This window comes from Pseudomonas sp. 1L-C-7-B-C1 (assembly GCF_057291635.1).
This window is the reverse complement of the sequence record NZ_JBXAWH010000002.1, coordinates 173015-225982: the sequence shown is the minus strand read 5'-3', so window position 1 is coordinate 225982 and position 52968 is coordinate 173015. Positions and strand designations below refer to the sequence as shown.

Genomic DNA, 52968 nt, shown 5'->3' with positions numbered 1-52968 from the left:
ACGCCACTCGTCTCTGGCCGATGACCCAGGGCCTGGCGAATCTGTGCCTGATCATGACCGGGCTGATCCTGTTGGCGGTGGTGGCGGGGCGCTGGTCTCAACGCGTTGTCACGCGTACGCACACACTCGGGCCCTGGCTGATCGCGCTGCCGATTCTGCTCACGATCTGGGAGCTGCTCACCGCCAAACTCGGCGTGTTGCCAGTGCCGTTTTTCGCACCGCCCCAGGCGTTACTGGACGTCTATGTCGAAGACTGGCCGCGCCTGGCCGACAGCCTGTTTCATTCGGCCATTCTGCTGGGGAGCGGGGTTGCAGTGGGTGCGCTGACGGGGTTCATCGCCGGCGTCGCCATCGGCTGGTCGCGCAGCATCGGCTACTGGCTGCACCCGGTGTTGAGAATTCTCGGCCCGGTCCCGTCCACCGCGTTGTTGCCGCTGTGCTTCTTCCTGTTTCCCAGCAGCTGGAGCGCCAGTGTGTTTCTCATTGCGCTGGCGACCTGGTTCCCGGTGACGGTGCTGACGTGGTCAGGGGTGTCGAGTGTGGACAAGGCCTACTACGACGTGGCTCGTACCTTGGGTGCAAAGCAAGGGTTTCTGATTTTCAAGGTGGCGATTCCAGCAGCGCTGCCTCACGTTTTCGTCGGCTTGTTCATGGGCCTCGGTGCCTCGTTCTCGACCTTGGTGGTGGCCGAAATGATGGGCGTGAAGTCCGGCATCGGCTGGTACCTGCAATGGGCCCAAGGCTGGGCGGCGTACGCCAACATGTACGCGGCGTTATTGATCATGGCGCTGGCGTGTTCGGGCCTTATCTCGGCGCTGTTTCTGATTCGTGACCGTCTGCTGGCCTGGCAGGAAGGAGCAATGAAATGGTGAATGCAGCCAGAGCGGCAAGCGCAGAGCCGAGTCGTGGCCTGGCGCTGCGCATCGATAATCTGAGCCACGGTTTCTCCCTCGAAGGGCACAAATTGCCGGTGCTGGAGCGGGTGTCGCTGGAGATTGAACCGGGGGAATTTGTTGCCCTGTTGGGCCCTTCCGGTTGCGGCAAATCTACCCTCCTGCGGTTGGTCGCGGGGTTGGAAGGTGCGGACAGCGGGAGCATTACCGCGGACGGCGCTGCGATCACCGGACCGGATCCCACTCGGGTGGTGGTGTTTCAGGACCCGACCCTGTACCCGTGGCGTCGGGTGTGGGACAACGTTGCCCTCGGGCTGGAAGCCCAAGGCCTGCTCAAAACCACCAAGGGCAAAGTCGATGAGGCGCTGGCGAAGGTCGGCTTGAGTCAATTCGCGCGGGCCTATCCGCGACAGTTGTCGGGCGGCATGGCGCAGCGAGTCGCGCTGGCCCGGGCGTTGGTTAACGAGCCGCGGCTGCTGATTCTCGATGAACCGCTGGGCAAGCTCGATTCGCTGACCCGGATCGCCATGCAGCAGGAGTTGATCGACCTCTGGCAACGCCAGGGTTACACGGCGCTGCTGGTCACCCACGATGTCGAGGAGGCGTTGCTGCTCGCCAACCGCGTCATTGTCTTCAGTGACCGGCCCGCGCAGATCAAGGCCGAACTGACCATCGATCGTCCCTATCCACGGCACCGTGACGACCCGTATCTGGTCGACCTGCGCAAGCAGATTCTCGGTTTGTTGGGGTTGGGCCAGAGCTGGTAGGCAGGGGGGGTATGCAGGGGTTGGCGGCCGGGCTGTGGGCATGTCGTCGACCGACGTCGCACAGCCCGGCGCAGGCCATTACTGCTGAAGCGAAATGGACGTGTTTGCCAGTTTTGGCTGGTTGTACAGGCTGACCAGCACTTCATCCAGTACCGAAGAGGCACCCCACGGCCGCGGGTCGTTGAGGATCGCGACCACCACCCAGGTGTTACCGTTGCTGTCGCGGCTGAATCCGGAAATAGCCCGTACGGTGTTCAAGGTGCCGGTTTTAATGTGGGCTTCACCGCGCAGCGCCGTACGTTTCAGCCGTTTGCGCATCGTGCCGTCCATGCCCGCCAGCGGCAGCGAACTCATGAACTCGGCTTGAAACGGGCTGTTCCACGCGGCCTGGAGCATCTGCGCCATTTCCCGCGCGCTGACCCGTTCGGCGCGGGACAGGCCTGAACCGTTTTCCATCACCAGGTGCGTCGCGATGATGCCTTTCTTGGCCAGCCATTGGCGCACGACACGTTGCGCGGCTTTCGCGTCGTCACCGTCTGCCTCGTTACGGAACTCCGACCCCAGGCTCAGGAACAGCTGTTGGGCCATGGTGTTGTTACTGAATTTGTTGATGTCGCGGATGATTTCCGCCAGGTCCGGCGAAAAGGCCTTGGCCAGCAGCTTGGCGCTGCCCGGCGTCACGTCCAGACGGTCTTTGCCGAGAATCGTCCCGCCCAGTTCCTGCCAGATGGCGCGCACGGCGCCGGCGGTGTAGGTCGGGTGGTCGAGCAGCGACAGATACGTCTGGGAATTACAGCCGTCGCCCAACTGACCGGACACCGTGACGGTGGTGCCGCCATCGGCTGCCGGCACCGGGTTGTACAGCACGTCACCGGTGCACTTGCTGGACGACAGCGCCTTCACTTGGTTGTTGATGTGGATGGCGGCGATGGGCGGCTCCACCGAAACCAGAATCCTGCCGCCGTCGTTGCGGGTGACGAAACGCAGGGCCTTGAGGTTGACCATCAAGGAGTCGGGGCGCACCAGGAACGGCTTGTTCTTGTCGTTGCCGTCGTCGTCGAACACCGGCAGTTGCGGTTGCACGAAGTGGCTGCGATCCAGCACCAGATCGCCTGTCACCTGCTGCACGCCGTTGGCTCGCAGGTCGCGCATCAGCAGCCACAGGCGTTCCATGTTCAGCTTGGGATCGCCGCCGCCCTTGAGGTACAGGTTGCCACGCAGAACGCCGTTGCTGAGGGTGCCGTCGGTATAAAACTCGGTTTTCCACTGGTGGGTCGGGCCGAGCATTTCCAAAGCGGCGTAGGTGGTCACCAGCTTCATGGTCGAGGCCGGGTTGACCGACACGTCAGCGTTGAAAACCGTAGGGGTGCCGGGGCCGCTGACCGGCAGCATGACCAGCGACAGCGCATCGTTCTGCAGCTTGCTGGCTTTAAGTGCTTCCTGAACCTTGGGCGGCAGGGCGGTGTTGATAGGGGCGGCGGCGATGGAGAACGAGAGGGGCAAAAGCAGGGTGGCAATAAATAGCGGACGCAAAGACTTGATCATTCAATAAACCCTACTGCAGCAAATGCGGAGATGAAGAGGGGGTGAATTCCCTCGCACGGTGAACGAACCACCAGAAATGCCCGATGGCAGGGCGTGACACTGGCGTTTCGGTAAAGCGGCATTATGCCCCAAGCTTTCGTGACTTGCGCCGGGGCACTGCCGTCAAACGGCGCTATTTTTTGCGCTTGTCCTTTCAAAGTCACGTTAAACCGTGATTTTTGCGGGTGGGTCGGGCGCTTTAGGGGACTCGGCTGTTTAATTCCGCAGATCTGGCTGAGGTTTGCTGGGGCGAGAAACGCCAAGCCTTGAATTTCAGGCACAAAAAAACCATCCCTGAGGATGGCTTTTTGAGGGTATCAGCTTGGCGGGAAGGCCCGCCCGCTGATCAGACAGCCGCGTTGATCGGCTTTTCCGGGTACCAGGCGTCCTGCAGAGGGCTGACTTCAACTTCAGTCAGCTCGCTACGGCCTTTGAGCCATGCTTCGACAGCAGCACGTTGCTCTTCGCTGACCGAACCACGGTTCGCCAGGCAAACCAGGCCGAAATCGTCGCCGCCGACGTAGTCCAGACCGTTAGCGTCCATGGCCTCGGTCAGGAAAGCGTCGAGGAAGGCGTCGATGGCCTCGTCATCCAGGTCTTCTTTGAAGCCCAGCTTCAGCTCGAAGCCCAATTCCTGGAACTCGTCGACACAGAGTTTTTTGCGCAGACGGCGGGAGCGGTTAGTGGCCATGAAGCGTTCCTCTTAAGTAATTTCGGGGCGCAGTCTACCAGCTTCGTCCCGACGGTGCCTGCTTCGTCGCTGCCTGGGGTGAACGACGATAATCCGAGAGAGGGGACAGATTAATTCACGAAGAAACGTGTCAACGAATCAGTCCCCTATCAGCACTCAGCGTTTGCGCATCATCAGCAGCGCAACCACAATCGCCAGGGCCGCAATCCCGGTCGCAATCCATCCCAACGACCCGAGTCCGAGGTGTCCAATCCCCAGGCCGCCAAAAATCGCACCCAGACCGATCCCGGCGTTCGCCGCCGAGATGTTCATGGTAGCGGCCAATGCCTGTGCCTTGGCGCCGGCTTGCATGACCCGCACCTGGCACACCGGGAACAGCGCGGTGTACGCGACGCCCCACAGTACCAGCGCGGCAATCAGCCAAACGTGGTTAGTGGCAAGGGGAATGGCAGCGGCCATGCCGACACTCAGAATCACCAAAAACAGGACCATGGCCCCCAGCGGGCTGCGATCAACCAACGCGCCGCCCCACTGGTTGCCGATCATGCCCACGGCGCCGAAGCCCATCAGCCACCAGCCCACTTGATGGGTCGGAACGTCAGCCAGGGTCTGGAGGATATCGGCCAGGTAGGTGTAGGCCGTGAACATGGCGGTGAACGCCAGCACTGACAGCAACACGTGGGCGAGAAAGCGCGGCTGTTTCAGGATGTCAGTCTGCTTTGCGCCGTGCTTGGCAGGCGAGGAAGGCAAGGTGGGCATGCACAGTTGCATCAGGATGGCGATCACCAGCGAGATGACGGCCAGCACCCAGAAGCTGCCGCGCCAGCCGAGGGTGTCGGCGGCGACGGTGCCCAGCGGCACGCCGAATACGAGGGCGGCGGAGATGCCCAGGTACACCCGCGACACGGCCTGACCCGATTTGCCGGGCGCTGCCAGCTGCCCGGCGGTTTCGCTGGCGGTGCCCCAGAAGACGGGCAAACCGAGCGCCGGGATGAAACGGGCGAGGGCCATGACCCAGATGTTGGTGGAAAGCGCTGCCAGCACGTTGGAGGCCGCGAACACCAGCAGGATGATGGTGAACAGCTTTTTGCGTTCCACACCGGCGAGTTTTGCGGTGAGGAACGGCCCAAATAACATCACGGTAAAGGCGAACAGTGTCACCACCTGGCCAGCCACGGCGATGGATACACCGAGGTCTTTGGCCATGGCTGGAAGCAGTCCGACGATCAGGAATTCGGTAGTGACGATGATGAAAGCAGCGACCGCCATGATCAGGATCTGAACACCTGATCGAGAGGTGGCATCCGGCGCGGACGCCGTTGCCGAGTGTGTAGGTTGCATAGAAGAAAGCTCCAATAGACGTAGCCATAGCCTATTGGAGATTTACGTTCTCATCCGCGACATAAATGACTTACTATCGCGAATTCAGTTCATCAGTGGTGATCGCGATGTTCTCATCCGAACGGCTCAAGGGCATTGACGTGTTTGTGGCCGTGGCCGATTTCGGCAGCTTCGCCAGCGCCGCGCTGAAGCTGAACCTGACGCCGTCGGCGGTCAGCAAAAGCATCGCCCGGCTGGAGCAGCGATTGGGCCAGCGCCTGTTCAATCGCACCACACGCCGCTTGGCCCTCACCGAGGCCGGTGTGAAGTTCTACGCCACCTGCAGCGGCGTGCTGGCTGACCTCGAAGAAGCTGAATTGGCGCTCGCGTCGGAGCGGCATGAACCCCATGGGCGGGTTCGAATTGATTTGCCCGCCTCTTACGGGCGCCTCCATGTGTTGCCGCTGATTCTCAATTTCGTCAGGGAGTACCCGCTGCTGCAACCGCACATTTCCTTCTCCGACCGGTTCATCGATCCGGTGCATGAAGGCATCGATATTGTGGTGAGGATCGGCGGGCGCGATGCCTGGGCGGCGGGGCTGGGGCATCGGTTCATTGGCAACCAGCGACTGGTGTTCTGTGCCGCACCGAGTTACATCGCCGAACACGGTCGGCCTGAAACTGACGCTGATCTCGAGGATCATCATTGCATCGCCTACGGCCAGTCCGACGGGCAGGTCCAACCTTGGTACTTTCGCGGGCGCGTGCCGGGGGACCAGGAGCGGCGGGTCATTCATCCGCGCATTGCAGTGGGGGACGGCGAGGGTGAAGTGTCGGCCACGCTGGCCGGGCATGGCATCGCACAGTTGCCAACCTGGCTGGTGCAGACCCATCTCAACGAAGGGCGGCTGGTGGAAGTGCTGCCGGAACTCGCCACCGACGGACTGCCGATGAATCTGGTCTGGCTGAAAACCAGGGAGGCGCTGCCGAAGGTGAGCATTTTACTGAAATACCTGAGCGAGCACCTGGCGCCGTACGGCAGCGTTGATTCTGCTACCGCGCCGGCGTGACCGCCGACGCATGCTGGCAGACTAGAAATCCTTGCCCATGGTCACTTCACTGACAGCCAGCCCCGACGTTTCGTACAGCTTGCGGGCCCCATAGTTGTCAGCGAAGACATTCAACTCCAGGCGCCGAATGCCGCGCTCGACGCCCCACAATTCAACGGCGCGCAGTGCTTGACGGCCCAGGCCCTGACGTCTGAAGGCTTGATGAATCTCCAGGTCATAGATGAACAGTTTGGCCGGCAACGGCTGATTTTCCACAACGCCTAGCCACAGGCTGCCCACCTCAACGCCTTCATCGGTGCATAAGCAGTAGAAGTAATGCCCCTCTGTCTCCAGGCCATCCGCCACCAGGTCATTGAAGTCAGCGCTGGCGCTTTCGAAGGCCAGCACTTCAGGCAGCCCGTAGGTGCGAACAATATCCCTGGCATACCCGGCGACCGAACGGGCAGCAAATGCTCGAAAATCGGCAGCGCTCATTGGAATCAGCCTCATGCCAGCGGCCTCGCCTTTGGCGCTGGCGTCTTCCCACGGTAAGCCACCAAGGCCTGCTCCAGAAATCCCAGCGCTGCTTCAAGTGCTGACTGCCGTTCGCCGACAGTGGCGTCCGGTGCTTCGGCTTCACAGGCAGCTTCCAGCGCTTCGCACGCTTCGATGACAGCCGTCGCGGAAATAATATTCGCCGCGCCGCGGATCTTGTGGCCGATGTCTTTCAACTGCTCCGGGAGCGTGCTGGCATTCAGCTCGGCGCGATCCTGGCGAATGCTGTCGATAAGTTGATCGAGCAGCCGCGCATTCATGTCGGCCCTGCCACCGGTCAGCGCTTCGATGGTGAGCGGGTCGAACACTTCCTGCGGCGGTTTAGCGGTCCCAGTCGCCACCGTAATCACCGCGCCTTGCGTCGACGCAGCCCGCAGCGGCATGACTTTGCTGAGGCGGTCGTTCAGTGCCGTCAGGCTGATGGGTTTGAACAGGCAGTCATCCATTCCGGCATCCTGGCAGCGTTGCTTTTCCTCCGGCTGGGCATTGGCGGTGTAGCCCAGCACGGTGCAGCGCGGACGTGCCTCGCTTTGCTCCAGCTGGCGGAGGGCTCGGGTCAGGTCGTAGCCGTTCATGACCGGCATGTTGCAGTCGGCGATGACCAGATCGAACTGCTCAGCCTGCCAGCGCTCCAGGGCTTCGGCGCCTTGTACCGCCATGTCGCAGCGATGCCCGAGAAAGCACAGTTGCTCGAATAGCAACAAACGGTTCGCCGGGTGATCGTCGACGATCAGGATGTGCAACTGGGCTGACGCGTGCGGCGGCGCTTCACGGGCGATGCTTTTTGCATCCAGCGGCTCGAGGGTGGTGAACTCGAAGCTCATCTCGATCCGCGTGCCATCCCCGGGACGGCTGCTCAACGTCAGGTGTCCGCCCATCATTTCGCACAGGCTGCGACAGATCACCAGGCCAAGGCCGGCGCCGGTTCGCGCCAGTTGCCCTGACTGGTCCACCTGGGCAAAGGGCGCAAACAGCCGCTGTTGGTCCTGCTCGGTGATCCCGATGCCGCTGTCGTGAATCACCACCTGCACGCGCATTTGCTGCGGGTTGCGGCCGGCTTCAGTCTGGAGGGTGATCTTGACCTGACCCAGTTCGGTGAACTTGATGGCATTGCTGATGAGATTGGAGAGAATCTGCTTGAAGCGCAGCGGGTCGATCAGCACATCCGTGTTGGTCCGCGCGTCCAGATCCAGCGCCAGCGTGAGGCTTTTTTGCCGGGCCAGCCCGTCGAACACCCGCACCACGGATTCGACCAGCTGGCGCAGGTTGGCGCGCTCGGGACTCAGGCTCAAACGGCCTGACTCAATGCGGGCGATGTCGAGAATGTCGCCGATCAGCTCCAGCAGATCCTTCGCTGAGCTGTAGGCCACTTCGATGGCCGGGCGGTCCAGGTGGCCGTGGTCGGCGCGCTTCAAGGCCAGTTCGAGCATGCCGATGACCGCGTTCATTGGCGTGCGGATCTCGTGGCTCATGGTTGCCAGGAAGGTGCTTTTCGCGCGGTTGGCATCATCGGCGAGGTCCTTGGCCGTCTGCAGTTGCTCGATCAATTGCCGCCGTTCGCTGATGTCGATCCAGCCGCCGATGATGCCTTGCACTTTGCCGAGGGAGTCGCGGAACGGCAGGATCCAATGGTAGATCGTCAACTCGCGACCGCCGATGTGCAGCGAGCGGTCGAGAATCAGCGGTTCGTTTTCGGCCATGACACGGTTGTAATCTTCGACGTAGCCCAGGGCCTCTTCGGTGTCGCTCAGTACACCGTCCAGAATGCTTTGTCCGATCACGTCCTCGCGGCGAGCGGCAAACGCGGCGAGGTAACTCTCGTTGCACATTTGCAGCAGGCCGTCGCGGTCGCGGACATAGATGGGATGCGGCGTGCCGTTCACCAGCGCGCTCATGAATTCGAACTGATCGTTGAGCGCCCGCTCGGCGCGCTCGCGCTGTTTGATCTGCCGACGCATCCATGCATTCCAGGCCAGCGAGCCCAGCAGCAACAGGCTGGCGCCGCCGATGATCTGGTAGATCAACAATTGATAGTCGTGCCAGGCGCCACTGCTCGGCGGCGTGTAGGTGCGCCAGCGGTTGTTGATGGCCGCCAGGTCCTCCGGGGCGATGCTCGACAGCGCCTTGTCGAGTATCGAGGTCAACTCGGTCGCATTGCGTGACGTGGCCATGGCGATGCGCGCCGGTTCCTGCCCGACCGTCACGCGCATCTGCAGCGTGTCGTTCAGCGCCCGGGAGGAGAGGAAATAACTGGCGCTGAACAATGAAGTGATGGCGCCCTCTGTCCGGCCGTGGGCAAGCAGGTCCAGGGCTTGGGCGGGGTTGTCGACCTCTACCGGATAGATGCCCGGGTGCCGCTCGCGCAGGAAGGGCAGGATCGGGCTGCTAAGGGCCAGCGCCACGCGCTTGCCGTCCAGTTGATCGAGATTGGAGGGCGCCGAGGTTTCCTTGCGCGTGACCAGTACGAACACGTTGTCCATGTAGGGCCGGCTGAAATTGAAGCGATTCTGCCGCTCCTCGCTGGGGATCATCGCGCCGATCAGGTCGGCCTGGCCCTGGCTCAGCTGGTTGGTCATGTCGTTCATGCTGGCGGCGTGGCTCACCTGGAAGCTGAGCCCGGTGCGCAGACGGATGAGTTCGAGCAAATCGGCGGTGACACCGCTGAAATTACCGGCCCCGTCAAAAAAAGTCAGCGGTGCATAGGCCTCGTTGAACACCACGCGAACGGTCGGATGCTGAGCGATCCAGCGTTCTTCCCGCTGATTGAGCTGCAGCTTCTGATCGGTGAGCATGAGGTCACTGCCAGCGCCCCAGCGTTTGGAAATGGCGATGCGCTCTTCAACCGGAATGCCTTTGAGCACCCGGTTGACGATGTCCAGCAGCATGGGGTTGGTAGCCTCTACGGCGAAGCTGAAACCGTTCGCCTCATGCTTGCCGAAATTGGCCATCTGCACGTTGTTCAGATAGCCCTTGTTGATCACGTAATGGGTGGAAATCGTGTCGCCCAGAAACACGTCAGCCTGGTTAAACGCCACGGCGTTGATCGCGCTTTGAAATGAGGGAAAGGTTTGCAGGCGCGCCTTGGGATAAAGCGCGGCAATTTCGTCGGGGGGCAGGTAGTGATAAGCCATGCTCAGGCGCAAACCGTTGAGGTCGCCGTTCAGTGGCCGCGCCTCTCCGGCGCGGGTGACCAGCACGGGCTGGTCAACGGCGTAAGGCGTGGACAGCATGATCCCGCGCGACGCCGCCTCGTAGCCATTGGCGCTTCCCAGCAGGTCGATTTCGCCCCTGCTCAGCGCCTGAATCGCTTCGTCGCGGCTGGCAAAACGCAGTACCTTCACCGGCAGGTCAAGCACGCGTCCGAGGATGCCGACGTAATCGGCGGTGAAGCCTTCGTAGTCACGCCCGGTCAGGGTCATGTCGAACGGCGGATAGTCCGGCGCGGAGGTGCCGACCACCAGCTCGCGCTTGTTGCGCACCCATTGCCACTGGGCGCGGTCCAGCGTCACGTCCATGTGCGCCGGGTTGGAGCGGCTCAGCAGCGTGTAGCGTTCGGGCGTCAGCGGGCCTGCCTGGGTATCGAAGCCAAGGCAGACAATGACGGCTGCTATGCAATAGTCCTTTAACGCCTTTGGCATCCTGTCTCTCACACTAGCGAATTGCGTTTTGCCATCTCGATAAGTTCTACCAGAGTCTTGGCCTTGAGTTTTTGCATTAAACGGGTTTTGTAAGTGCTGACCGTTTTGTTGCTGAGAAACATACCCTTGGCTATTTCCTTGTTTGTCCGCCCTTGGGCAAACAGTTGCAACACCATCAGTTCGCGGTCATTGACGAGTTTGAAGCGCTCAAGCTCATTGGGGTCACCTTCTTTTTTGATCGTCGCGGCAAGGGCCTGGCTGGGAAAGTAATTGTAGCCGGATAATACGGCCTTCACCGAGCTGACAAGTTCGCTGAGGTCTTCCTGCTTGCACACATAACCCGAGGCGCCCGACTGCATGCAACGGATGGCGAACAGGCTCGGCGCCTGGGCGGTCAGTACGAGAATCTTGGAGGGCAGGTTCATGGCGTTGAAGCGGGCGAGTACTTCGAGCCCGTCCAGCTTGGGGATACTGATGTCGAGAATGATCAGGTCGGGCATGCATTCGCGGACCATCTGCATGGCGTCGACGCCGTTGTCGGTCTCTCCGACCACCTCGTAATTTTCGTTTTCCAGGAGCATGCGTATGGCCATTCGTATGACCGGGTGGTCGTCGATAATAAAAATTGAGTTCATGATCAGTCCATAACGGGTGGCAAGAAAGCGCGCACCTTATCCCAGATGTTCAAAGGCGCACATAAAGAGATCATGCCCGAAGGGCTATATAGGAATGTTCCTACAGAAATAAGCGTATGTGCGTACATGGATGCACACGGCGGTCATGAATGTTTAATACGTAACAGCGTTTACCGCTGATTTAACGCTATTTGAAAACGCGTGTTTATTTCGAATCGGAATAACCCTACGCATTTTCGAATCATGGACTACCTGTTTAAAGTCATCGGTTGCGCCGATAACAACAGGCCTCATGAAAAGTATACTCGGCAGCGGCCCGGCTTATTACGGGCTATGCCCGGAAAGGGTTGCACGCGGGCGATGTCAGGCGGGCGCAGAGAGCAGGCTGATCAGCTCCAGAGTGTTGAGCGGTTTGCTCAGGCATCCCAGCAGAGGCAGGCCCATCGCTCTGGCTTCGGACTCAAGATTGGCCAGCGGATCCGCATCAAGGCCGCTGAGCAACACGGCGCGCTGGATCAATCCGCGCCGGTTCGCCGTCTGTATCAGCTCCAGGCCGCACATGCCTGGCAGACGCTGGTCGCAGAGCAGCAGGTCATAAGGCTCGGCGCTGCGCTCCATGGCGCCGAGTGCTTCGCTGGCATTGAGCGCCGGCGTGACGCGGTACAGGCCATGGTTGTTCAGCAGGATCTGCAAGGCGATCAGCTGAAACGGATGATCCTCTACCAGCAGGATTCGGAAATCTTTAGTGAACATCGGCGGTTCCAGACGTAGGGGAAGTGAGCGCCGCTGTTTGAAGGCGGGCCGGCGGCGCGCTCGCAGGGCGGGCGGTGTCTTCGGGAGGTAATGGGTCGAGTTGTCCCAAGGCTCGGAAGGCGCGGATTATTCGGCAGGGATGTACGACCAGCGATAAGGGCATTCCGACGGTTGTGTAGGAAATATCCGAAGTTGCTGTTGGATTGCCTGAAGCCCCAATGTGAAAAACCCGAATCCGGGCCCTGATTCAGGGCCGGGTTCGGGCTTTTGCCAGGGCCTTCGAAAAGGCGCGACGGCTAAAAGGCGCCGCTAGACAGGGTTGGAATGACCGGTCATTTCACGGGCCATTTCGCTGGCGTAGCTGTCTGTCATGCCGGCGATGAAATCGATGACCCTGAGAAAGGACGTGTGCAGCGGCCAGCTCGGGTCGGGTGCGTTATTGCCCAGCAGATCGAGAATCCGTCGGCTCTTGAACGACGGCTCATGCCCGCCGAACTGTTCCAGCGCCGCGCCGCAGAAGGCGTTGAGCAAAATCTCCAGCGTGGTGTAGGCACCGATTTCATGCAGCGTCTTGCGCTTGTCCTGAAAGATCTTCTTGCGCGCCATGTCCTTGGCGTTCAACACGCAGCGCTTGGCTGGCCCGTGCATGTGTTCGACCAGATCGCCCTGCAACGTGCCCGCCAGCAGCGCGTCCTGCTGTTCAACGAAAGCGCGCGCGGCGGCGTTGGTCAGGTGTTCGATGGCCTTGCCACGCAGAATCGCCAGCTTGCGACGGCGCGAGTCATTGGGGCCCAGCTGGCGGTAGGTCTCCGGCAGGTCATCGCCCACCAGACCCAGCAGCAGCGACTCCACTTCGTCGTAGGTGAGCAACTCCATTTCCAGGCCGTCTTCGAGATCGATCAGCGCGTAACAAATGTCGTCGGCCGCTTCCATCAGGTACACCAGAGGATGCCGCGCCCAGCGCTGGTCCTCGATCTGCGGAAGGCCGAGTTTGCCGGCGATCTGCTCCAGGATCGGCAGCTCGCTCTGGTAGCAGCCGAACTTGTGCTTCTTGTAGCCCAGCGAGTCGGCGTGACGGGCCGTCCACGGGTATTTCAGGTAAGTGCCGAGGGTGGCGTAGGTCAGCCGCGTGCCACCCTCGAACTGGTGGTATTCCAGTTGGGTAAGGACGCGGAAACCCTGGGCATTGCCTTCGAAATTGAGGAAGTCATTGCGCTCGACCTCGCTCATCGCGTCCAGCCAGCCACGGCCTGCCGCCTGTTTGAACCAGTTGCGAATGGCGTCTTCCCCAGAGTGTCCGAACGGCGGGTTGCCGATGTCGTGGGCCAGGCAGGCCGATTGCACGACCATGCCCAGATCGCTGGGGTCACACCAGTCGGGCAGGGCACTGCGCAGGGTCTCGCCGACGCGCATGCCCAGCGAGCGGCCGACGCAGCTGACTTCCAGCGAGTGGGTCAGGCGCGTGTGAATATGGTCATTGCTGGTGACCGGGTGAACTTGAGTCTTGCGGCCAAGCCGGCGAAATGCGCCGGAGAAGATGATCCGGTCGTGGTCCTTGTGGAAGGGACTGCGCCCCAGTTCCTCAGGGCTGTGGAGGGTCTTGCCAAGGCGCTCGCGGGTGAGCAGGGTTTGCCAATCCAAGGCCGGTACTCCGTCGAATGATTACCACGCTAGCTTCCCGGTTCACCCCGCACGCTGCAAGCACAAGATCGCCGAAAGGGTATCCGCAGACAGCCTCAAAACCCGGCCGCGTCGACATCGATCAGCAACAGTCGCTCGCCGTTGTCGAAGAACTGCCCGGCCGTCAGGCAGTACTGATTGCTGGTGGCGTCGCGGTAGGTGCTCGACAGCGTCAGGCGCCGCTCGTGCCAGCCCTCGGCCAGCAAGTGATAGAAATAGGGCCGCCAGGACCAGTTATGGCCCAGATACCGAGCATCCGGGCTCCACGCGCCGTTGCGCCATTCCAGATTGGGCGTCAGCTGCGTGCCGTGGCGGTCGCACTGATAAAAGCGCAGCAGCCACGGGAATTCCGTGACTTGAGGCAAGTCGCTCAGCGGCGCATCGTTCTCTGCCCAGCTCTGCAGCCGGGACATCAGTTGCGTGACCTGCCTTCGCAGCGTCATCAGCTGTTCACGCTCGGCGACTTTCTTCATCACGTAACGATCGCGCAGGGCAGCGAAGCGCTCGACGAACGCATCGGCCTCGAAGAAAGACAACTGCGCCGGCGCAAACAGATAGCCCTGAACGTAGCGCGAGCCGCACTCAAGAGCGAAGTCCAGTTCGGCCTCGGTCTCGACACCTTCAGCGATGATCCAGCAGCCGGTTTTCTCGGCCATCTGCGCGAGGGCTTTGACCACATCGCTGCTGGGGCCGCCCCGCGCCGCGGCTTGAAACAGACGCATGTCGAGTTTGAGGATGTCAGGTTGCAGCGCAAGCACCCGGTCCAGCTGCGAATAGCCGGCGCCGAAATCATCGATGGCAATGCGTGCCCCGGCGTCGCGGTAGCGAGCGACGACGTCCTTCAGCCGCTGGCCGTCGCCGCTCAATTCGGTGATCTCAAAGACGATACGTTCTGCAGGAATGCCGTAGGTCTGCAATTGTTTGAGGCTGGGCGGCGATTCATCGTGGCGCAGGCGGGTGATCCATCGAGGCGAGATGTTCAGGCTCAGGAACCAGTCGCTCGGCGCTTCATGCAACCGGCTCAGGGCATTGTCGCGAATCTGACGATCCAGCCGACGCAGTTGCACGGCCGGGCGCCGCGGATCCGCAAACAAAGGACCGACCGATTGCAGGCTGCCGTCTGCCTGGCGCAGGCGGCCCAGTGCTTCAACGCCGGCAACGCGGCCTGTTGCGGTGTCGATGAACGGCTGAAAACAGGCGAGCGGTTGCCCATCGAACACGGGGCCTCCTTAGTGAAGATTGATTGAAGCGGTGGTGGCGAAGGCTTGGCTGTGGGATTTTCGCTCGACAAACACCGACGCCTTGCCCGATACGAATATCGGGCAAGGCGCGGATTGTTAGCAAGAATGCAGCCAGAAGGCTTTTAGCGACGGCGGGAGGAGTTTTGCAGCGCCATTTTGATTAACGGCAAAACAGTTGCGCTGAATTTGATCAGGCGGGTAACGCTGCCGGTTTTTTTACTGCGAGTGCCCTTGCCGGTGAGAAATCCCAGCAGGGTGACAGCACCGACGCCCCACAGCGGCCCATGCTTGATGCCAAGGGAGCCAGGCAGGTCTGAAGCCATGCCACGCATGCGTTGCAGGGGATGCATCAAGCGCGAGGATTCCTGCCGGATTTCTTGTCGGTGCATCTCCATGCGCAGCCGGATCAGCGCCTTGCGTAACTCGCGACGGTTGTGGGTCTGGGGCAATTGAGGTGCGCTCATGGCATCAGTCGCTCGCGGTCGTTTGCCAGTTCTTCCAGTGTCGAATGGAAGGGTGAGGACTCATCGAAAACAGCTGCCTTCAGGCGCATTGCACAGAACAATGCCGCCAGGGTGTATAACCCGCACAGGCCGATGATTCCGTACAGGCGATAGCTGTCCCAGACCAGAATCAGCAGCAACGCGGACAGGCCGATGAGCAGCAGCAACGCGAAAACCAGCGCCAGGCCTGCGAACAGCAACAGCCTGACCGTACGGGCTTTCTGTTCCTGAAGCTCGATGCCGAACAGTTCGACATGGGTGTGCAACAGCCCCAGAAAAGCCGCACCCAGCCGCCGCGGCGAAGAGGATTGATCGGTCCCGGTTGGACCTGTCGGCTGCGTCATGGCCGTTAGCGCCGGGTGGCCAACAGGCCCAGCAGGAAGCCGACGCCAGCTGCAATGCCTACCGATTGCCATGGGTTGTTCTGCACATAGTCCTCGGTGACGATGACCGCTTCCTTGCCGCGGGCGCGGAGGGTTTCTTCGGTCAGTTTGAGGGTTTCGCGTGCACGAACCAGGCTCTCGCGGATCTGCTCGCGCAGTTCGTCGGCCTGTTCACCGGCCAGAGAGGCCGTGTGCGCCAGCAATTTTTCCGTATCGGCAACCAGCGTCTGGAAGTCAGACATCAATATGTCCTGGGCTTTGTCTGCTGTAGGTCGAGCCATGGTTTTCTCCTTAGGGGATGACGATATGGGGTTTCGAGTATGGCGCATTCCTGAAGGTTCATTCCAATCGCGTGAACAGGACTGCCGTTTCGCCTGAAGTGGTTTCTGCGCTGTTCCGGTGCGCCCGCCGGACGTCGCGCTCCAGTGTGGGTGGGCGACGGGAGGACGGTCGAGAAGCCTGCGCAGGCTCGACGGTGTTCGCGGCCAGCTCTAGACTTCCAGATCAAACCCTTGGAATCACAGCCACAGAGGGGCCTGGCCATGCCACCGGAATGTCAGCTGTTTGGAACGTTGGGGTGTCATGTGTGCGAGGTGGCCGAAGCCGAACTGATGCCGCTGGTAGAGCACGGCTTGATGGTGGAGCTGGTCGACATCGCCGAGAGCGAGGCGTGCTACGAAACCTATAGCCTGAGGATTCCCGTGCTGAGGCGGGCAGACACCGGTGCCGAACTGGACTGGCCGTTCGACACCGATCAGGTTGTGCTGTTTCTGAGGGACTGACGCGCGTGGGATGAGTGCATAACCGCGCGCGCCTTGACTGGCTTCAGAGGTATTGCGTGTCGACCACCATGGCTTGAGCGACGGCGGCTTTCTGCTCGTCGGTCATGCCGTCCCAGACGTGCACTTTGGCGTAGTAGCCAAGGCCGGCGACGATGTACAGGCTCAGGGTGAGTACGATGAACACCGACATGAACGTCCAGCGACCCACGTCATGGTCCTCGTTGGAAAACGACTGGGAGTAGTTTTCGTCGTTCTGCGAAGAAGTCCCGGTGGAGAGACGTTTGATCCATTGGAAGAATTGAACCAACATGGGCGTAACCTCAAAAGTGGCGAAAGAAAAAGTCGTGGGCACTGGCGCTCGACGCGCGACACAAACGCTGAAAACGAAAAAAGCCCGTCGATGACGGGCTTTCTTTTTATGGGTTTCAGGTCTGGCAGGCGTTTTCGATTTCAGTCACGTAGAAGTTCGTGTCCGCTCGGATTCGCGCCTGCTTGCCGATTTCGAAACATTTTAGGACAAATCATTTTGCGCATCCAGCGCGGGACCGCGGTTGTCAGACAACTGGCGCCGGTTTTCCGTGCGGCATAACGTCGCGCACTTCTGTATCGCCCGGGCTAGAGCCTTCCGGCAAAGCCGTTATCTGCGCGGTCGCGCAAAGGTTCTTCGGCGTAGATAATGCCAGCCTTGCTGCTATCACCACTTTTATTCTGAGCTGTTTATGTCCGCACCTGTATTTACCGCTGCCCACCGTCAAGCCAGCACGTTGTATCTGCCGCCCGGACCGTGGCGGACGGTGCTCGATTGCCTGTGCGAGCGCTTCAGTGCCATCAGCCGCGAGCAGTGGCTTGACCGGATCGCGCGGGGCAAAGTGCTTGACGCTGACGGCCAGCCGATCGCCGTGGAGCTTGCGTACCGCGAAGGCCTGCGCATCCATTACTTTCGCGAAGTGCCCAACGAGACGCCGATCCCGGTGCAGGAGTCGATCCTGTATGCCGACGAGCATCTTGTGGTCGCTGACAAGCCGCATTTTCTGCCCGTCACACCGGCGGGCGAGTACGTTGAGCAGACCCTGCTGCGACGGTTGATCCGTACCCTCGACAATCCCGATCTGGTGCCTTTGCACCGCATCGACCGGCATACGGCAGGGCTGGTGCTGTTCTCGGCCAACAAGCAGACGCGGTCGGCCTATCAGGCGCTGTTTCCGACCCGGCAGATTGAAAAGCGCTACGAGGCGATAGCGCCTGCGCTCCCGGACATGGCGTTTCCGCGTGTTCACAAAAGCCGCCTGGTCGATGGCGAACCCTTCTTTCGCATGCAAGAGGGCGAGGGCCCGAGCAACACGGAAACCCGGGTTGTGGTCAGCGAAAAAAAGGGCGGGCTCTGGCGGTACGCGCTGTATCCGGTGACGGGGAAAAAACACCAGTTGCGCGTGCACATGGCCGCCCTGGGCGCTGGCATCTGCAATGACCCGTTCTATCCCGACGTGCTCAAGGACGCCGTGGACGACTACGCCAACCCGCTGAAACTCCTTGCCCAGGGATTGCGCTTTGTTGATCCGGTGACGGGGCAGGAGCGGGTATTCGAAAGCCGGATCACGTTGGATTGGTAGCGCGCTGGATAGGGCTGCGGGTTATTTAAGGCAAAAAAAGACCCGCTCGATTGGCGGGTCTTTTGCTCTCTGCGACGGTGTGTTCAAACCCTCGCGATCAAGCCGGCATCACAGTTCTTTAACGGTGCGAACCTGATCCTTGTTGATGCGGGTTTCTTTGCCGTCCAGCTGCTTGAACTCGTAGAAGCCCGACTCTTCATCGAACTTCGGCTCGTCGGTTGCCTGGATTTCACGGCCGTCGTTCAGCGTGATCACGGTGGGCGACGAGCAACCGGCAAGACCGGCAAGGCTCAGCGCGAGCAGAAAGGCGGCAGGAAGAGTCCGTTGTTTCATTGCTGTGTCTCCGGGAATTTTATTTAGTGATGTGTCTGACGCAGAGTGTAACGGCAAAGTTCCATGAAACCTGCCCGCTGCGCTCAGGCCTTGATCTCGGTCAATAGATCCGGCGTGTTGAGGTTGGCGAGGCGCGGGTCGTCGGCCTCGCACTGCAACCCGACGGCGCGCAACTCTGCCAGGGTCCGGCGCGGGCTGCGCTGTCCTTCCCGCCAATGCTGTTCGAACACTTGTGCGTGGCAGGTGGGAATGCAACACAGAAGCGGTTCCCACTGCTCGCCCTGGCGGACCATGACTGGCGTTCCGGAAGTGGCCGCGCTCTGGCGCAGGCCGTCGAGAATCTCACGATCCAGCAGTGGCATGTCACAGGGGATGACCAGCAGATAGCCATGTCTGGCCACGGCAAGGCCGGCGCGAATACCCGCGTAAGGGCCGGGGAAGTCCTGTTGCTCATCCTCCACCAGTTGGTCGGCGTAGCGCGCGTACTGCTCGCGGTTGCGGTTGCACGACACGATCACATCGTCCGTGAGCGGTCGCACCAGCCCATATAAATGCTCGATAAAAGGCTTGTCACGCCAGGTGATCAGGCCTTTGTCACGCCCGCCCATGCGCCGACCCTGGCCTCCGGCAAGCAGCAGGATAGAGCAGGGCGGGAGGGCTTCGGAAGGGGTCATGATCAGCTCGGTTGGCGCGGAAAAAAGCAGGTGCTGTGATATAACACCGCCCTGTTTCCTCTACAACCGGACCTCGCCATGAAAGCCAAGGCAGACTCGCCTTTCGTACCCTTGAACATCGCTGTTCTGACGGTCAGTGACACCCGTACTTTTGAAACCGATACCTCCGGCCAGATGTTCGTCGACCGCCTGACCGCTGCAGGCCATGGCCTGATCGAGCGCGTGTTGCTCAAGGATGACCTGTACAAGATCCGCGCCCAGGTGGCGACCTGGATCGCCGACGATGAAGTACAAGTCGTGCTGATCACCGGCGGCACCGGCTTCACCGGTCGCGACAGCACCCCGGAAGCCGTGGCCTGTTTGCTGGACAAACAGGTGGACGGCTTTGGCGAGCTGTTCCGCCAGATTTCCCTGCCCGACATTGGCACCTCGACCATTCAATCCCGCGCCCTTGCCGGTCTGGCCAACGGCACGCTGGTCTGCTGCCTGCCGGGCTCGACCAACGCGGTGCGCACCGGCTGGGACGGCATCCTCGCCGATCAGTTGAACAACAGCTTCCGCCCGTGCAATTTCGTGCCGCACCTGAAGAAGGCCGAACCCTGCGCGACCCGCGGGTGAGCCTCCATGAGCGCAACTGAAATGAGTCGCCTGATGCCGGTCGAAGAGGCCATGCAGCGGTTGATGGATCTGGCCGCCAACGCGCCGATCAGCGACCGTGAAACCGTGGCGCTGGCCGATGCCCAGGGGCGCGTGCTGGCTGAGGATCTGATTTCGACGCTGGATTTGCCGCCGTGGCCCAACAGCGCCATGGACGGATACGCGATGCGCGTGGCGGACTGGACCGGCGAGCCGTTGCCAGTGAGCCAGCGGATCTTCGCCGGGCAAGCGCCCGAGCCGTTACAGCCGGGCACTTGCGCGCGAATCTTCACCGGCGCGCCGGTTCCTGAAGGGGCTGACTGCGTCGAGATGCAGGAAAATGCCGAGGTTCAAGCGGACGCGACCGTGCGCTTTCTCGAACCGTTGAGCACCGGTCAGAACATCCGCCCCAAAGGCCAGGAAACCACCGTCGGCGACAAGGTGCTGGATGCGGGCACGGTCCTGAACCCGATCGAACTGGGCCTCGCTGCGACCATGGGTTTTGGCCAGGTGCAGGTTGTGCGCCGCGCCCGGGTGGCCGTGCTGTCCACCGGCGATGAGTTGATCGAGCCGGGGCAGCCGTTGGGCCCGGGGCAGATCTACAACAGCAATCGCGTGCTGCTGTGCAGTTGGCTGGCGCGACTGGGCTGCGAAGTGGTCGATGCGGGCATCCTTCCCGACAACCTCGAGAAAACCCGCGCGGCGCTGGGCAGCCTCAACGACGTCGACCTGATCCTCTCCACGGGCGGCGTGTCCGTCGGCGAAGCGGATTTTCTCGGTCACGCGCTGCGTGAAGAGGGCGAGATCGCGCTGTGGAAACTGGCGATCAAACCGGGCAAGCCGCTGACGTTCGGCCATTTCCGTGGCGTGCCGGTGATCGGCCTTCCGGGCAATCCGGCCTCCACGCTGGTGACCTTCGCACTGCTGGCCCGGCCCTATCTGCTCAGACGCCTCGGCGTGCAGGCCGTCAAGCCGCTGCAATTCCAGGTGCCTGCTGCATTCGTCTGGACCAAACCGGGAAGCCGGCGCGAGTACTTGCGCGGACGCCTTGAACAGGGCCGCCTGGTTGCCTACCGCAATCAGAGCTCGGGTGTGCTGCGCAGCGCCGCCTGGGCCGACGGGCTGATCGAGATCGTAGAAGGCACGACGGTGGCGGAGGGCGACCTGCTCAACTTCATTCCGCTGAGCGAGGTCATGGGCTGAGAGGCTGAGCCTTCGCAAGAAGGCCCAGCCCTAGGCCGCTATTTTTTAGCCTTGGCGGCAGGCTGCGCGTCACTCGCTTCCTCATCGATCCGGTCGGATTCGAACAGCTCGGACAATTCAGTCCGGGCTTCCAGCGCGCTTTGCATGACCTTCGCGGCATCATCGTAGATCAGGTGCTGGCGATTCAGCACTTGTTCGTCGTGGCGCTTGAACCGATCAATGCGCGCGGCCGCCTGGGTTTCACTCAGGCCCAGGCCGATCAGCGTACGCCGGGTCATTTCCAGGCTCGAATAGAAGGTTTCCCGCACCGCCTCGGCATCCAGGTCCAGCAAGCGGTGAACGTGCTGGCGGTTACGAGCGCGAGCAATGATCTTCATGTGCGGGTAGAGCCTGCGCACCAGCTCGGCGGTCTTGATGTTGGTGTCCGGGTCGTCCGTGGCGATGACGAAATATTCGGCCTGGTCCACCTTCGCGGCGCGCAGGATTTCCGGACGCAGCGGGTCGCCATAGAACACCGGCACATTACCGAAACTGCGGGTGAACTCGATGGTTTCCACCGAGGTGTCCAGTGCAATGAACGGGATGTTCTGCGCGCGCAGAATACGCGCAACGATCTGCCCCATCCGGCCCATGCCCGCGATGACCACGCGCGGGTTGTCCGATTCGATTTCCTTGTACTCTGCCGGCACTTCCTTGATCACCGTCTTGGGCTTGAGCCAGCGCGACAGTGCCAGCAGCAGCAATGGCGTCAGCGCCATCGACAAGGTGATCGTCAGCACCAGCGTGTCGTACAACGCGGCATCGAACAGGCCCTGATCGCGGCCGATCTTGAACACCACGAACGCAAATTCACCGCCCGCGGCCAGGACCAGCCCCAGGCGCAGCGCGCTCTGCTTGCCGAGCCCGCCCGCCAGACGTCCGACGAAGAACAGCAACGGCAACTTCAAGCCGATCAGCAGTAGCGTCAGGCCCAGCACCGTCAGTGGCGAGTTGATCAGCAGGCCGATGTTGGCGCCCATGCCGACGCTGATGAAGAACAGCCCCAGCAGCAGGCCTTTGAACGGTTCGATCTGCGCTTCCAGCTCATGACGGTATTCGGAATCCGCCAGCAGCAGGCCGGCAAGAAATGCCCCCAGCGCCATGGACACGCCCACCAGGTCCATCAGCCACGCCGTGCCGATCACCACCAGCAGAGCGGTCGCCGTGGAGACTTCCTGCAGTTTGGTTTTGGCGACGATGCGAAACACCGGCCGCAGCAGGTAACGACCGCCGACCACGACAATGGCGATGCCGCCGAGCACTTGCAGGCCGTGACGCAGGGAATCGCCGGAACCGGCATCGTGAGAACCGCCTGCCAGCATCGGCACCAACGCGATCAGCGGAATGGCCGCGATGTCCTGGAACAGCAGAATGGCGAAGGCCAGGCGACCGTGGGGTGCGTTGAGCTCCTTGCGTTCGGCCAGGCTTTGCAGACCAAAGGCGGTCGATGACAACGCCAGCCCCAGGCCGAGCACCACGGCGCTGTTCAGCGGCTGATTGAAGCCCAGCAACGCGACCGCGCCAATCACCACCCCCGTTAGCAGTACCTGTGCCATGCCGACACCGAACACCGATTTGCGCATGGTCCAGAGTCGTCGCGGCGACAACTCCAGGCCAATGATGAACAACAACAGCACCACGCCCAGCTCGGAGATGTGCGCGACGCTCTGCGGGTCGCCGATCAGGCCGAGGCAAGACGGGCCAATGATCACACCCGCGATCAGGTAGCCGATCACGGCGCCCAGTTGCAGACGTTTGGCCAGAGGAACCGTGAGAACGGCGGCGAGCAGGAACACGACTGCGGCCTGCAACAGGCTGCCTTCATGGGGCATTGGGGACTCCTTGTTGAAAGAGGGGGGAGGAAAAGTCTGCGTTGTTGGCAGACACGTCCTGCAGCCCTGAAATGCTTCAGCGACTAAAAAGTGCGCGTATTAAACCACGTGAAAGTGACGGAAATCAGCGGCCGAGACGCTTCGCCGCAGCGGTGACGTGGCCTGACACAGCCCCGGCGCAGGCGGTGGCGTGCCAGCGCCGACCCGAGCAGGTACCATGTCCGCACATTTGTACTGCGCCCCACATCTCGACCGGTTTTCAGGAATCCCGTAATGACCAACAAACAGCGTCTGATTTATTCGATCATCATCGCCTTGAGCGTTCTGGCGATCATGCTTGGGCTGTCCCATTTACAGAACACCGGCGTGCTCAGCGAGAAGACCTTTCAATACATTGCGATCTTCGTTGCTGTTGTCGTGGTGGTGTTGAACGGTGTGCTGCGTCGCAAGGTCAAGCGCTGATCCGCGTTCGCGCAGCGTTAAACCGCTGTCTGCGGTGGTATCCATTCGGCAGCATCAAGCGGTTACAAAACCTCGGATGAACTTATTTTCCGGTCACGAACTCCAAAATTTCGCATTCAAAAAGCCCGCAAAGGGAAATGGAGTTCAATCATGATCAAGAAACTTACCGCTGCCGTTCTCGCCACCGCTGCGCTGACCACCGCACAGTTCGCCCTGGCGGACAAACCGGGCGCTGGCTGGATCACCATCGAAAAAGCGATCGAAAAAGCCAAGTCGGCAGGTTATACAGAGATCTACAGCATCGAAGCCGACGACAAAGGCTACTGGGAAGGCGAAGGCCGCAAAGCTGACAGCCTGACCTACGAATTCCGCATCGACGGCACTTCCGGTAACGTCCTGCGCGACCAGAAAGACTGATCGACCCTGCGCTTTAGCGCGTGTGGAGGCCCCCGGGGCTTCCACATCCCTTCTCACTGATTCCCTCTGCTCCGTTGCTTTAACCTCTCGCCGCTTTACTCCCTTCCGCATATCCGACAACCTTGGCGTCCCCATTTCCGTCAGCAGGAAGCGACGCATGAGTGTCCGTATCGAATTCAAATCCAACCCCTCCGAAGAAGAACGCCTGCAGATCCTTGAACCACTGAGGGCCTACAACGCGGCCATGGCAGGCGACGGCAAGCACGAAAAGTTTGCCTTGTTTGTCCGCGACGAACAGACCGACGCCGTGCTCGGCGGCCCCCACGGCCGCATTCTTTACAGCTGGCTGTTCATCGAACTGCTCGTGATACCTGAACAGGCCCGGGGCCAGCGCATGGGCAGCCAGTTGATGGCGATGGCCGAAGACCTCGCCCGCGAGCGGGGCTGCGTTGGCGTCTGGCTCGACACCTTTGATTTCCAGGCGCCGGAGTTCTACCGCAAGCATGGCTATGAACAGTTTGGTCGGCTGGATGACTATCCGCCCGGGCACCAGCGCTTGTTCTTTCAGAAGCGGTTGCAGGCGCAATAGTCAGCGGCGCGCCGAGGTTTACCCGAATCGGTCCGGGCTGTAAGGCGCGGGATCGGTAAAGGGCTTGGCGCCGCTCATCATCTCCGCCAGCAATCGACCGGTCACCGGGCCCAGAGTCAGACCGTGGTGCGCGTGCCCAAAGTTGAACCACAGCCCTTTGTGCGACGCCGCCGGTCCAATGACAGGGCGCATGTCCGGCAAACAGGGCCGACGCCCCAGCCACGGTTCGGCATCCAGCCGCTCGCCCAACGGATAAAGCGTTCGGGCGATGGCCTCGCAGCGGCGCAGCTGGATCTCGTTGATGGGCGCGTCGGGTGCGGCGAACTCGACGCCTGTAGTCAGTCGGATACCCCGCGCCATGGGCGCCAGCACATAGCCCGCCTGGGCATCGATGATCGAGTGCTGCAACGGCTCATTTGGTTTTGCTGCGTAATGCATGTGATAGCCGCGCTTGATCCCCAGGGGAATGCGGTATCCAAAGCGGGCGGTCACCTCCGTTGATTGCGGCCCCAACGCGACCACTGCGTTTTGCGCCCGCATCAGCCCCTCGCGGGTCTCTACCTGCCAGCTGTCGTCGTGCTGACGAAGACTGCGCGCGTCACCCTTGAGCAACAGGCCGCCGCGCTCAACGAACAACGCCGCATAACCGCGGACCAGTGCACCGGGATCGATCACGCTTTTCGGGTCGAGCCAGTGGATGGCGCCCAAGGCCCCGCTCAGATGCGGCTCGCGATCGCGCAACTGGCTTGCATCAAGCACCTCATAACGCAGCCCGTGACGGTCGTAAGTGCGAGCATCGGCCACTGCCAGATCAAATTCCCCTCGGTCGCGATAGCACTCGATCCAGCCCTTGGCGCGGATCAGCGAGGTCATGCCTGAGGCCTCGGCCAGCAGGTCATGCTCACTGACGCAGCGTTCGATCAGCGGCAGCATTGCGCGGCTCGCGCTGGCCAGTTTGTCGGGGGAGGAGTTCTGCCAGTACTGAAACAGCCAGGGCGCGATCGTTGGCAGCCAGGCCGGGCTGAACCGCAGGGAAGACTGCCGGTTGAGGGCATAACGCGCCAGCCGCGACCACTCACGGGGAAAGGCGTACGGGACGATGCTGGAGCGCTCGATCAAGCCGGCATTGCCATGACTGGTGCCAGCGCCTGGCTCATCACGGTCCAGCAAGACCACCCGCTGGCCTGCCGCTTGCAGGTGCAGCGCAGAACAGACGCCTATGATACCGGCGCCGAGGACGACGGTCTGGCAATCAATGGTTGGGGAATCCATGGTGAGATCCTTGTTCGGTTGAGGGCAGGGCAGCCACTGCAGCAGGCCCGCAGTTTACCGGCTTGTTGCTGGGCATTACTCTTCAAACGAGCGTCTCCAGACACCTGTCTTTTCTGTTCCGCTTCCACATCCAATAATCACAAAGGAGCTTCAGATGCCTTCGATGCACGACAGCCAGACCACCCGGACAATTTCCTTTGCCGATCTGACAGAGCTGCTGCGGCAGATCTTCGTGCGCCATGGCACCTCGCCCGAGGTGGCGCGGGTACTGGCCGCCAATTGCGCGGCCGCCGAGCGCGACGGGTCCCACAGTCATGGCATCTTCCGCATCAAGGGTTATCTGTCGTCGCTGGCGGCGGGTTGGGTCGATGGTCAGGCTGAGCCAAAGGTCGAAGACGTCGGCGCGGCGTTTGTGCGCGTCGATGCCATGGGGGGGTTTGCCCAGCCGGCGATGCAGGCGGCGAAAGCCCTGGTGATCGAAAAAGCGCGGAACGCCGGGATCGCCATTCTGGCCATCCGCAACTCCCATCACTTCGCCGCGCTGTGGCCGGACGTCGAGCCGTTGGCTCAGGAAGGGCTGGTGGCCTTGAGCGTGGTCAACAGCATGACCTGCGTCGTGCCCCACGGTGCACAAAAACCCTTGTTTGGCACCAACCCTATCGCCTTCGCCGCGCCACGCGCCGACGGTCAGCCCATCGTATTTGATATGGCCACAAGCGCCATCGCCCACGGCGACGTGCAGATTGCCGCCAGAGAGGGGCGCATGCTGCCGCCGGGAATGGGCGTCGATCGCAACGGCGCGCCGACCGAAGACCCGAAAGCCATTCTCGACGGTGGCGCGTTGCTGCCGTTCGGAGGTTACAAGGGTTCGGCGCTGTCGATGATGGTGGAGCTGCTGTCAGCTGCACTCACGGGCGGCAATTTCTCGTTCGAGTTCGATATGTCCACGTCGCCCGGCGCGCAAACCCCGTGGACCGGCCAGGTCATCATCGTCATCGATCCGGACAAGGGCAGTGGTCAGGCATTCGCCGAACGCAGCGAAGAACTGGTCCGGCAGATGCAAGGCGTCGGCCAGCAGCGCATGCCGGGTGATCGCCGCTACCGTCAGCGTGAACAGTCATTGAAGGAGGGGATTGTGTTGGCGGCAGATGACCTTGATCGGCTCGAGGCGCTGGTACGGATTTAAGCGTCTGGCTTCAGGATCGGCGCCGTTTGGCGCCAGAAAGGCAGGCGTGAGTGATCACACTGTCGAACCTGATCGCCATGACCATTCGTCGCGACAGGACTTGCGCTCGGGGTTCGTTGAAAATACTGTATGTTTAAACAGTATCGAGAAGAAGAGCGCGATCATGCAAACCAATCAATCCAACACCCGTCCGGAATTCACTGCGCAGAAGAACGAGTCGTCGTTCAGCAGTGTGTGGGGCAACGAGATGCAGCGTGAGGATTTTCTTGCCCTGGCATCAGGGCTTCGCCAGTTCAGCGCCGGTCAGGCCGACCTGGCATTCGCGCCATCGAGCGCTGGCTACGCGACAGGCTATGCAATGGCCCATGCAAGCGGCTCTGGAACTGAGCAGGGTCAGCTCGCGGGGGAGTGATGTGAGGGCGCGTGCTCCCGGCAAGACAGCCGGGATTGGTTCAGGGCTTGAATCGCACCAGAACCGGGACGGGCGTTTGACCGCGCACTGTGTCGTCTGCGTCAGGCTGGCGCGATTTACCGGTGCGAATCATGGCCAGCGCAATCAAGGTGCCGACGGCCGATAGCGCCAACCAACCCAGTAAGAAAGAAATCATCGTCTGGTTCTCCGAACTACAGAAATCGGGCTGCCATTCGAAAAGAATAGCGGTACATCAGAACCTATCGGCCACGAAGGGGATTCCTTGAGCCGTCAATTCGGAAGATTGACCAAATGGGCCCAAGGGCGCAACTCCCTCGGACCAATGGGGTCTTGCTCTTTGAACATAGTCAATTTCAGGACCCTCGTTTATGAAAGATCTCGGCTCACGTCTGAAAGAAGAACGCAAACGGCTCGGGCTGTCGCAACAGGACTTCGGTTCCATTGGTGGCGTAGAGGCCAATGCCCAAGGCAAGTACGAGAGCGGTGAGCGCATTCCGCGCTCCGATTACCTGGCGGCGCTTGGCAAAAAAGGCATCGACATCATGTACGTGTTGTCGGGTGAGCGGACGCCCATCGCCACCGATACACTGAATGAGGCAGAGCGGGCGGTCATTACTCATTACCGGGCGCTTAGCGAAGACGACCGCGAGGCGATTTCGCAATTAGCCACGTCGCTTTCCGAGTGCGCGACCGAGTTCTCCCAATCGCGCTCGGCTTAAGGACGTTTGCCCCAGGGATGCCTGCAGCGGTTGCGTGAAAATATATGAAACGTATATGCTCCGTATATTCTTCGCGAGGTCGCTATGGGACTGGTAAAAATTTCCGAACAGATGCACGCCAACATTCGCTGCGCCAGCGCGGCCCTGAGCCGCTCGATCAATGCTCAGGCTGAGCACTGGATGCGGGTGGGCATGCTGGCCGAACTTTACCCCGGTCTCAATTACAGCGAGATCTGCCAACTGCTGATTCGCGCTGAAACGTCCGGCGGCGCCGTGTTGATCCTTCAGGCCTGCGACCTCGTACCGGATCTGGCTCCGGCCAAGGCGGTGTCCCAGTGAGCATTACTATCAAGACTGAAACCGACCTGGTCGGCCTGCGTGTGGCAGGGCGTCTGGCCGCAGATGTATTGGCGATGATCGCAGAGCACGTCAAGCCAGGCATAAGCACCGAAGCGCTGGATGACATTTGCAACGCCTACATTGTCAACGAGCTGAAAGTGATCCCGGCCAACGTCGGTTACCACGGGTTCACCAAAACGACCTGCATCTCGCCCAACACGGTCGTCTGCCACGGCATTCCTTCGGCGGATGACGTGCTCAAGGAGGGCGACATCGTCAATATCGACGTCGCGGTCATCAAGGATGGCTGGTACGGCGACACCAGCCGTATGTACTACGTCGGCGAGGTCAGCCCGCTCGCCCGGCGTCTGGTCGAAACCACGTACGAGGCCACGCTGGCAGGGATACACGCAGTGAAAGCCGGTGCGACGTTGGGCGACATCGGCAATGCCATTCAGAGCGTGGCATACCGCGAAGGCTTCAGCGTGGTGCGCGAATACTGCGGGCATGGCATCGGTCGCAAATACCACGAAGAACCTCAAGTGCTGCACTACGGTGCAGCAGGCAAGGGACTGAAACTCAAAACCGGCATGGTCTTCACCATCGAACCGATGATCAACGCCGGCAAGCCGGGCACTTATGTGCTGGAAGACGGGTGGACAGTGCTCACCCGGGATCAGTCATTGTCGGCGCAATGGGAACACATGGTGGTGGTGACCGAGACCGGCTTCGAGCTGCTGACCCCATGGCCGGATGGCACCGGCGATTATCCGGCGGTCTGAGCGCAGGCGATGGGTGCAAAGCCAGGCGACAGGGTCTGGACGCATGAAGTCACAAAAGCGGGCGTGACGAAAACAAGACTTGGCTTGTAGGCTTGTTCTCGTTCCCCTGTGGTGCTGCTTCCTGACAGGCTTAGGATGATCAGTGCAGGTAGCGCCAGGGGAGAACACCACTTTATCGAACACCTGAAAAAACCGGCCTTGGCCGGTTTTTTTGTTGCCTGCGCAAAACTTACTGTTTAGAAGGCTCAGCTTCCAGGTGCTTGGCAGCCACGACGCCGGAGGAACTCAGTTTTACGGGGTACTTCAACGTGCGATCGCCGTCGGCAGGGCGGTTAACGCAACCGTCATGAATCAACCCGGCCTCTTGCAAATGCTCAAGGGTGTCTGCAACGGCGTTCTCCCCTCGGTAGTTGTCCAGAATTTCTTTACCCAGGCCTGCCGGGTGGGCATGCAGCAATCGGGTCAGGACTTCCTGCTTGAGTGCGTTATCGATGGTCATGTTTACCTCGCTTTGCTGGTGTAATGAGCGCTGCTTGTAAATTCCGACCACGTGAATCCGCGTTTGTTTGCTGTTTTCCTCGATCAGGTGCGTTTCCATTGCACCTGTGTGACGCCCAGGCCTTCGGCGTAGAGCAGCGCGCGTTTCAACGGGCCCGCGCAGATGTGGCCCTCGACTGCGCCCACCCCTGCGTGCAAAGTCGCGAAATGCAGCGCGTCACTTTCGCAAAGATGGTTTCCCTTGTGGTTGAAACGCCGCAACTCACCTTGAAACCAGTAATGAATTTCAAAATCCTTATAGTCATTCATTTGTCTCAGCCTGTGGGGGGCGCGATGACGCCGGTTGAGTGAGTACTTCCTTCATGTACCTGACAGCATGGAGGTCGACTGCATCGTCGTTACCGTCACTTCACTTCAAGATCGATACAGGCTGACCAAGTCCAGATGGCATTGAATCTTAAGGCCTCTTGATCGGGGCGGGACGTCCGCCAACAGGCTGCGGAGCGGCTGGCCCGCCAGAGAATTACACACCTTTGTGAGCGTTTAAAATCGCTCGCCGATGGGCGGCCATGTGCCATATCGATATGGATATTGGCCATGCATCCAAAAGCGTTGAATGAATAAAATGAGTCCCCTCGAAGCCTGGATTTACCCATCTGAGGAGGAGCTTGTACGAGGGCTGGGTCCTGCAATCCGGTGCGTAAATAACTCAAGCGGTCATTCGTTTTTTAACAGCTATCCGTCGCCTGCCACTGTCTGCCAGGCGACGGAAACGTGGACTCGTGTCTGCAGCTGCGGATCAATGGCAGTTGCCGGCCAAGTGGTAATGCTGCGCTTCGGCTGCCGCCGGGCTTTTGAACTCAACCCGATTTTTCTCGGCGATCGCGTTGTACGAAGGGCAGTCCGGACGGTGGTAAACCAGGGTCTTCTTGTTGCCGCGAATCGCCAGCGTCAGGTTAGCTGCGCTGCCGTCGGCACTCGCAACGGGCTTCGTTGAATTGCTCGCAGTGGGCCGGGCCTGCGCGGTGATGGCAGACGCGCTGGCCGCCCCGTGGCCGCCGCTCAAGCTGGCGCTGAGAAAAATCGGTGCGTGGTCGGACACGCTGTCACGGCCCTTGGCGTGGGTCAGGCCGAGGAATTTCGGGTAATCGAACACCTCGACCTTGTTCACCCGGATCGCCGACTGCTTGCTGATGAAGATGTTGTCGTAAAGGTTGGCGAATTTCCCATCCTTGGTCGACAGCGTGCTGGCGCCATCAAGTACCAGCGGCCTGGCGCTTTTGTCGAGCTTGTCCCACGCGGGCGAGTTGGGCGGGGTGTTGAAGTCACCCATCAGCATGATCTGGTTGTTGCCGGGGTAGGTCTCTTGCAGCCAGGTCCAGTAATTGGACAGGGCGACGATTTCCGAAGAACGGTCCGCCTGGTTCTTGCCATACAGGATGTGCACGGTGGCCACGACAAAGGTCTTGCCGTCCTTGAGTGAGCGGAACTGCGCAGAGTAGGGCTCGCGCTCGAAGGTGTCGCTGCGGTCGAGGTAGCTCACGGCGCCGTCCTCATAGGCAACGGCGTCATCCCGCCAGACGAATCCGTACATTTCCTTGTAGGAAGAGCGGCCGACGGCGTGGGATGCCATCGAACTCCAGTGCTTGCCCGTCTGCCGGGTCAGCTCCTTGGCCAGCGCCTCCAGCGCGTCTTCGCTCATCAGTTCCTGAACGGCGAGAAAATCGACCTTCTGCGCGACCTTGGCAATGCCCTGGAAGTCCTTGTTCGGGCGCACGCTCAAGTGCTCCAGGTTCCAGGTGCCAATGTTGACGTCAGCGGAAGCGGTTTGCAGGAAGGTAAAAGCCCAAAGCAGTGCGACACAAAATCTAAGCATGTTTTCCAACTGGGTAATTCATCAAGGGGGTGGGGCGGTTTGCAGGTCAGTCTTCCTTGGGCACTGTCCAGAAAATCTGCACACCGCCGTCGTCTCGCCAGGCCAGGGTCACGTTGTCGTTCTCGTCAATCTCTTCCAGCAACTGTTTCCAGTCGTCCTCAAGCTCATCCGCCAGCCGAAAAATCAGTGCCGCGCGGGCTTTCTGCGCGCTCTGGGAATTGATGATTTTCTGCACCCGCACGGCCATGCGCTCGTAGTGTCCTGGCGATGCTGCGGTTGCTGCATTAGTGTCAGACACGAAGTGACCCTCCTGTTTGCTGTATGCGCATACAGTATTTGAGTGTCAGACGTTTCGCAACTACGGATCAGACAAAAACCGTGATTGACTCAAGCCGCTGATTTTTCGGCTGATTGTTCGGGCCGCGAACCAAAGTCGATCCGGCTGATCTGATCTGCTACACGACGATTCAGCGCTCATCGCACTGCGCACGAGTCATGCAAATCAGGAGGCTTTATGAAGATTCAATCATTGCTGATGCCGGTCGCGTTCGCCTGCTGTGCAGCGTTGGCAGGTTGCTCCACGTCCACCGTGGTCACCCTGCAAAACGGTACCCAGTACGTGACCAAGGATGCGCCAAAGACCAAGAGCAAAGACGGCTTTTATGAGTTCGAAGACATCTCCGGCAAAACCATCCGCGTTCGCGCTGACGAGGTAGCCACCGTCAAAGAAGAGGATTGAGCCACGTCAGGGCCCGGCTGGCATGGCCACCAGGCCCGGCTGTATGCAAAGTCGTGCCAATCTGAGTGGAACATATTCGCATTAACGTCGCTCTAAACGAGGCTATCAGCTCACGATATTTCCTGTCAGGCCCTAATTATGGATACCCCACCCAACACCGGGTTCAGCGCAGCACCCCTGCGTTTCCTTGCCAACGGCGGTGCGGTCGGTGATCTGCTTCAGTCCTCATTGCTGGACGGCTCGCCCCTCGGCCTGCCCTCTGACTGGCCGGACAGTCTAAAAGCCCTGATGGGCACGATTCTTCCTGTGCAGGCGCAGATCGTGCTCTTCTGGGGGCCCGAATTCGTGGCGCTGTATAACGACGCCTATGCGCCGAGCATTGGCGAGAAACATCCCCGCGCCCTCGGCCGTCCCGCCATCGAGAATTGGCGCGAGCTATGGGACGACCTCGAGCCGCTGCTGCGTGGCGTACGGGAAACCGGGCAAACCTTTGCTGCCAAAGATCGCGCGTTCTATATCGAGCGGCACGGTTACGGTGAGACCGTCTACTTTGACGTTTCTTATTCTGCGGTGCACCAGAACGATGGATCCGTCGGCGGTGTGCTTTGCATTGTCACTGAAACCACCGAGCGCGTTCATTTCGAGCGTCGTCAGGCGCTGCTGCTTGAGCTGGGCCAGGCTTTTCCGTCCATTCACGACCCCGAGCAGATCGAAGCGGACCTCATACGGCGTATCGGTGGCGAGCTGGGCGCCGCCCGTGTCCATATAGCAGAGGCTGACGAGGTCGGTGAGTTCGGCCTACGCCGTGAATACCGGCAAGGTGAGGTGACGGCTCGATCAGGGCTGATCTCTGTCGGCGATGACACCTGTTCTGCGTTGCGTCAGGGTGCCACCGTGCAAGCGGCGGCAAGTGCCGATTCTGGTCTGGCCGACTCGTACGCCAGCGCACTTCAGCCAGACGGCACGGCGAGTCTGGTTGTGCATGTCCCGCTGATGCGCCATGACACGTTGGCCGGGGTGTTTACGGTCGAGTTCGAAGGGCTGCGGGTATGCAGCCCCCATGACATCCATATCATCGAAGAAGCGGCCAAGCTTGGCTGGCAGTGGATCAACCACATGCGGTCCGAAGCGGCGCTACACGCCAGCTCCGCGCAACTTGCCGGAATGTTCGAGCAGGCGGGCGCCGGGATTGCGCTGTGTGATCACCGAGGCGTCTTCCAGCAAGTCAATGATCGCTACTGCGAGATCATGGGGCTGCAACGTCAGGCGATTGCCGGCCGTTCGATCCTCGAGTTACAGAAAGACTTGCCAGCCAATTCGCAGCCGATGTTCTACGAGACATTCCTGACCGCCGAAGCGCCCTTTGAACTGACCCAGCACCATGTCCTCGCAAACGGCTCCGTCGTGTGGGTGCAGACCCACGTGACGCCGCTGCTCGACGCGCAACAACACCTCAGCGGCTTGCTGTTTGTTTGCGTCGACATCACCGCGCGGGTTGGCGCCGAACATCAGTTGATCGAACTCAACGAGAGTCTCGAACAGCGCGTCGCCACGATAGTGGCCGAGCGAGAGGCGGCCATTTCTCTGCTGCACGAGTCGCGCAAGATCGAAATGGTCGGTCAGTTGGGCGGCGGCATCGCCCATGACTTCAATAACCTGCTGACGCCGATCATGACATCGCTGGAGTTGCTGCGGCGCCAGCCGGTCAGCAACGACCGCTCCCATCGGCTGATCGACGCTGCGCTGCAAGCGGCGGATCGCGCGCGAATCCTGGTAGGTCGTTTGCTGACCTTTGCCCGCAGGCAGACGCTCAAACCTCAAGTCGTGGCGCTGGACAGTCTTGTCAACGATATGCGCGACCTCATCCAGCGTTCGCTGGGGCCGACCATTGAAGTCATCGTCGAGATCCCGCCAGGATTGCCGAACATCCTCATCGATCCCCATCAGCTTGAGCTAGGCGTGCTCAATCTCGCGGTCAATGCGCGTGACGCAATCGCCGAACGCGGCTACCTGAAGATCAGTGCCTGCTCCGAGGTGATCGCCGACGGTGCGGGCCTGGGTCCATCGCCGGCGCAAGGTTGCTACGTCAGGCTGACGGTAACGGATAACGGCAGCGGCATGAGCGAGGACATATTGCAGCGCTGCGTTGAGCCATTCTATTCAACCAAAGGCGTCGGCAAGGGCACCGGCCTGGGGCTGTCGATGGTGCAAGGGCTGGCCCTGCAATCCGGGGGCGGATTTGACATTCAGTCGGCGCCGGGTCTTGGTACGCGGGTCGACATCTGGCTGCCGATTTCCAGCGCCGATCTACAGACACCGGCAGCCGGCGATGTCGATGCAGACCCGGCGCCTGGCGCGGATCATCCCTTTCACGTGCTGGTGGTGGATGACGAAGAACTGGTCCGCTACACCGTTGCACTGCAACTGCGTGACCTGGGCTATCGGGTGACCGAAGCGGCGTCGCCCTCTGCTGCCGAACAGATGGTCAGCGCAGGCTTGCGGCCGGACGTACTTGTCACCGATCAACTGATGGCGGAGAAAAGCGGCACGCAGCTCGCCCTGAGTCTGCGCGAAGTCCTGCCTGCGCTGCCGGTGCTGATTGTCACCGGTTACACCAGCGAATCGTCCAAGCAGATTGCCGGTTTCGAGATGCTGGCCAAGCCGTTCAGCCGCGCCGATATCGCGACGAAAGTGGCGCAGGCCATTAGTGATCGGCGCATGCCGGCGTTGATCAGGGAGCAGGCCGGTCACGCCTCTTGATGGATTGAGCCCTTCATGCCGCTTGCTCCATGGCATGAAGGGCGGCTGCGTCGTCTAGACGGCTCGGCCCATCGCCTGCTCGTAGCACGACAGAAAGTACTGCCATTGGGACTCATCCCAGAATGAATGCCTTCTGAGCTGCGGAATGTCGTGACGGGCGGCACCCATCGCGGTGATTCGCCCGTGGGATTTTTCCAGATCCAGCAGCGCCAGTTCGAAGTCAAAGCGCGTGTCAGTGACGGTTGCCTTGATGAAAATGTGCTTGGAGCGCATGCAGCCGTGCTGCCACTTCCCCAAGTGCATTTTCGCCAGCGTTTCAGCCAGACGCTTGAAGAGTCGCTGATGTTGCTCGGTGCTCAGCGTGGCGGCGCCGCCCTGTGCGTACCAGGTGTCGAGATCGATGAAGCCACCCAGATCCTTCGTGACCAGAACGCCTTGCCAGACGCCGGCAACCTTGCGAGCGCCATAAAACACAGGGCGTGGCGCGTTGATGCCGAGCTCTTCAAGTTTTGTCAGCGCGATGCCTTCACGCAGGGCAGTCGGGCGCCCGGTGGGGTAGCGCAAACTGCGAAACAAATGGCCGGTCTGGCGTTTGACGTAGAACGTCTTGCCATCGTGGACCACGCGCTGTACACCGCTGGTCCCGCTGCGGCGCACATTCGGCGGCTCGACCCACGGGCCTGACGTGCCCCACCAGAACTCAAACTCGTTGTTGCCCCGACCCATCTTGCGCTCCAAATACTGTAGAAAGCTTGCTTGTGCAGCGACTGCCATGTTGCAGTGCGAGCCCCTCTGGCCGTCCCGCGCGTGATAAGTTCACTGCCGCGCAAGGATATTGGCTAATGGCCATTTCCGAGCCGCTCAGCTTACTGATTTGTTTCCTGCATGATGCCGTCAAACCCGTGCTATTTACGCCATCCAACCGGCTGAAACCGCAGCGTTCAGCGGCGCGTTGTCGCGAAAGGAATCCTCTTGAGAATTCAGGGGACGCGTACCCGGTGATCTGCGTCATGTCCGTTCGTCCCATTAATGACAAACTCGTGGAATTGCTGGCACCGGTCGACATCCACCGTGCATAACTAAATAAGGAAATTTGCCATGATCTCCACACTTGAACTCTGCCATATCGTCGAATCAGGCTTCCTGCCTGCCAAGTGCAAGTGCACCATCGATGCCAACGATCAATTAATGGTGCAGATATTCGATCGCGAGAGGGGCCACGCAGATCTGCTTGCTGCGGGTATTCCGGTCAGCTCGCTCAATTCCAGTCGGGCTATCGCCAATCTGATTGGAACGCTTAAACACGGTCTGGAAAAGCATGCTGCCGGCCGCCGTTCGACCGCTTACCAAGAGCGTGCTTAAGCTTAGCTGCATGATTCACCCTTCCTTTCTATCCTCCGATTCAGGGCGCAGGCCATGCGCGTTGCGACGGCAATCGGAGGAGCAGGGCGATACATGGCCCGCTCTAAAATTCCTGCTTTACTGAGTTGACAAACGCCCCGGCGCTTCCCATAGTTTCGGTCACGCAAACGTTTGCGATTCCGTCGAGCTGTCCTTGACGCGTAAACGCTGCCGATAACAACAATCATAATGTCGGAGTGATCCATGAAGCTGCCATTCGCTGCACGTCTTCTTGCTGTTGCCATGCTTACCGCTTCTGCTGCATCCCTGCCTCTTTCATCTGCCTTTGCCGACGACGCGAAAAAGCCGACCGTTGCGCTGGTGATGAAATCCTTGGCCAATGAATTCTTCCTGACCATGGAAGACGGCGCCAAGGTGTATCAAAAAGAGCATTCCGCTGATTTTGACCTGATTTCCAACGGCATCAAGAACGAATCCGACACCGCCGCGCAGATCGACATCGTCAACCAGATGATCGTCAAGAAAGTCGACGCGCTGGTCATCGCCCCGGCCGATTCCAAGGCCTTGGCGTCGGTCCTGAAAAAGGCCATGGACGCGGGCATCAAAGTCGTCAACATCGACAACCAGCTTGACGCCGAGGTGCTGAAAAGCAAGGGCATGGAAGTGCCTTTCGTAGGCCCGAACAACCGCAAGGGCGCCAAGCTGGTGGGCGACTACCTGGCCAAGCAGCTGACGGCGGGTGCTGAAGTCGGCATCATCGAAGGCGTGCCGACCACCACCAACGCGCAGCAACGCACCGCGGGCTTCAAGGACGCGATGGACGCTGCGCAGATGAAGATCGTTTCCACGCAGTCCGGTAACTGGGAAATCGACAAGGGCAATGCGGTGGCGTCCGCCATGCTCAACGAGTACCCGAACCTGAAAGCGCTGCTGGCCGGTAACGACAGCATGGCGCTCGGCGCGGTCTCGGCAGTGCGTGCGGCAGGCAAGGCGGGCAAGGTTCAGGTCGTCGGCTACGACAACATCAACGCCATCAAGCCGATGCTCAAAGACGGCCGCATTCTGGCCACCGCCGACCAGTTCGCGGCGCGTCAGGCCGTGTTCGGTATCGACACCGCCCTGAAAATGGTCAGGGGCGAGAAGCTCGAGATCACCAACGGCGTGATCGAAACCCCGGTCGAGCTGGTGACCAAGCCGCAATAAGCCGGCCTGGTTTCTCAGCCAACTCATTCCAAACCCGCAGTTTTCCAAATATGTACCGCCTGCCCGTGAGGGCAGGTGCGTGGAGATCGTTATGTCAGCGTCTGCTCAGGCCGCTGTTCTATCTGTCAGTGGTATTGGCAAAACCTACGCCCAACCCGTACTCGGTGACATCGACCTGACGCTCATGCGCGGGGAAGTGCTGGCCTTGACCGGGGAAAACGGCGCGGGCAAAAGCACGCTGTCGAAAATCATCGGCGGGCTGGTCACGCCGACCACCGGACAGATGCAATTTCAGGGGCAACCCTACCAGCCTGCCAGTCGCACCCAGGCCGAAAAGCTCGGCGTGCGCATGGTCATGCAAGAACTCAATCTCCTGCCGACGCTGTCGGTGGCGGAAAACCTGTTTCTCGATAACCTGCCCAGCCGCGCCGGTTTCATCAATCGTCGCAAGCTGCGCGAGGATGCGATTAAGGCCATGGCGCAAGTCGGCCTTGAGGCCATTGACCCGGACACGCTGGTCAGCGAACTGGGCATCGGCCATCAGCAGATGGTCGAAATCGCTCGCAACCTTATCGGCGACTGTCACGTGCTGATCCTCGACGAGCCGACGGCGATGCTGACGGCGCGTGAGGTGGAAATGCTCTTTGAGCAGATCACCCGTCTTCAGGACCGTGGCGTTTCCATCATCTACATCTCCCACCGGCTGGAAGAGCTGGCCCGCGTTGCCCAGCGCATCGCCGTGCTGCGGGACGGCAAGCTGGTCTGCGTCGACTTCATGGCCAATTACAACAGCGAGCAACTGGTCACGTTGATGGTTGGCCGTGAGCTGGGCGAGAAGATCGATTTGGGCGAGCGCAAGATTGGCGCAGTGGCGCTGTCGGTCAAAGGCCTGAATCGCGCCGACAAGGTCCGCGATGTTTCCTTCGATGTCCGGGCCGGTGAAATCTTCGGGATTTCCGGGCTGATCGGTGCCGGGCGTACTGAGCTGCTGCGGCTGATCTACGGCGCGGACGTGGCCGACAGCGGCAGCATCGAAGTCGGCAGCCCGCTGCGCAGCGTGCAGATCAAATCGCCGGTGGACGCCGTGGGTCATGGCATCGCCTTGATCACCGAAGACCGCAAGGGCGAGGGGTTGCTGCTGTCGCAATCGATCAGCGCCAACATAGCGCTGGGCAACATGGAGGCCATTTCCAGTGCCGGCGTGGTCAACGGCAATTCGGAGATCGCTTTGGCTCAGCGTCAGGTAGGCGCCATGCGCATTCGCAGTTCGAGCCCGACGCAACTGGTGTCGGAACTGTCGGGCGGCAATCAGCAGAAGGTTGTGATCGGCCGCTGGCTGGAGCGCGAATGCCAGGTGATGTTGTTCGACGAGCCCACCCGCGGCATCGACGTCGGCGCCAAGTTCGACATCTACGCGCTGCTGGGTGAACTGACCCGTCAGGGCAGGGCGCTGGTGGTGGTCTCCAGTGATTTGCGCGAGCTGATGCTGATCTGCGACCGCATCGGCGTGCTGTCTGCCGGGCGCCTGATCGACACCTTCGAGCGCGACACCTGGACCCAGGACGAACTGCTTGCCGCTGCCTTCGCGGGCTATCAAAAACGTGACGCGCTGCTGTCTGAAGCCGCGCCCAGGATCGACTGATGAAAACTTCTACTTCTCCTGCCGCGCTGCCGTCTCCGGGCAAGCGCAGCGGCAACTACTTCGGCCTGGGCACCTACCTCGGGCTGGCAGGCGCACTGCTGGCGATGATCGTGTTGTTCTCGTTGCTCAGCGATCATTTCCTGTCGTACGAAACCTTCAGCACGCTGGCCAACCAGATTCCCGACCTGATGGTGCTGGCGGTCGGTATGACCTTCATCCTCATCATCGGCGGCATTGACCTGTCGGTGGGTTCGGTGCTCGCGCTGGCTGCTTCGGCGGTCAGTGTGGCCATGCTCGGCTGGGGCTGGGGCGTGTTTCCGTCGGCGTTGCTGGGCATTGCCTGTGCAACGGCGGCCGGTACGCTGACCGGCTCGATCACCGTGGCGTGGCGCATTCCTTCGTTTATCGTTTCCCTCGGCGTGCTGGAAATGGCGCGCGGCGTGGCGTACCAACTGACCGACTCGCGCACCGCGTACATCGGTGACTCCTTTGCGTGGCTGTCCAATCCTTTTGCATTCGGTATTTCGCCGTCGTTCGTCATTGCCCTGATCGTCATCTTCGCCGCCCAGGCCGTGCTGACCCGCACCGTGTTCGGCCGCTACCTGATCGGCATCGGCACCAACGAGGAAGCCGTGCGTCTGGCGGGCATCAACCCAAAGCCGTACAAGATCCTGGTGTTCTCGCTGATGGGCCTGCTGGCGGGTGTTGCCGCGCTGTTCCAGATATCACGCCTGGAAGCCGCTGACCCCAATGCCGGTTCCGGCCTTGAGCTGCAAGTGATTGCAGCAGTGGTTATTGGCGGCACCAGTCTGATGGGCGGGCGCGGTTCGGTGATCAGCACCTTCTTCGGCGTACTGATCATTTCGGTGCTGGCGGCAGGGCTGGCGCAGATCGGCGCGACTGAGCCAACCAAACGCATCATTACCGGCGCCGTGATCGTTGTCGCGGTGGTCCTCGATACTTACCGCAGCAACCGCGCGCGGCGGCGCGGCTGACATGGCAACCATCAAGGATGTAGCGGCGATTGCCGGGATTTCCTACACCACGGTGTCCCATGTCCTTAACCGCACCCGACCGGTCAGTGAAGAGGTGCGCAAGAAGGTCGAAGCCGCCATCGTGCAGCTGGATTACGTGCCCAGCGCCGTTGCGCGGTCGCTCAAGGCCAAGGCCACGGCGACCATCGGCCTGTTGATCCCCAACGGCATCAACCCGTACTTCGCCGAACTGGCCCGGGGAATCGAGGATTACTGCGAGCGCAACGGCTTCTGCGTGATCCTCTGCAATTCCGACGACAACCCCGACAAGCAGCGCAGCTACCTGCGCGTGCTTCTGGAAAAACGCGTCGACGGCCTGATCGTCTCGTCGGTCGGCGGCGGTGACAGCCTCGTCGAGGGCTTATCCGCAGTTCGCACGCCTTTGGTCATCGTCGACCGGGACCTGGACGGCGTGACGGCTGATCTGGTGCGCATCGACCACGAGCTGGGCGCGTACCTGGCGACGTCGCATTTGCTGTCCCTCGGCCACCGGCACATCGCCTGTATCTGCGGCCCGGCCCAGACCAGCGTGGCGAAGATGCGTCTGGCGGGGTATCACCGGGCGATGCAGGAAGCTTCGGTCGACGTGCCGGAAAGCTGGGTGGTAGAAAGCGATTTCACCGGCCCCAGTGGCTATCTTGCTGCGGTGAAACTGCTGGAACGGGATCCGCCGACCGCCATTTTCGCGGCCAACGACATGGTCGGCATCGGCGTGTTGCGCGCCGCCGCCGAGCGTAACGTGCGGGTCCCGGCCGATCTGTCGGTCATTGGCTTCGACGACATCCAGATGAGCCAGTACGTTTACCCGGCCCTGACCACCGTCGGCCAATCCATTCTGCAACTGGGCGAGCGCGCTGCCGAGATGCTGCTGCGGCGGATCTCGGCGCGGGGCGAAACCGCTGTCGAACACCTGGTTGTTGCGCCGAGTATTGTGCTGCGCGAATCCACAGCGCCTCCACCCCAGGTATTTACCGAATTTCGTTAAGCCGAGCGCTCCGCCCGGTCTGAAAAGTGTTCTGAAGAGTAGACGTCATGCAAGCAAAAGTAGTGATAGTGGGCAGCCTGAACATGGACCTGGTGACGCGCGCGCCGCGTTTGCCCCGGGCCGGAGAAACACTGGCCGGGCAGTCGTTCGTCACCGTGCCGGGCGGCAAGGGCGCCAATCAGGCGGTGGCGGCGGCGCGACTGGGCGCCAGTGTCGCCATGATCGGTTGCGTCGGCGATGATGCCTACGGCGAACAACTTCGCACCGCGCTGCTGGCCGAAGGCATCGATTGCCAGGCAGTGACCCCGGTCTCCGGCGAGTCCACCGGCGTTGCGCTGATCGTCGTCGATGACAGCAGCCAGAACGCTATCGTGATCGTGGCCGGCGGCAACGGCCACGTCACCGCGTCCGTCGTGGACAGCTTCGATGCGTTGCTGTCCGGTGCCGACGTCATCATCTGCCAGCTCGAAGTGCCGCTCGACACCGTCGGCCACGTGCTCAAGCGCGGCCACGAACTGGGCAAGACCGTCATCCTCAACCCGGCGCCGGCCAGTGGCCCGCTGCCGGCCGAGTGGTTCGCCTGGGTCGATTACCTGATCCCGAATGAAAGCGAGGCCACCGCGCTGACCGGTCTTCCCGTCGACAGCACCGCCAGCGCGGACGCCGCTGCATCAGCATTGCTGAAAGCCGGCGTCAGCAAGGTGATCGTCACGCTGGGCGAGCAGGGCGCCTTGTTCGCCAGCGCGTCGCGCTCCGAGCACTTCCCGGCACCCAAAGTACAGCCCGTTGACACCACGGCGGCAGGCGATACCTTTGTCGGCGGCTTCGCGGCGGCGCTGGCCGATGGCAAGTCCGAGTCGGACGCCATTCGCTTCGGTCAGGTTGCAGCGGCGCTCTCGGTTACCCGTTCCGGCGCCCAGCCTTCCATTCCGACGTTCGCCGAGGTTCAGGCCTCCGCGGCACACTCCGCCGCACAGGGGCATCAATCATGAAAAAAACACCGCTGCTTAACATCGCCTTGTCCCGCGCCATCGCGTCCCTCGGGCACGGTGACATCCTGATGATCGTCGATGCGGGCATGCCCGTGCCGGCCGGCGTTGAGCTGATCGATCTGGCCCTGACCCACGGTGTGCCCGATTTCCTCAGTGTGCTGAATGTGGTGCTGACTGAAATGCAGGTCGAGAGCCATGTCCTCGCCGAAGAGATGCTGTCGAAACAACCGCCAGCGTTGGCCACCGTTTCGAGCTTGCATGCCTCGGGCGGCCTCGGTGAGCAACGCCTGGTGAGTCATGACGCATTGAAACAGCTCAGCCGTGGTGCTCGGGCTATCATCCGCACCGGCGAATGCCAGCCATACACCAACATCGCGTTGGTGGCGGGCGTGGTTTTTTAACGCCGTTTTTTCATCTCTAGCCGTCAGGAACAAGGAGTTCCCATGAACACAACCCGACATTTTTTCACCGGACTGATCAGGAGTGCCGCGCTGTTGGCCATGTTATCCGCCACGTCCGTGCATGCCGCCGAGAAGCGCGACGTGATCATCGACACCGACCCGGGCGCCGACGACGTCGTCGCACTGCTCCTGGCGCTGGCGTCGCCGCAAGAACTCAACGTCATGGCGATCACCACCGTGGCGGGCAACGTGCGCATCGACAAGACCTCCCGCAATGCCCGGCTGGCTCGGGAATGGGCCGGCCGCGAAGAAGTGCCGGTGTACGCCGGTGCGGGCAAACCGCTGGTGCGCACGCCGATCTACGCCGAAAACATTCACGGCAAGGAAGGACTGCCGGGCGTGGAAGTGCATGAGCCGAAGAAGCCGTTGGCTGAAGGCAATGCCGTGCAGTACCTGGTCGATACCCTGAAGAAAGCTGCGCCCCACAGCATCACCATCGCCATGCTCGGGCCGCAGACCAACCTGGCGCTCGCGCTGATTCAGGCGCCGGAAATCACCCAGGGCATCAAGGAAGTCGTGGTCATGGGCGGCGCCCACTTCAACGGTGGCAACATCACCCCGGTGGCCGAATTCAATATCTACGCCGACCCCGACGCGGCGAAGGTTGTCCTGGCCAGCGGTGTGAAGCTGACCTACGTGCCGCTGGACGTCACCCACAAGATCCTCACCAGCGAAGCGCGTATCAAGCAGATCGATGGCTTGAACAATCAGGCCGGCAAGCTGGTCAGCGGTATCCTCAACGAGTACGTCAAGGCTGACATGGTCCATTACGGCCTGCCCGGCGGGCCGGTGCATGATGCGAGCGTGATTGCCTGGCTGATCAAGCCGGAGCTGTTCAGCGGCAGGCAGGTCAATCTGGTGATCGATAACCGTGAGGGGGTGACCCACGGCCAGACCATCGCCGACTGGTACGACACCCTTGCTCAGAACAAAAATGTGTTCTGGGTGGAAAACGGTGATGCCCAGGGCTTTTTTGATTTGTTGACTCAGCGCCTGGGTCTTTTGAAGTAAATCCGCCGTGCTGCGCCGTGTGGCATCCCGATGCTCGGCGCAGAGCAATCAAGGTGCAAAACCGTGTCTATCGATCTCAATAATCCCGATTCCCTCACCCTCGACGCCGTCCGGCAAATGATCGCTGCTGCGCAGGATGGCGTGCATAACCAGTTGCGCGTCAGCCGCGACGGTCGCGCGTGGATTTCCAGCGACGCGGTGGGCGGCGTGGACATTGGGGGACTGCTGTTCCGTCTGGAGACTTGGGCGGCCGGTTCCGGTTGCGTGGGCCCGGTGGCGGCCAGCGATGCCGTATGGGTGACGCAGATCTACAATGCCCTTCGCGACAACTGGGCCAACCCCACCACGGATTACGTGGACGTCTACTGAGCCGCGCCCATCCCGCTCAATGGGCCCTGCGGGCGCTTTTTTAAACGTTTTGTCACGATTGAATGCGCCGGGCGAGTGACGCTTGGGGCAGACTCCTGCGCTGTCCTCGACAGGGGAGGTTTGCTCGCCCTGGTTTACCCATGGCGAAACGAAGCTGCTCGACCGCTGTCGCAGAGGTTCTGCTTTAGTTAAACGTTAGGAGGTTGTATGCCCTGGAAATACGCATCATTAGGTCTGGTGCTCGCCGCAGCGCTTCTGGCCGGTTGCAGCAGCACGTCGGAGTCTACGAGCCAGCCTGAGGAGAGCGTCGCCAGTTCCCCGGCCAGTTCCGCTGGTGGTTATGCCCGTTGTGACGCGGCAGCGGTGCAGTTCGCTGTCGGCAAGCCGGCGTCAGCGGCATTGCTGGATCAGGCGAAGGCCAAGGCCGGCGCGCAGACCGCCAGAGTGCTCGGGCCCCATGACATCGTCACACTGGAATACCGCTCGGATCGTCTGAATCTGAACACTGACGATTCAGGGAAGGTGAACCGCGTCAATTGCGGTTAACGCCGGCGCACCACGAAATTGCAGGCATAAAAAAACCCCGTCAGTGACGGGGTTTTTTCAGATCGCTGGGATTACTCCGCGCGAACCTGAGCAGCTTGCATGCCCTTTTGGCCTTTCTCAGCCACGAAGGAAACAGTCTGGCCTTCTTTCAAGCTCTTGAAACCGTCGGATTCAATGGCTTTGAAATGTACAAAAAGGTCGTCGCCGCCACCCTGTGGGGTGATGAAGCCGAAGCCTTTTTCATCGTTGAACCATTTTACGGTGCCGGATTGGCGATTAGACATGGTGTATCTCCAGGAACATAATTTTCAGTAGTGCTGTGTTGCTCAGGCCAACTGGGCACACGAGCGCTATCATAGTCGAATTGTGTGAATGCTGGACTTTTTCGATTAGAACTTTGCGTCAGCATCCTCGATATAACGCCCCAAAGGCACTCCAGAGGCCTTTTTTCCGTCATCAACGGGTGCATCGTCAAACCTTTCCGGTATGCCTGAAACCCGCAGAATTCGTGCCCTTCAGCGTGTCAGCCTTGACCCGTTTCTTTACATCCCGGTGTGGGGCATCAAGGAAATGTAAATTTTTTATTTTTTGCCGTTCAGGCAATTTTTGCTCACCGCAGCCTGTAGGCGAGAGGTCATATCGGCACTGGGAGGCGTCGTTTTGTCATTCAGCGACGCAATCTCCTTGTCGGAGAAGTTCTTGTTGATCTGTTGAGCGCCGCACTCGCAGTGCGCCTTGACTGCACTGGCGTCCATCGATGGATTGCTCTGGGTGGCTGCGGTGGTGCATTCGTTCATGTAGCTGGTCTTGGTTTTCGCATCCATCGCGGCATGAGCGCTGAGCGGCAGTGTCAGGGCCAGCGGGGCGAGAAGGGCGGCAACGCGTAGAAGCTTCATGGTGATTTCCTTTTTGTCGGTGGCCATCGAGGTGTCAGGCCTTGAACATGTACTACGGATAATCTGAGGTCCTTGAAGCGCACCAGTTCCGTGGCGCTGCTGCGGCTTGGTTCAATTGCTGATCCGCGTGCGACGCCAGCCACCGTTTAGCTGACCCTGCCGTAACGCTGTGATAGCATGCGCGCCTGCAGATTAGCTCGCGTCTCGCGGGGCCCCGGTGCCCTGCTGCAAGTTCTGTCGATTTCGTAAGTTCCAGTCACTCTGGTTCGGTCTTCAGGTTGGCCTTCGGGCTCCTGCCACTGTGAGGCAGGCATACCACCGAATCGCGTACTGGCTCTATCCCACCCACGTGACCTTTGGTAGGGGTCACCACTAGGAGAGGAGGCGCCATGCCAACTATTACTCTTCCCGACGGCAGTCAACGTTCTTTCGATCACCCGGTATCCGTTGCCGAGGTCGCAGCATCCATTGGTGCGGGCCTGGCCAAAGCCACCGTAGCCGGCAAGGTCAACGGTCAACTGGTTGATGCCAGCGACATCATCGACACCGATGCGAGCCTGCAAATCATCACCCCCAAGGATCAGGAAGGCCTGGAGATCATTCGTCACTCCTGCGCGCACCTGGTTGGCCATGCCGTCAAGCAGCTCTATCCGACTGCAAAGATGGTGATTGGCCCGGTCATCGATGATGGCTTCTATTACGATATCGCCTATGAGCGTCCTTTCACGCCGGACGACATGGCGGCGATCGAGCAGCGCATGCAACAGCTGATCGAAAAGGATTACGACGTCATCAAGAAAGTCACGCCGCGCGCGGAAGTGATCGACGTGTTTACGGCCCGTGGCGAAGACTACAAGCTGCGTCTGGTCGAAGACATGCCAAACGAGCAGGCCATGGGCCTGTACTACCACGAAGAATACGTCGACATGTGCCGCGGCCCGCACGTGCCGAATACCCGTTTTCTGAAGTCGTTCAAATTGACCAAGCTGTCCGGCGCCTACTGGCGCGGCGATGCCAAAAACGAGCAATTGCAGCGCGTTTATGGCACGGCCTGGGCCGACAAGAAGCAGCTGGCGGCTTACATTCAGCGCATCGAAGAAGCCGAAAAACGCGATCACCGCAAGATAGGCAAGCGTCTGGGCCTGTTCCATACCCAGGAAGAAGCGCCGGGCATGGTCTTCTGGCACCCGAACGGCTGGACGCTCTACCAGGTTCTCGAGCAGTACATGCGCAAGACCCAGCGCGAGAACGGCTACCTGGAGATCAAAACGCCTCAGGTTGTCGATCGCTCCCTGTGGGAGAAGTCCGGGCACTGGGCGAACTACGCCGAGAATATGTTCACCACCGAGTCGGAAAACCGCGACTACGCCATCAAGCCGATGAACTGCCCTTGCCACGTGCAGGTGTTCAATCAGGGCCTGAAAAGCTACCGCGAATTGCCGATGCGTCTGGCCGAATTCGGCGCTTGCCACCGCAACGAACCTTCTGGCGCCCTGCACGGCATCATGCGTGTCCGAGCGTTCACCCAAGACGATGCGCATATCTTCTGCACCGAAGAACAAATGCAGGCTGAATCCGCCGCGTTCATCAAGCTGACCATGGCCGTCTACGCCGATTTCGGTTTTAAAGACATCGAAATGAAGCTGTCGACCCGGCCGGAGAAACGTGTCGGCTCCGATGAATTGTGGGATCGCGCCGAGTCCGCGCTGGCTGCAGCCCTTGACAGTGCTGGCCTGCCGTACGATTTGCAACCGGGCGAGGGTGCGTTCTACGGTCCGAAGATCGAATTTTCTCTCAAGGATTGCTTGGGTCGCGTCTGGCAATGCGGTACTCTGCAGCTCGATTTCAACCTGCCGATCCGTCTGGGCGCCGAATTCGTGTCGGAAGACAACGGTCGCAAGCACCCGGTCATGTTGCACCGCGCAATTCTTGGCTCCTTCGAGCGCTTCATCGGAATCCTGATCGAGCATTACGAAGGCGCGTTTCCTGCGTGGCTTGCTCCAACTCAAGCAGTGATCATGAATATCACTGACAAACAGGCTGATTTTGCCCTTGAGGTGGAAAAAACATTGGCGCAAAGCGGATTCCGTGCCAAGTCCGACTTGAGAAATGAAAAGATCGGCTTTAAAATCCGCGAGCATACGTTGCTCAAAATTCCGTATCTCCTCGTGATTGGGGATCGGGAGGTTGAAACACAAACTGTCGCTGTGCGTACACGTGAAGGCGCAGACCTTGGCTCGATGCCGGTCGCCCAGTTCTCGGAGTTCCTTGCACAAGCGGTTTCCCGGCGTGGTCGCCAAGATTCGGAGTAATTATTATTAAGCGTGAAATGAGACAAGATAAACGAGCTGCACCGAAAGCCCCGATCAACGAGAATATCTCGGCACGTGAGGTTCGTTTAATTGGGGCTGAGGGTGAGCAGCTTGGGATTGTGTCAATTGAAGACGCGCTTCTTAAGGCTGAAGAGGCCAAACTGGATCTGGTGGAAATTTCCGCCGATGCAGTACCCCCTGTTTGCAAACTGATGGACTACGGCAAATCGATCTTCGAGAAGAAGAAACAGGTTGCTGCCGCCAAGAAGAATCAGAAGCAGATCCAGGTTAAAGAAATCAAGTTTCGTCCAGGGACGGAGGAAGGGGATTACCAGGTAAAACTACGCAACCTGGTACGTTTCCTGAGTGACGGGGACAGGGCCAAGATTTCCTTGAGATTTCGCGGTCGTGAGATGGCCCACCAGGAGCTGGGGATGGAACTGTTGAAGCGGGTCGAAGCTGACCTGCTCGAATACGGTTCGGTCGAACAGCATCCTAAGATGGAAGGACGCCAGCTGATCATGGTCATCGCCCCGAAAAAGAAGAAATAACCACCAGGGCACGGCAGGCCTTGCGGTTATGTTTATCAACTGAATGCGGAGTATCCGAACATGCCAAAGATGAAGACTAAAAGTGGTGCAGCTAAGCGGTTTTTGAAAACCGCGAATGGCATCAAGCACAAGCACGCTTTCAAGAGCCACATCCTGACCAAAATGTCGACAAAGCGTAAGCGTCAATTGCGTGGAAGCAGCTTGCTGCATCCGTCCGACGTGGCAAAAGTCAAGCGCATGCTGCGCCTTTGCTAATTTTGATCAAGAACAGAGGAATTAACTCATGGCTCGTGTAAAGCGTGGCGTCATTGCCCGTAAGCGTCACAAAAAAATTCTGAAACTTGCTAAAGGCTACTACGGCGCGCGTTCACGCGTATTCCGTGTTGCCAAGCAAGCGGTAATCAAGGCTGGCCAATACGCCTACCGTGACCGTCGTCAGAAAAAACGTCAGTTCCGCGCTCTGTGGATCGCTCGTATCAACGCTGGTGCGCGTATCAACGGTCTGTCCTACAGCCGTTTCATCGCTGGCCTGAAAAAAGCGTCGATCGAGATCGACCGTAAGGTTCTGGCTGATCTGGCAGTGAACGAAAAAGCGGCGTTTGCTGCGATTGTCGAGAAAGCTAAAGCCACTTTGGCCTAAGTCCCCGGCAATCACCGGACCCCGCTCGGGGTCTGGTGTTAAACGTCATAAATAGGGGAAGAGCCTTGTAAGCTCTTCCCCTATTTTGTATCTGGAGTCTGTACATGGAAAACCTGGACGCGCTGGTCTCTCAAGCACTTGAGGCTGTGCAAAGCGCCGAAGATATCAATGCCCTGGAGCAAATCCGGGTTCTGTACCTTGGCAAGAAAGGCGAATTGACTCAGGTGATGAAGACCCTGGGGAATCTGCCTGCCGATGAGCGTCCGAAAGTCGGCGCGCTGATCAACGAAGCCAAGGAACGTGTCACAGAGGTTCTCAATGCGCGGAAGGCATCGTTTGAGGAGGCCGATCTTGCGGCCAAGCTCGCGGCCGAATCCATTGACGTGACCCTGCCTGGCCGTGGCCAGACCACTGGTGGTCTGCATCCGGTTACCCGCACTCTGGAACGAATCGAGCAATTCTTCACCCACATCGGCTACGGCATCGCCGAAGGCCCTGAGGTGGAAGACGATTACCACAACTTTGAAGCGCTCAACATCCCAGGCCATCACCCGGCCCGGTCGATGCACGACACTTTCTATTTCAACGCGAACATGTTGCTGCGCACCCACACCTCGCCGGTTCAGGTCCGCACCATGGAATCGCAAAAGCCTCCGATCCGCATCGTCTGCCCAGGCCGTGTGTATCGCAGTGACTCCGATATCACCCATTCCCCGATGTTCCACCAGGTCGAAGGCCTGCTGGTCGACCGCGATATCAACTTCGCCGACCTGAAAGGCACCATCGAGGAATTCCTGCGCGTGTTCTTTGAAAAAGAGCTGGCAGTGCGTTTCCGCCCTTCGTATTTCCCGTTCACCGAGCCTTCGGCCGAAGTCGACATGGAGTGCGTGATGTGCAGTGGCAAAGGCTGCCGCGTGTGCAAACAGACCGGCTGGCTTGAAGTCATGGGCTGCGGCATGGTCCACCCGAACGTGCTGCGCATGTCGGGCATCGATCCGGAAGAATTCCAGGGCTTCGCCTTCGGCATGGGCGTAGAACGTCTGGCGATGCTGCGCTATGGCGTCAACGACTTGCGCCTGTTCTTCGACAACGACTTGCGGTTCCTCGCGCAATTTCGCTAGGTCGCCCGTAACGAATTCTTTAGGAGAGCAGGATGAAATTCAGTGAACAATGGCTGCGCGGCTGGGTAAGCCCGCAAGTGTCCCGCGACGAGCTGGTTGCTCGTCTGTCGATGGCCGGCCTCGAAGTAGACAGCGTCACCCCGGCAGCGGGCGTTTTCAGCGGTGTTGTGGTGGGTGAGGTGCTGAGCACCGAACAGCACCCGGACGCTGACAAGCTGCGCGTTTGCCAGGTCAGTAATGGCGCTGAGACCTTCCAGGTTGTATGCGGCGCGCCGAACGTGCGCCCCGGTCTGAAGATCCCGTTTGCCATGATCGGCGCCGAGTTGCCGGGCGATTTCAAGATCAAGAAAGCCAAGCTGCGGGGCGTCGAGTCCAACGGCATGCTGTGCTCACAAGCCGAGTTGCAGGTGGGCGAGGGCAACGACGGCTTGATGGAGCTGCCGGCCGACGCGCCGGTGGGCCAGGATGTGCGCGTGTATCTGGAACTGGACGACGCGAGCATCGAAGTCGACCTGACGCCCAACCGTGGCGACTGCCTGTCGGTGGCCGGTCTGGCCCGCGAAGTGGGTGCGCTCTATGACGCCGTCGTCGCGCGTCCTCAGGTTGCCGTGGTTCCGGCCGTGCACGATGAAGTGCGCCCTGTAGACGTGCTCGCTTCTGCGGCATGCCCACGTTATCTGGGTCGCGTCATCCGCAATGTCGACCTGTCACGTCCTACCCCGCTGTGGATGGTTGAGCGCCTGCGTCGCTCGGACGTTCGCAGTATCGACGCTGCAGTCGACATCACCAACTACGTGATGCTTGAGCTGGGTCAGCCGCTGCACGCGTTCGACCTTGCCGAAATCAACGGCGGCATTCGTGTGCGCATGGCGGAGGAGGGCGAGAAGCTCGTCTTGCTGGACGGTCAGGAAGTCAGCCTGCGCGCCGATACCCTGGTCATCGCCGACCACCAGCGTGCCCTGGCCATCGCCGGTGTCATGGGTGGCGAGCACAGCGGTGTGTCCGCGACCACTCGCGATATCTTCCTCGAAAGCGCCTTTTTCGATCAGATCGCCGTTGCCGGCAAGGCCCGTTCGTATGGCCTGCACACTGACGCTTCCCATCGCTATGAGCGTGGCGTTGACTGGCAGCTGGCTCGCGAAGCCATGGAGCGCGCCACTGGCCTGCTTCTGGAAATCACCGGTGGCGACGCCGGTCCGGTCATCGAGACTGTCAGTGACCAGCATTTGCCCTCCATTGAGCCGATCATCCTGCGTGCCGAGCGTATCGAGCAGATGCTTGGCATGAAGATGGACGCAGCGGAAATAGAGCGTCTGCTCACAGCGCTCGGCCTCACCGTCGCGTCTCACGCCAGTGAGCAATGGCGCGTTGAGGTGCCGAGCCACCGCTTCGATATCACCCTCGAAGTCGACCTGATCGAAGAGCTGGCCCGCCTCCACGGTTACAACCGTCTGCCGGTTCGTTACCCACAGGCGCGCCTGGCACCGCAACCGCGTGCCGAGGCTCGGAGCGATCTGCCGGCGTTGCGTCGTCTGCTGGTGGCTCGCGGTTATCAGGAAGCGATCACCTACAGTTTCATCGACCAGAAATGGTTCGAGCTGTTCAGCCCGGGCGTTGAGCCGCTGCTGCTGGCCAATCCGATCTCGGCTGACATGTCGGCGATGCGTTCGTCTCTGTGGCCGGGTCTGGTGAAGTCCCTGCAACACAACCTCAATCGCCAGCAGGACCGAGTGCGTCTGTTCGAGAGCGGGTTGCGTTTCGTCGGTCAACTGGAAGGCTTGAAGCAAGAGCCGATGCTGGCCGGTGTGATCTGTGGCAGCCGTCTGCCGGAAGGCTGGGCGCAAGGCCGTGATGTCGTCGACTTCTTCGACGTCAAGGCCGACGTCGAGGCCGTGCTGGGCTTCGCCGGTGCGCAAGATGACTTCCGTTTCGTACCCGGAAGTCATCCCGCGTTGCACCCGGGTCAGACCGCACGTATCGAGCGTGACGGGCGTGAAGTCGGCTACATTGGCGCACTCCACCCGGAACTGTCGAAGACCTTGGGCCTTGATCGTCCCGTGTTCGTCTTCGAGCTGGTTCTGGCTGAAGTGGCGACAGGCCGCCTGCCAAAATTCCATGAGCTTTCTCGCTTCCCGGAAGTGCGTCGCGACCTGGCGCTGCTGGCCGATCGTGATGTTTCTGCGACTGCCGTGCTGGATGTTATTCGAGAGAATGCAGGGGAATGGCTCACAGACCTCAGGCTGTTTGATGTTTACCAGGGTAAAGGCATTGATCCGCTTAGAAAAAGCCTTGCAGTCGGCTTGACCTGGCAACATCCATCGCGCACTCTTACCGACGATGAGGTAAACGCTTCGACGCAGCAAATTCTCACCTCGCTAGAGGCAAGGTTAAACGCCACGTTAAGGATGTAGCGTATGGGGGCTCTGACGAAAGCTGAGATGGCCGAACGTCTGTACGAAGAGCTAGGCCTGAACAAACGAGAAGCCAAGGAACTGGTCGAGCTGTTCTTTGAGGAAATCAGGCACGCTCTGGAAGATAACGAGCAGGTCAAATTGTCCGGATTCGGCAACTTTGATCTGCGCGATAAACGCCAGCGACCGGGCCGAAATCCCAAGACAGGGGAAGAAATCCCGATTACCGCTCGCCGTGTGGTCACCTTTCGCCCAGGGCAGAAACTGAAGGCCCGAGTTGAGGCTTATGCTGGAACCAAGTCATAACGACGAGCTACCGCCTATCCCCGGCAAACGCTACTTCACCATCGGTGAAGTCAGCGAGCTCTGCGCGGTCAAACCGCACGTTCTGCGTTATTGGGAGCAGGAGTTTCCTCAACTCAACCCGGTCAAGCGCCGCGGAAACCGCCGGTATTATCAGCGACAGGACGTGCTGATGATCCGCCAGATCCGCGCGCTGCTTTACGATCAGGGCTTCACCATTGGCGGCGCGCGTTTGCGCATGTCCAGCGATGAGGTC

Annotated in this window: 62 protein-coding genes (2 of these 62 only partly in view); 36 read left to right on the top strand and 26 right to left on the bottom strand. The window is 60.3% G+C overall.

Going from position 1 to position 52968, the window contains the following annotated elements:
- Together AC0Z8Z_RS04255 and AC0Z8Z_RS04250 are read left to right on the top strand one after the other, a co-directional pair.
- Positions 1-872 carry the 3' portion of an ABC transporter permease gene (locus tag AC0Z8Z_RS04255; protein ID WP_485618016.1) on the top strand. The gene continues 127 nt to the left of window position 1, outside the view, so 872 of the gene's 999 nt are visible here — the last part of the coding sequence; its start codon lies off the left edge, out of view; it ends in the stop codon at positions 870-872.
- On the top strand, positions 866-1660 hold the full coding sequence (locus AC0Z8Z_RS04250) for an ABC transporter ATP-binding protein (RefSeq protein WP_485618015.1): 795 nt from the start codon (positions 866-868) through the stop codon (positions 1658-1660). The genes AC0Z8Z_RS04255 and AC0Z8Z_RS04250 overlap by 7 nt, the downstream gene beginning before the upstream one ends.
- A gap of 78 nt (positions 1661-1738) precedes the next feature.
- On the opposite strand, the gene dacB is transcribed toward AC0Z8Z_RS04250, so the two are convergent.
- The 4 genes from dacB to AC0Z8Z_RS04230 form a co-directional block, all read right to left on the bottom strand.
- On the bottom strand, positions 1739-3205 hold the full coding sequence (dacB, locus tag AC0Z8Z_RS04245) for a D-alanyl-D-alanine carboxypeptidase/D-alanyl-D-alanine endopeptidase (protein WP_485618014.1): 1467 nt from the start codon (positions 3203-3205) through the stop codon (positions 1739-1741).
- Positions 3202-3525 (bottom strand): hypothetical protein, encoded by a 324-nt coding sequence (locus tag AC0Z8Z_RS04240; protein ID WP_485618013.1) that lies wholly within the window; start codon positions 3523-3525, stop codon positions 3202-3204. The genes dacB and AC0Z8Z_RS04240 overlap by 4 nt, the downstream gene beginning before the upstream one ends.
- Positions 3526-3590: 65 nt before the next feature.
- The gene (locus AC0Z8Z_RS04235; protein WP_065988787.1) at positions 3591-3935 is read right to left on the bottom strand and encodes a YggL family protein; all 345 of its coding nucleotides are present in this window, start codon (positions 3933-3935) and stop codon (positions 3591-3593) included.
- A 156-nt stretch (positions 3936-4091) separates the two neighbouring features.
- Entirely contained in the window at positions 4092-5276 is a 1185-nt protein-coding gene (locus tag AC0Z8Z_RS04230; RefSeq protein WP_485618011.1) for an MFS transporter, read from the bottom strand.
- A gap of 107 nt (positions 5277-5383) precedes the next feature.
- Here AC0Z8Z_RS04230 and AC0Z8Z_RS04225 point away from each other — a divergent pair, with 107 nt between their 5' ends.
- Complete coding sequence (locus AC0Z8Z_RS04225) at positions 5384-6325, top strand: LysR family transcriptional regulator (protein WP_485618265.1); 942 nt, start codon at positions 5384-5386, stop codon at positions 6323-6325.
- Between the two features lie 21 nt (positions 6326-6346).
- Here the strand turns inward: AC0Z8Z_RS04225 and AC0Z8Z_RS04220 are convergent, their stop codons facing one another.
- From AC0Z8Z_RS04220 to AC0Z8Z_RS04180, 9 genes are all read right to left on the bottom strand, one after another.
- Complete coding sequence (locus AC0Z8Z_RS04220; protein WP_485618010.1) at positions 6347-6814, bottom strand: GNAT family N-acetyltransferase; 468 nt, start codon at positions 6812-6814, stop codon at positions 6347-6349.
- The gene (locus tag AC0Z8Z_RS04215) at positions 6811-10497 is read right to left on the bottom strand and encodes a transporter substrate-binding domain-containing protein (protein WP_485618009.1); all 3687 of its coding nucleotides are present in this window, start codon (positions 10495-10497) and stop codon (positions 6811-6813) included. Before AC0Z8Z_RS04215 ends, AC0Z8Z_RS04220 begins: the two co-directional genes overlap by 4 nt.
- Positions 10498-10505: 8 nt before the next feature.
- Complete coding sequence (locus tag AC0Z8Z_RS04210; protein WP_122624200.1) at positions 10506-11132, bottom strand: response regulator transcription factor; 627 nt, start codon at positions 11130-11132, stop codon at positions 10506-10508.
- A 363-nt stretch (positions 11133-11495) separates the two neighbouring features.
- Positions 11496-11885, bottom strand: a complete 390-nt coding sequence (locus AC0Z8Z_RS04205) for a response regulator (RefSeq protein ID WP_122538186.1) — start codon at positions 11883-11885, stop codon at positions 11496-11498.
- 309 nt (positions 11886-12194) lie between these two features.
- The gene (locus AC0Z8Z_RS04200; RefSeq protein WP_122538188.1) at positions 12195-13526 is read right to left on the bottom strand and encodes a deoxyguanosinetriphosphate triphosphohydrolase; all 1332 of its coding nucleotides are present in this window, start codon (positions 13524-13526) and stop codon (positions 12195-12197) included.
- 95 nt (positions 13527-13621) lie between these two features.
- Positions 13622-14785 (bottom strand): EAL domain-containing protein, encoded by a 1164-nt coding sequence (locus AC0Z8Z_RS04195; protein WP_485618006.1) that lies wholly within the window; start codon positions 14783-14785, stop codon positions 13622-13624.
- 143 nt (positions 14786-14928) lie between these two features.
- Positions 14929-15270, bottom strand: coding sequence for a hypothetical protein (locus AC0Z8Z_RS04190; RefSeq protein ID WP_065991490.1), 342 nt, complete (start codon positions 15268-15270; stop codon positions 14929-14931).
- Positions 15267-15653, bottom strand: a complete 387-nt coding sequence (locus AC0Z8Z_RS04185) for a phage holin family protein (RefSeq protein WP_122624202.1) — start codon at positions 15651-15653, stop codon at positions 15267-15269. The genes AC0Z8Z_RS04190 and AC0Z8Z_RS04185 overlap by 4 nt, the downstream gene beginning before the upstream one ends.
- A 5-nt stretch (positions 15654-15658) precedes the next feature.
- Positions 15659-15973, bottom strand: coding sequence for an ElaB/YgaM/YqjD family protein (locus AC0Z8Z_RS04180; RefSeq protein ID WP_122538194.1), 315 nt, complete (start codon positions 15971-15973; stop codon positions 15659-15661).
- 261 nt (positions 15974-16234) lie between these two features.
- Between AC0Z8Z_RS04180 and AC0Z8Z_RS04175 the strand changes: the two genes are divergently transcribed.
- A complete protein-coding gene (locus AC0Z8Z_RS04175; protein WP_485618004.1) occupies positions 16235-16474 on the top strand; it encodes a glutaredoxin family protein in 240 nt (79 codons plus the stop codon).
- A gap of 43 nt (positions 16475-16517) precedes the next feature.
- Here the strand turns inward: AC0Z8Z_RS04175 and AC0Z8Z_RS04170 are convergent, their stop codons facing one another.
- Positions 16518-16784 carry a hypothetical protein gene (locus AC0Z8Z_RS04170; protein WP_133771176.1) on the bottom strand — a complete coding sequence of 89 codons (267 nt, stop codon included), beginning with the start codon at positions 16782-16784 and terminating at the stop codon, positions 16518-16520.
- A gap of 409 nt (positions 16785-17193) precedes the next feature.
- On the opposite strand from AC0Z8Z_RS04170, the gene AC0Z8Z_RS04165 reads away from it, so the two are divergent.
- Complete coding sequence (locus AC0Z8Z_RS04165) at positions 17194-18084, top strand: pseudouridine synthase (RefSeq protein WP_485618003.1); 891 nt, start codon at positions 17194-17196, stop codon at positions 18082-18084.
- A 108-nt stretch (positions 18085-18192) separates the two neighbouring features.
- Here the strand turns inward: AC0Z8Z_RS04165 and AC0Z8Z_RS04160 are convergent, their stop codons facing one another.
- On the bottom strand, positions 18193-18417 hold the full coding sequence (locus AC0Z8Z_RS04160; RefSeq protein WP_122538201.1) for a YgdI/YgdR family lipoprotein: 225 nt from the start codon (positions 18415-18417) through the stop codon (positions 18193-18195).
- An 83-nt stretch (positions 18418-18500) separates the two neighbouring features.
- On the bottom strand, positions 18501-19091 hold the full coding sequence (gene mobA, locus AC0Z8Z_RS04155) for a molybdenum cofactor guanylyltransferase MobA (RefSeq protein ID WP_485618001.1): 591 nt from the start codon (positions 19089-19091) through the stop codon (positions 18501-18503).
- Between the two features lie 78 nt (positions 19092-19169).
- Here mobA and moaB point away from each other — a divergent pair, with 78 nt between their 5' ends.
- Both moaB and AC0Z8Z_RS04145 read left to right on the top strand, forming a co-directional pair.
- On the top strand, positions 19170-19709 hold the full coding sequence (moaB, locus tag AC0Z8Z_RS04150) for a molybdenum cofactor biosynthesis protein B (RefSeq protein ID WP_122538205.1): 540 nt from the start codon (positions 19170-19172) through the stop codon (positions 19707-19709).
- Positions 19710-19715: 6 nt separating this feature from the next.
- Complete coding sequence (locus AC0Z8Z_RS04145) at positions 19716-20930, top strand: molybdopterin molybdotransferase MoeA (RefSeq protein WP_485617999.1); 1215 nt, start codon at positions 19716-19718, stop codon at positions 20928-20930.
- Positions 20931-20968: 38 nt separating this feature from the next.
- On the opposite strand, the gene AC0Z8Z_RS04140 is transcribed toward AC0Z8Z_RS04145, so the two are convergent.
- Positions 20969-22801, bottom strand: a complete 1833-nt coding sequence (locus AC0Z8Z_RS04140) for a monovalent cation:proton antiporter-2 (CPA2) family protein (RefSeq protein ID WP_485617997.1) — start codon at positions 22799-22801, stop codon at positions 20969-20971.
- Between the two features lie 273 nt (positions 22802-23074).
- Here AC0Z8Z_RS04140 and AC0Z8Z_RS04135 point away from each other — a divergent pair, with 273 nt between their 5' ends.
- The 3 genes from AC0Z8Z_RS04135 to AC0Z8Z_RS04125 all read left to right on the top strand — a co-directional run bounded on the left by AC0Z8Z_RS04135 (position 23075) and on the right by AC0Z8Z_RS04125 (position 24269).
- Positions 23075-23263, top strand: a complete 189-nt coding sequence (locus AC0Z8Z_RS04135; protein ID WP_065991502.1) for a hypothetical protein — start codon at positions 23075-23077, stop codon at positions 23261-23263.
- A 150-nt stretch (positions 23264-23413) separates the two neighbouring features.
- Entirely contained in the window at positions 23414-23680 is a 267-nt protein-coding gene (locus AC0Z8Z_RS04130; RefSeq protein ID WP_065991503.1) for a PepSY domain-containing protein, read from the top strand.
- A 157-nt stretch (positions 23681-23837) separates the two neighbouring features.
- Entirely contained in the window at positions 23838-24269 is a 432-nt protein-coding gene (locus AC0Z8Z_RS04125) for a GNAT family N-acetyltransferase (RefSeq protein ID WP_485617996.1), read from the top strand.
- 18 nt (positions 24270-24287) lie between these two features.
- On the opposite strand, the gene AC0Z8Z_RS04120 is transcribed toward AC0Z8Z_RS04125, so the two are convergent.
- Entirely contained in the window at positions 24288-25526 is a 1239-nt protein-coding gene (locus AC0Z8Z_RS04120; RefSeq protein ID WP_485618263.1) for an NAD(P)/FAD-dependent oxidoreductase, read from the bottom strand.
- A gap of 169 nt (positions 25527-25695) precedes the next feature.
- Here AC0Z8Z_RS04120 and AC0Z8Z_RS04115 point away from each other — a divergent pair, with 169 nt between their 5' ends.
- Together AC0Z8Z_RS04115 and AC0Z8Z_RS04110 are read left to right on the top strand one after the other, a co-directional pair.
- Entirely contained in the window at positions 25696-26727 is a 1032-nt protein-coding gene (locus AC0Z8Z_RS04115) for an Ldh family oxidoreductase (RefSeq protein ID WP_485617995.1), read from the top strand.
- Positions 26728-26890: 163 nt separating this feature from the next.
- Positions 26891-27139: a hypothetical protein gene (locus AC0Z8Z_RS04110; protein ID WP_485617994.1), complete on the top strand. Its 249-nt coding sequence runs from the start codon at positions 26891-26893 to the stop codon at positions 27137-27139.
- Positions 27140-27179: 40 nt separating this feature from the next.
- On the opposite strand, the gene AC0Z8Z_RS04105 is transcribed toward AC0Z8Z_RS04110, so the two are convergent.
- Positions 27180-27335, bottom strand: coding sequence for a hypothetical protein (locus AC0Z8Z_RS04105; RefSeq protein WP_205483997.1), 156 nt, complete (start codon positions 27333-27335; stop codon positions 27180-27182).
- 193 nt (positions 27336-27528) lie between these two features.
- On the opposite strand from AC0Z8Z_RS04105, the gene AC0Z8Z_RS04100 reads away from it, so the two are divergent.
- From AC0Z8Z_RS04100 to map, 3 genes are all read left to right on the top strand, one after another.
- Positions 27529-27879: a helix-turn-helix domain-containing protein gene (locus AC0Z8Z_RS04100; RefSeq protein WP_485617993.1), complete on the top strand. Its 351-nt coding sequence runs from the start codon at positions 27529-27531 to the stop codon at positions 27877-27879.
- An 84-nt stretch (positions 27880-27963) separates the two neighbouring features.
- The gene (locus AC0Z8Z_RS04095) at positions 27964-28218 is read left to right on the top strand and encodes a ParD-like family protein (RefSeq protein ID WP_485617992.1); all 255 of its coding nucleotides are present in this window, start codon (positions 27964-27966) and stop codon (positions 28216-28218) included.
- Positions 28215-29000, top strand: a complete 786-nt coding sequence (gene map, locus AC0Z8Z_RS04090; RefSeq protein WP_485617991.1) for a type I methionyl aminopeptidase — start codon at positions 28215-28217, stop codon at positions 28998-29000. Before AC0Z8Z_RS04095 ends, map begins: the two co-directional genes overlap by 4 nt.
- Before the next feature lie 229 nt (positions 29001-29229).
- Here map and AC0Z8Z_RS04085 read toward each other — a convergent pair whose 3' ends face one another.
- From AC0Z8Z_RS04085 to AC0Z8Z_RS04070, 4 genes are all read right to left on the bottom strand, one after another.
- A complete protein-coding gene (locus tag AC0Z8Z_RS04085) occupies positions 29230-29499 on the bottom strand; it encodes a hypothetical protein (protein ID WP_485617990.1) in 270 nt (89 codons plus the stop codon).
- A gap of 83 nt (positions 29500-29582) precedes the next feature.
- On the bottom strand, positions 29583-29807 hold the full coding sequence (locus AC0Z8Z_RS04080) for a DUF6555 family protein (RefSeq protein ID WP_172611719.1): 225 nt from the start codon (positions 29805-29807) through the stop codon (positions 29583-29585).
- A 490-nt stretch (positions 29808-30297) separates the two neighbouring features.
- On the bottom strand, positions 30298-31374 hold the full coding sequence (locus AC0Z8Z_RS04075; protein ID WP_485617989.1) for an endonuclease/exonuclease/phosphatase family protein: 1077 nt from the start codon (positions 31372-31374) through the stop codon (positions 30298-30300).
- A gap of 46 nt (positions 31375-31420) precedes the next feature.
- The gene (locus AC0Z8Z_RS04070) at positions 31421-31621 is read right to left on the bottom strand and encodes a DUF1654 domain-containing protein (protein ID WP_074887522.1); all 201 of its coding nucleotides are present in this window, start codon (positions 31619-31621) and stop codon (positions 31421-31423) included.
- Between the two features lie 267 nt (positions 31622-31888).
- On the opposite strand from AC0Z8Z_RS04070, the gene AC0Z8Z_RS04065 reads away from it, so the two are divergent.
- Complete coding sequence (locus AC0Z8Z_RS04065; RefSeq protein ID WP_037010898.1) at positions 31889-32113, top strand: YgdI/YgdR family lipoprotein; 225 nt, start codon at positions 31889-31891, stop codon at positions 32111-32113.
- Between the two features lie 138 nt (positions 32114-32251).
- Positions 32252-34873, top strand: a complete 2622-nt coding sequence (locus AC0Z8Z_RS04060) for a PAS domain-containing protein (protein ID WP_485617988.1) — start codon at positions 32252-32254, stop codon at positions 34871-34873.
- Between the two features lie 54 nt (positions 34874-34927).
- Here the strand turns inward: AC0Z8Z_RS04060 and AC0Z8Z_RS04055 are convergent, their stop codons facing one another.
- Positions 34928-35599 carry a lipopolysaccharide kinase InaA family protein gene (locus AC0Z8Z_RS04055; RefSeq protein ID WP_485617987.1) on the bottom strand — a complete coding sequence of 224 codons (672 nt, stop codon included), beginning with the start codon at positions 35597-35599 and terminating at the stop codon, positions 34928-34930.
- A 116-nt stretch (positions 35600-35715) separates the two neighbouring features.
- Between AC0Z8Z_RS04055 and AC0Z8Z_RS04050 the strand changes: the two genes are divergently transcribed.
- The 11 genes from AC0Z8Z_RS04050 to AC0Z8Z_RS04000 all read left to right on the top strand — a co-directional run bounded on the left by AC0Z8Z_RS04050 (position 35716) and on the right by AC0Z8Z_RS04000 (position 44478).
- Entirely contained in the window at positions 35716-35952 is a 237-nt protein-coding gene (locus tag AC0Z8Z_RS04050; RefSeq protein WP_485617986.1) for a hypothetical protein, read from the top strand.
- A gap of 19 nt (positions 35953-35971) precedes the next feature.
- Positions 35972-36235 (top strand): DUF1652 domain-containing protein, encoded by a 264-nt coding sequence (locus tag AC0Z8Z_RS04045; protein WP_485617985.1) that lies wholly within the window; start codon positions 35972-35974, stop codon positions 36233-36235.
- Positions 36236-36478: 243 nt separating this feature from the next.
- On the top strand, positions 36479-37438 hold the full coding sequence (locus tag AC0Z8Z_RS04040) for a substrate-binding domain-containing protein (protein WP_485617984.1): 960 nt from the start codon (positions 36479-36481) through the stop codon (positions 37436-37438).
- Between the two features lie 91 nt (positions 37439-37529).
- Entirely contained in the window at positions 37530-39080 is a 1551-nt protein-coding gene (locus AC0Z8Z_RS04035; protein ID WP_485617983.1) for a sugar ABC transporter ATP-binding protein, read from the top strand.
- Positions 39080-40075 carry an ABC transporter permease gene (locus AC0Z8Z_RS04030; RefSeq protein ID WP_122538241.1) on the top strand — a complete coding sequence of 332 codons (996 nt, stop codon included), beginning with the start codon at positions 39080-39082 and terminating at the stop codon, positions 40073-40075. Before AC0Z8Z_RS04035 ends, AC0Z8Z_RS04030 begins: the two co-directional genes overlap by 1 nt.
- 1 nt (position 40076) lies before the next feature.
- Positions 40077-41099 (top strand): LacI family DNA-binding transcriptional regulator, encoded by a 1023-nt coding sequence (locus AC0Z8Z_RS04025; protein ID WP_485617982.1) that lies wholly within the window; start codon positions 40077-40079, stop codon positions 41097-41099.
- A gap of 47 nt (positions 41100-41146) precedes the next feature.
- The gene (rbsK, locus tag AC0Z8Z_RS04020) at positions 41147-42091 is read left to right on the top strand and encodes a ribokinase (RefSeq protein ID WP_485617980.1); all 945 of its coding nucleotides are present in this window, start codon (positions 41147-41149) and stop codon (positions 42089-42091) included.
- Positions 42088-42492: a D-ribose pyranase gene (gene rbsD, locus AC0Z8Z_RS04015; protein ID WP_172611728.1), complete on the top strand. Its 405-nt coding sequence runs from the start codon at positions 42088-42090 to the stop codon at positions 42490-42492. The genes rbsK and rbsD overlap by 4 nt, the downstream gene beginning before the upstream one ends.
- 42 nt (positions 42493-42534) lie before the next feature.
- Complete coding sequence (locus tag AC0Z8Z_RS04010; protein WP_172611729.1) at positions 42535-43563, top strand: nucleoside hydrolase; 1029 nt, start codon at positions 42535-42537, stop codon at positions 43561-43563.
- A gap of 63 nt (positions 43564-43626) precedes the next feature.
- Positions 43627-43932, top strand: coding sequence for a hypothetical protein (locus AC0Z8Z_RS04005; RefSeq protein ID WP_172611730.1), 306 nt, complete (start codon positions 43627-43629; stop codon positions 43930-43932).
- Between the two features lie 207 nt (positions 43933-44139).
- On the top strand, positions 44140-44478 hold the full coding sequence (locus tag AC0Z8Z_RS04000; RefSeq protein WP_485617978.1) for an I78 family peptidase inhibitor: 339 nt from the start codon (positions 44140-44142) through the stop codon (positions 44476-44478).
- Between the two features lie 71 nt (positions 44479-44549).
- Here AC0Z8Z_RS04000 and AC0Z8Z_RS03995 read toward each other — a convergent pair whose 3' ends face one another.
- Positions 44550-44762 carry a cold-shock protein gene (locus tag AC0Z8Z_RS03995; protein WP_065991529.1) on the bottom strand — a complete coding sequence of 71 codons (213 nt, stop codon included), beginning with the start codon at positions 44760-44762 and terminating at the stop codon, positions 44550-44552.
- A 297-nt stretch (positions 44763-45059) separates the two neighbouring features.
- On the bottom strand, positions 45060-45401 hold the full coding sequence (locus tag AC0Z8Z_RS03990) for a hypothetical protein (RefSeq protein ID WP_485617977.1): 342 nt from the start codon (positions 45399-45401) through the stop codon (positions 45060-45062).
- Between the two features lie 362 nt (positions 45402-45763).
- Here AC0Z8Z_RS03990 and thrS point away from each other — a divergent pair, with 362 nt between their 5' ends.
- From thrS to AC0Z8Z_RS03950, 8 genes are all read left to right on the top strand, one after another.
- A complete protein-coding gene (thrS, locus tag AC0Z8Z_RS03985) occupies positions 45764-47686 on the top strand; it encodes a threonine--tRNA ligase (RefSeq protein WP_122538259.1) in 1923 nt (640 codons plus the stop codon).
- A complete protein-coding gene (gene infC, locus AC0Z8Z_RS03980; protein WP_172613086.1) occupies positions 47686-48237 on the top strand; it encodes a translation initiation factor IF-3 in 552 nt (183 codons plus the stop codon). The genes thrS and infC overlap by 1 nt, the downstream gene beginning before the upstream one ends.
- A gap of 60 nt (positions 48238-48297) precedes the next feature.
- Complete coding sequence (gene rpmI / locus AC0Z8Z_RS03975; protein WP_003442181.1) at positions 48298-48492, top strand: 50S ribosomal protein L35; 195 nt, start codon at positions 48298-48300, stop codon at positions 48490-48492.
- Between the two features lie 28 nt (positions 48493-48520).
- Positions 48521-48877, top strand: a complete 357-nt coding sequence (gene rplT, locus AC0Z8Z_RS03970; RefSeq protein ID WP_007905879.1) for a 50S ribosomal protein L20 — start codon at positions 48521-48523, stop codon at positions 48875-48877.
- Between the two features lie 104 nt (positions 48878-48981).
- On the top strand, positions 48982-49998 hold the full coding sequence (gene pheS / locus AC0Z8Z_RS03965; protein ID WP_065991532.1) for a phenylalanine--tRNA ligase subunit alpha: 1017 nt from the start codon (positions 48982-48984) through the stop codon (positions 49996-49998).
- A 32-nt stretch (positions 49999-50030) separates the two neighbouring features.
- Positions 50031-52409 (top strand): phenylalanine--tRNA ligase subunit beta, encoded by a 2379-nt coding sequence (gene pheT / locus AC0Z8Z_RS03960; protein ID WP_485617975.1) that lies wholly within the window; start codon positions 50031-50033, stop codon positions 52407-52409.
- Positions 52410-52412: 3 nt separating this feature from the next.
- Positions 52413-52715: an integration host factor subunit alpha gene (gene ihfA / locus AC0Z8Z_RS03955; protein ID WP_002553164.1), complete on the top strand. Its 303-nt coding sequence runs from the start codon at positions 52413-52415 to the stop codon at positions 52713-52715.
- Positions 52696-52968, top strand: the 5' portion of a protein-coding gene (locus AC0Z8Z_RS03950) for a MerR family transcriptional regulator (protein ID WP_074887387.1). The gene runs 84 nt beyond the window's last position; the window shows 273 of its 357 coding nt (coding positions 1-273); the start codon lies at positions 52696-52698; its stop codon lies off the right edge, out of view. The genes ihfA and AC0Z8Z_RS03950 overlap by 20 nt, the downstream gene beginning before the upstream one ends.

Excerpts from the sequence above, each read along its gene's own strand:
- AC0Z8Z_RS04250 (WP_485618015.1), top strand. The coding sequence starts at position 866 with ATGGTGAATGCAGCCAGAGCGGCAAGCGCAGAGCCGAGTCGTGGCCTG.
- dacB (WP_485618014.1), bottom strand. The coding sequence starts at position 3,205 with ATGATCAAGTCTTTGCGTCCGCTATTTATTGCCACCCTGCTTTTGCCC.
- AC0Z8Z_RS04235 (WP_065988787.1), bottom strand. The coding sequence starts at position 3,935 with ATGGCCACTAACCGCTCCCGCCGTCTGCGCAAAAAACTCTGTGTCGAC.
- AC0Z8Z_RS04230 (WP_485618011.1), bottom strand. The coding sequence starts at position 5,276 with ATGCAACCTACACACTCGGCAACGGCGTCCGCGCCGGATGCCACCTCT.
- AC0Z8Z_RS04225 (WP_485618265.1), top strand. The coding sequence starts at position 5,384 with ATGTTCTCATCCGAACGGCTCAAGGGCATTGACGTGTTTGTGGCCGTG.
- AC0Z8Z_RS04220 (WP_485618010.1), bottom strand. The coding sequence starts at position 6,814 with ATGAGGCTGATTCCAATGAGCGCTGCCGATTTTCGAGCATTTGCTGCC.
- AC0Z8Z_RS04215 (WP_485618009.1), bottom strand. The coding sequence starts at position 10,497 with ATGCCAAAGGCGTTAAAGGACTATTGCATAGCAGCCGTCATTGTCTGC.
- AC0Z8Z_RS04210 (WP_122624200.1), bottom strand. The coding sequence starts at position 11,132 with ATGAACTCAATTTTTATTATCGACGACCACCCGGTCATACGAATGGCC.
- AC0Z8Z_RS04205 (WP_122538186.1), bottom strand. The coding sequence starts at position 11,885 with ATGTTCACTAAAGATTTCCGAATCCTGCTGGTAGAGGATCATCCGTTT.
- AC0Z8Z_RS04190 (WP_065991490.1), bottom strand. The coding sequence starts at position 15,270 with ATGAGCGCACCTCAATTGCCCCAGACCCACAACCGTCGCGAGTTACGC.
- AC0Z8Z_RS04185 (WP_122624202.1), bottom strand. The coding sequence starts at position 15,653 with ATGACGCAGCCGACAGGTCCAACCGGGACCGATCAATCCTCTTCGCCG.
- AC0Z8Z_RS04180 (WP_122538194.1), bottom strand. The coding sequence starts at position 15,973 with ATGGCTCGACCTACAGCAGACAAAGCCCAGGACATATTGATGTCTGAC.
- AC0Z8Z_RS04175 (WP_485618004.1), top strand. The coding sequence starts at position 16,235 with ATGCCACCGGAATGTCAGCTGTTTGGAACGTTGGGGTGTCATGTGTGC.
- AC0Z8Z_RS04170 (WP_133771176.1), bottom strand. The coding sequence starts at position 16,784 with ATGTTGGTTCAATTCTTCCAATGGATCAAACGTCTCTCCACCGGGACT.
- AC0Z8Z_RS04165 (WP_485618003.1), top strand. The coding sequence starts at position 17,194 with ATGTCCGCACCTGTATTTACCGCTGCCCACCGTCAAGCCAGCACGTTG.
- AC0Z8Z_RS04160 (WP_122538201.1), bottom strand. The coding sequence starts at position 18,417 with ATGAAACAACGGACTCTTCCTGCCGCCTTTCTGCTCGCGCTGAGCCTT.
- mobA (WP_485618001.1), bottom strand. The coding sequence starts at position 19,091 with ATGACCCCTTCCGAAGCCCTCCCGCCCTGCTCTATCCTGCTGCTTGCC.
- moaB (WP_122538205.1), top strand. The coding sequence starts at position 19,170 with ATGAAAGCCAAGGCAGACTCGCCTTTCGTACCCTTGAACATCGCTGTT.
- AC0Z8Z_RS04145 (WP_485617999.1), top strand. The coding sequence starts at position 19,716 with ATGAGCGCAACTGAAATGAGTCGCCTGATGCCGGTCGAAGAGGCCATG.
- AC0Z8Z_RS04140 (WP_485617997.1), bottom strand. The coding sequence starts at position 22,801 with ATGCCCCATGAAGGCAGCCTGTTGCAGGCCGCAGTCGTGTTCCTGCTC.
- AC0Z8Z_RS04135 (WP_065991502.1), top strand. The coding sequence starts at position 23,075 with ATGACCAACAAACAGCGTCTGATTTATTCGATCATCATCGCCTTGAGC.
- AC0Z8Z_RS04130 (WP_065991503.1), top strand. The coding sequence starts at position 23,414 with ATGATCAAGAAACTTACCGCTGCCGTTCTCGCCACCGCTGCGCTGACC.
- AC0Z8Z_RS04125 (WP_485617996.1), top strand. The coding sequence starts at position 23,838 with ATGAGTGTCCGTATCGAATTCAAATCCAACCCCTCCGAAGAAGAACGC.
- AC0Z8Z_RS04115 (WP_485617995.1), top strand. The coding sequence starts at position 25,696 with ATGCCTTCGATGCACGACAGCCAGACCACCCGGACAATTTCCTTTGCC.
- AC0Z8Z_RS04110 (WP_485617994.1), top strand. The coding sequence starts at position 26,891 with ATGCAAACCAATCAATCCAACACCCGTCCGGAATTCACTGCGCAGAAG.
- AC0Z8Z_RS04105 (WP_205483997.1), bottom strand. The coding sequence starts at position 27,335 with ATGATTTCTTTCTTACTGGGTTGGTTGGCGCTATCGGCCGTCGGCACC.
- AC0Z8Z_RS04100 (WP_485617993.1), top strand. The coding sequence starts at position 27,529 with ATGAAAGATCTCGGCTCACGTCTGAAAGAAGAACGCAAACGGCTCGGG.
- AC0Z8Z_RS04095 (WP_485617992.1), top strand. The coding sequence starts at position 27,964 with ATGGGACTGGTAAAAATTTCCGAACAGATGCACGCCAACATTCGCTGC.
- AC0Z8Z_RS04085 (WP_485617990.1), bottom strand. The coding sequence starts at position 29,499 with ATGACCATCGATAACGCACTCAAGCAGGAAGTCCTGACCCGATTGCTG.
- AC0Z8Z_RS04080 (WP_172611719.1), bottom strand. The coding sequence starts at position 29,807 with ATGAATGACTATAAGGATTTTGAAATTCATTACTGGTTTCAAGGTGAG.
- AC0Z8Z_RS04075 (WP_485617989.1), bottom strand. The coding sequence starts at position 31,374 with ATGCTTAGATTTTGTGTCGCACTGCTTTGGGCTTTTACCTTCCTGCAA.
- AC0Z8Z_RS04070 (WP_074887522.1), bottom strand. The coding sequence starts at position 31,621 with ATGGCCGTGCGGGTGCAGAAAATCATCAATTCCCAGAGCGCGCAGAAA.
- AC0Z8Z_RS04065 (WP_037010898.1), top strand. The coding sequence starts at position 31,889 with ATGAAGATTCAATCATTGCTGATGCCGGTCGCGTTCGCCTGCTGTGCA.
- AC0Z8Z_RS04060 (WP_485617988.1), top strand. The coding sequence starts at position 32,252 with ATGGATACCCCACCCAACACCGGGTTCAGCGCAGCACCCCTGCGTTTC.
- AC0Z8Z_RS04055 (WP_485617987.1), bottom strand. The coding sequence starts at position 35,599 with ATGGGTCGGGGCAACAACGAGTTTGAGTTCTGGTGGGGCACGTCAGGC.
- AC0Z8Z_RS04050 (WP_485617986.1), top strand. The coding sequence starts at position 35,716 with ATGGCCATTTCCGAGCCGCTCAGCTTACTGATTTGTTTCCTGCATGAT.
- AC0Z8Z_RS04045 (WP_485617985.1), top strand. The coding sequence starts at position 35,972 with ATGATCTCCACACTTGAACTCTGCCATATCGTCGAATCAGGCTTCCTG.
- AC0Z8Z_RS04040 (WP_485617984.1), top strand. The coding sequence starts at position 36,479 with ATGAAGCTGCCATTCGCTGCACGTCTTCTTGCTGTTGCCATGCTTACC.
- AC0Z8Z_RS04035 (WP_485617983.1), top strand. The coding sequence starts at position 37,530 with ATGTCAGCGTCTGCTCAGGCCGCTGTTCTATCTGTCAGTGGTATTGGC.
- AC0Z8Z_RS04030 (WP_122538241.1), top strand. The coding sequence starts at position 39,080 with ATGAAAACTTCTACTTCTCCTGCCGCGCTGCCGTCTCCGGGCAAGCGC.
- AC0Z8Z_RS04025 (WP_485617982.1), top strand. The coding sequence starts at position 40,077 with ATGGCAACCATCAAGGATGTAGCGGCGATTGCCGGGATTTCCTACACC.
- rbsK (WP_485617980.1), top strand. The coding sequence starts at position 41,147 with ATGCAAGCAAAAGTAGTGATAGTGGGCAGCCTGAACATGGACCTGGTG.
- rbsD (WP_172611728.1), top strand. The coding sequence starts at position 42,088 with ATGAAAAAAACACCGCTGCTTAACATCGCCTTGTCCCGCGCCATCGCG.
- AC0Z8Z_RS04010 (WP_172611729.1), top strand. The coding sequence starts at position 42,535 with ATGAACACAACCCGACATTTTTTCACCGGACTGATCAGGAGTGCCGCG.
- AC0Z8Z_RS04000 (WP_485617978.1), top strand. The coding sequence starts at position 44,140 with ATGCCCTGGAAATACGCATCATTAGGTCTGGTGCTCGCCGCAGCGCTT.
- AC0Z8Z_RS03995 (WP_065991529.1), bottom strand. The coding sequence starts at position 44,762 with ATGTCTAATCGCCAATCCGGCACCGTAAAATGGTTCAACGATGAAAAA.
- AC0Z8Z_RS03990 (WP_485617977.1), bottom strand. The coding sequence starts at position 45,401 with ATGGCCACCGACAAAAAGGAAATCACCATGAAGCTTCTACGCGTTGCC.
- thrS (WP_122538259.1), top strand. The coding sequence starts at position 45,764 with ATGCCAACTATTACTCTTCCCGACGGCAGTCAACGTTCTTTCGATCAC.
- rpmI (WP_003442181.1), top strand. The coding sequence starts at position 48,298 with ATGCCAAAGATGAAGACTAAAAGTGGTGCAGCTAAGCGGTTTTTGAAA.
- rplT (WP_007905879.1), top strand. The coding sequence starts at position 48,521 with ATGGCTCGTGTAAAGCGTGGCGTCATTGCCCGTAAGCGTCACAAAAAA.
- pheS (WP_065991532.1), top strand. The coding sequence starts at position 48,982 with ATGGAAAACCTGGACGCGCTGGTCTCTCAAGCACTTGAGGCTGTGCAA.
- pheT (WP_485617975.1), top strand. The coding sequence starts at position 50,031 with ATGAAATTCAGTGAACAATGGCTGCGCGGCTGGGTAAGCCCGCAAGTG.
- ihfA (WP_002553164.1), top strand. The coding sequence starts at position 52,413 with ATGGGGGCTCTGACGAAAGCTGAGATGGCCGAACGTCTGTACGAAGAG.